The sequence below is a fragment of the Vallicoccus soli genome (genome assembly GCF_003594885.1).
Lineage (GTDB): Bacteria > Actinomycetota > Actinomycetes > Motilibacterales > Motilibacteraceae > Vallicoccus > Vallicoccus soli.
Genome location: NZ_QZEZ01000001.1, coordinates 797,492 through 855,162 on the forward strand (window position 1 = coordinate 797,492; position 57,671 = coordinate 855,162).

The window sequence follows — 57,671 nt, forward strand, 5'->3', positions numbered from 1 at the left end:
GGGTGCGGCGGGTGAGCGACGTCACGCACCTCGTGGGCCTGCTGCTCGGCACCGAGGACGACTGGCCCACCGCCTTCGAGGCGCTCGTGCGCCGGCTCGGGACGGTGGCGGACGGCTCGGGCGGGCAGCACGCGTACGCGACCGAGCGGGTCACCATCGAGCCCTTCTCGCTGCGCCAGGGCGCCCGGCACGACCTCGTGATCGACCGGCTGGCCTACTGGTACTTCGTGCCGCGGGAGTGGCTGAAGAAGGTCGCCCTCATGGACGACGTCTACCTGCTCAACAGCCCGTTCACCTTCCAGGCCATGGAGAAGCACGCGGCGTACTGCGCCATGATGCGGCTCGGGCTCAAGGTGCCGGAGACGGTCCTGGTGCCGTACAAGAACCCGGTCGACCACCAGAAGTACGTCTACACGGCGGCGCGCTACAACCGCCCCTTCGACCTCGAGGCCGTGGCCGACGGGCTGGGCTACCCGCTGTTCATGAAGCCGTACGACGGCGGAGCCTGGCGCGGGGTGTCGATGGTCCGCGACCGCGACGACCTGCACCGGGCGTACGACGAGTCCGGCGAGATGCTCATGCACCTGCAGCAGGCGGTCACCGGCTACGACGTCTTCGCCCGGTCGCTGTCCATCGGCGCGGAGACGACGGTCATGAAGTTCGACCCGGACCAGCCGATGCACGCGCGCTACTCGGTGGACCACGCTTTCCTCGAGGCCGGCACCGGCGACGAGGTGGTGACCATCGGCCGTACGGTGAACGCCTTCTTCCGCTGGGAGTTCAACTCCTGCGAGACGCTGGTGCGCGGCCGCGACGTGCACCCCATCGACTACGCGAACGCCTGCCCCGACGTCGCCATCACCTCGCTGCACTACTACTTCCCGTGGGCGATGCGGGCCCTGCTCAAGTGGTCGGTCTACTGCACGGTCACCGGCAGGCGCCCCGCCCTGCACGTGGACACGGCGCCGTGGTTCGCCGTCGCCGACCGCGACGACCTGTCGTACGAGGAGAAGCTGCGGGAGTACCGCGCCCTCGCCGACGCCCACTTCGAGGTCGAGCGCTACCAGGACTTCTGCGACAGCCGGCTGCGGCACGTCGACGCGATGGTGCTCGAGTACGTCGAGTCCGCCGACTTCGACGCCCTGCTCGTCGACACCGTGCGCTCCACCTTCCCCGCGCACGAGCACGACCACTTCGTCGCGCACTACCGCGGGCTGCTCGGGCAGTGGGCCCACGACGAGCGGGCCCGGCTGTCGGCCTGAGGCCGGGGCCGTGCCGGGGGCTCAGCCGGCCGAGCCCCAGAAGCCGTAGAGCAGCGCGGCGGTCGCGGCCGGGTTCTCCACCGCGGGGGAGTGCGCGCTGCGCGGCACCACCTCGTAGCGCGCACCGAGGCGCCGGGCCATCTCGGCCTGCTGCGCGTGGGGCCAGGCGTCGTCGGCCTGCCCGTGCGCGACGAGCACGGGGCTGCCGCCGAGCGCGGCGGCGAGCGCGTCGACCCGGTCGGGCTCGGCGAGCAGCTGCTCGCCCATCACCCGCAGCCCCTCCGGGTCGTTGCCGACGAAGCGGCGGCGCAGGAACTCCGCGACCGCCGGCGGCGGCTGCGGCAGCCCGGCCGCCGCGGCGAGCGCGACCGCCTGCTCGTGGATCACCGGCAGGTCGTGCTCCGGCAGCGCCTGCAGGAGCAGGCGCAGCGTCTGGGCGCGCTGCCCGGGGATCGGGCCGGGGCCGCTGCACAGCAGGGTGAGCGAGGCCAGCGCCCCCGCCGGCGCGGCGAGCGCCGCGGAGCGCGCGACGAGCCCGCCGAAGGAGTGCCCGAGCAGGTGCACCCGGCCGCCGAGGTGCTCCACGAGGGCGAGCACGTCCGCGGCGAGCCGGTCGAGCGCGTAGGCCCCCGGCTCGTCCGCGTGCGGCGACTCGTGCTGGCCGAGCTGGTCGACGGCGACCGCCCGCCAGCCCTCGGCCGCGAGCAGGGGCAGCGCGGCGACGAAGTCCTCCTTGCTGCCGGTGAACCCCGGCACGAGCAGCGCCGTGCCGCGTGCCGCGCCCGGGTCCGCGACGAGCCCGGCGCGCCACCCGCCCGGAACGGGCAGGCGCTCGGCGCGCACGGGCTCGGGCAGCTCGACGGACGCGGGGGTGCTCACGCCGCCCAGGCTAGCGAGGCGGGGCCGGGCGGCTCAGGCGGTCGTGCCCGAGCCCGCGGCGTCCGCGCCCTCGGCGCCGGGACCGCTCGCGCCGCCGCCGGCGGCGCCGCCACGGCCGCGCCCGCCGCGACGGCGGCGGCGCCGGGGCGCCTCGCCCTCGCCGGCGGCGTCGGTCGCGGCGGCCGCGTCGGCGTCGGTCGCGTCGAGGGCGTCGAGGGCATCGAGGGCGTCGACGGCGTCGACGGCCTCGCGCGCCGCGACGGGGTCGGCACCCGCCGGCGCCGTCGTCCCGACGGCCCCGGGCGCGCCCTCGGCCGTCGTGCCCTCGCCCTCGACCGGCGCGCCCGCGCGGGTGCGCCGGCGGGTGCGGCTGCGCCGCGGGCGCCGCTCGCGCTCCTCGGTGTCGGTCGGCGCGTCGTCGCGGGACGGCGGGGCCGAGCGGGCCGGCTGGCGGCGGCCGGCGGACTTGCCGGTCTCGCCGAGGTCCTCGACCTCCTCGGCCTCGAGCCCGGCCCGGGTGCGCTGCGCGCGCGGCAGCACGCCGGTCGCGCCCTCGGGGATGTCGAGGTCGGCGTAGAGGTGCGGCGACGTCGAGTACGTCTCCTCCGGCGTCGGCAGCCCGAGGTCGAGCGCCTTGTCGATGAGCGACCAGCGCGGCATGTCGTCCCAGTCGACGAAGGTGACCGCGATGCCCGACGCTCCCGCGCGGCCCGTACGGCCGATGCGGTGCAGGTAGGTCTTCTCGTCCTCGGGGCACTGGAAGTTCACGACGTGCGTCACGTCCTGCACGTCGATGCCGCGCGCGGCGACGTCGGTGGCGACGAGGACGTCGACCTTGCCGTTGCGGAACGCCCGCAGCGCCTGCTCGCGGGCGCCCTGGCCGAGGTCGCCGTGCACCGCGCCCGCGGCGAACCCGCGCGCCACCAGGTCGTCGGCCACCTTCGCCGCGGTGCGCTTGGTGCGGCAGAAGACGATGGTGAGGCCGCGGCCCTCGCCCTGCAGGAGGCGCGCGAGCATCTCGACCTTGTCCATGGCGTGCGCCCGGTAGATGAGCTGGCGCACGCTGCGCACCGTCGCGCCGGCGTCGTCCGGCTCGCTGGCGCGGATGTGCAGCGGCTGGCGCAGGTAGCGCCGCGCGAGGCTCACGACGGCGCCGGGCATCGTCGCGGAGAACAGCATCGTCTGGCGGTTCTGCGGCGTGAGGCCGATGAGGCGCTCGACGTCCGGCAGGAAGCCCAGGTCGAGCATCTCGTCCGCCTCGTCGAGGACGAGGACCTTGACGTGGCTGAGGTCGAGCTTGCGCTGCTGGGCCAGGTCGAGCAGGCGGCCCGGGGTGCCCACGACGACCTCGACGCCCTTCTCGAGCGCCTCCACCTGCGGCTCGTAGGCCCGCCCGCCGTACACGGCGAGCGTGCGGACGCCGCGGCGGCTGCCGGCGAGCTCGAGGTCGCCGGTCACCTGGACGCACAGCTCGCGGGTGGGGACGACGACGAGCGCCTGCGGGCGGCCCGGGGCGGCGAGGTCGTCGAAGTCGGGGTCGCGCGGCGCGACGACGCGCTGCACGACGGGGATGCCGAAGCCCAGCGTCTTGCCGGTGCCGGTCTTGGCCTGGCCGATGATGTCGCTGCCGGCGAGGGCCACGGGCAGCGTCATGGCCTGGATGGGGAAGGGCGAGGTGATGCCCTTGGCCTCCAGCGCCTCCGCGGTGGCGTCGAGGACGCCGAGGTCGCGGAAGGACGTCACCGCGGCGGTCGCGGAGGTCTCGGGCGTGACGGTCGCGATCTGGTCGCTCGTCCCGGTGCTCAGGTCGGTGCTCAGGGGGTGCCTCGTGGGGTGAGGGCGGGGGCCGCTCGCCGGGGGGAGTCCCCGCTCCGGCGGGCCGCACCGCGTGCGGTGGAGCCGATCGGGGCTCCGACCGGGCATCCTGTACGGGCACCAGGGTACCCGCCCGGGGCTAGGGTGCCGCCGTGAGCGAGATCGGCGCGGCGGGCGGCACGGGCGGGACGAGCGGCGGGGGCCCCGGCGGGGAGCCCGCGGGCGTGCCGGAGGCGGTCGAGCCGGCCTTCCCCGAGGGCTGGAGCGACCCCGACTACCACGCCGCGGTCGTCGACCTCCTGGGGCTGCTCGCGCTCACCGAGCTCGTCGCCTTCGAGCGGCTCGCCGACGACGCCGCGCTGGCCCCCACGCTGCCCGACAAGGCCGCGCTGGCGGGCATGGCCGTCGCGGAGTACGGCCACTTCGTGGTCCTGCGGGACCGGCTCGAGGCGATGGGCGTCGACCCCGCGGCGGCGATGGAGCCCTTCGTCGCGCCGGTCGAGGCGTTCCACGAGCGCACCGCGCCGGGCGACTGGCTCGAGGGGCTCGTCAAGGCCTACGTGGGCGACGGCATCGGCATCGACTTCTACCGCGAGATCACGGCGTACGTGGACCCGGCCACCCGGGCCCTCGTCGTCGGGGTGCTCGCGGACACCGGGCACGCGGAGTTCGTCGTGGGCCGGGTGCGCGCCGCGATCGCGGCGGACCCGCGGGTCGCCGGCCGCCTGGCCCTGTGGGGGCGCCGGCTCGTGGGGGAGGCGCTGGGCCAGGCCCAGCGCGTCGCGGCCGAGCGGGACGCGCTGTCCACCCTGCTCGTCGGCGGCGCCGAGCGCCCGGGCGCGGACCTGGCGGAGATGGGCCGGATGCTCGCGCGGCTCACCGAGGCGCACACCCGCCGCATGGCCGCCCTCGGCCTGTCGGCGTAGCGCTGCCCGCCGGCGCAGCGCTGCCCGCCGGCGCAGCGCTGCCCGCCGGCGCAGCGCTGCACCGGCCCCGCGAGCGCGGGCGGCGCAGCGCCGCGCCGCGGGTCACATCGCGCCGAAGCCCACCCGGCGCGCCTCGGGCTCGCCGATCTCGACGTACGCGACCTTGTCGACGGGCACGAGGACGCGCCGGCCCTTCTCGTCGACGAGGTCGATCAGCCCGGTGCCGGACGAGAGCGCGGCGGACACCGCCTCCGCGACCTGCTGCGCGGTCTCGGCGCTCTCGAGGACGACCTCGCGCGCGGCGTTCTGCACGCCGATCTTGACCTCCACTGGTGCCTCTCCCTCGCTCGGTGCCCGGGGCCCGCGGTGCGGCGCCCGGCCTGGCGCCCACGCTACTGGCGGGCCCGTCGCGGCGGCAGGCGGGAGGCGGGCCGGGGCCGTACGCCCGCGGCGAACGGCGCGCCGCCGCCCTCGGCCGGCGCGGCGCTCAGCCGGGCTCGCCGCTGCGCGGGAACCCGCGGATGCCCCGCCAGGCCAGCCGGGCGATGAGCTCCGCGGCCTCGGCGCGGGGCAGCCCGCCCTGCCCGGCCACCCAGTAGCGGGCCGTCACCTGGGCCATCCCGGCCTGGGCCACCCCGAGGAGCATCGACTCCTCCCGGGGGAGCCCCGTGTCCTCCTCGATCACGTCGGCGATGGCCTCGGCGCACTGCTCGGTGACCCGTTCGAGGCGCTCGCGCACGGCGGGCTCGTTGGTGAGGTCGGACTCGAAGACGAGCCGGAACGCCGCGCCCTCGTCCTGCACGAAGCGGAAGTAGCTCTCGATGAGCGCGGCCACCCGCAGCTTGTTCACCGTGGTCGAGGACAGCGCGGCGCGCACCTCGCCCATGAGGGCGCCGATGTGCACGTCGAGCAGCGCGAGGTAGAGCTCGAGCTTGCCCGGGAAGTGCTGGTAGAGCACCGGCTTGCTCACCCCGGCGCGCTCGGCGATGTCGTCCATCGCGGCGGCGTGGTAGCCCTGCGCGACGAAGACCTCCTGCGCGGCCTGGAGCAGCTGCTCGCGCCGCTCGGGGCGCGAGAGCCGCGCGCGCACCCCGGCGTCGGTCCCGGGGGTGCTCGTCACGGCGCTCCTCGTCGGCGGGCGGGGCTTCGGGCGGGGCTGGGGCAGGCTCGGGGCGGTGCCCGCGGTGCGGGGATCCTACGGCGACCCCCTCAGCGGTAGTCCTCCTCGTCCTGGCCGACCTCGGCCCGCTGCTCGGCCACGTCGGCCGGCTCGGCCTCCACGGCCGGGTCGACGGCCCCGGTGGTGCCCGCCCCCGTGGACAGCGCCCCGTCGCCGGCCCCGTCGCCGGCCCCGTCGCCGGCCCCGTCGCCGTCGCCCGGCACGGCGGGCGCCGCCTGCTCGAGCGCGTCCGCCTCCGGCGCGGCGCCGGTGAGGTCGGCGTCCGCGACGCCCGGCACGCCCTGCCCGCTGCTCCCCGACGCGCTGCTCTCCGCCACGGTGCTCCCCTCTGCGCGCGGTCCGTCCGCCGCCGCCCGTACCTGCCCCGACGGGCCGGGGGAATCACCTCAGCGGGCCCGCCGTTGTCCACGGTCGACCGACGCCCACCGCCGGGCGCCCCCTGCCCGGACGCCCACTGCCTGGAGGACCGCCGATGCCCGGCCTGCCCCCGCTCGTCGAGCCCGCCGACGAGCTCACCGTCGACGAGGTCCGGCGCTACTCGCGCCACCTGATCATCCCGGACGTCGGCATGGCCGGTCAGAAGCGCCTGAAGAACGCCAAGGTGCTGGTCATCGGCGCCGGCGGCCTCGGCTCCCCGGCGCTGCTCTACCTCGCCGCCGCCGGCGTGGGCACCCTGGGCGTCGTCGAGTTCGACGAGGTGGACGAGTCCAACCTGCAGCGCCAGGTCATCCACGGCCAGAGCGACGTCGGGCGCAGCAAGGCGCAGTCCGCCCGCGACTCCATCCGCGAGGTCAACCCGCTCGTCGAGGTCGTGCTCCACGAGGAGCGGCTCGACACGACGAACGTCATGCGCATCTTCGAGCCGTACGACCTCATCGTCGACGGCACCGACAACTTCGCCACGCGCTACCTGGTCAACGACGCGGCCGTGCTCATGGGCAAGCCGTACGTCTGGGGCTCCATCTACCGCTTCGACGGGCAGGCCTCGGTGTTCTGGGCCGAGCACGGCCCCTGCTACCGCTGCCTCTACCCCGAGCCCCCGCCGCCCGGCATGGTCCCCTCGTGCGCCGAGGGCGGCGTGCTGGGCGTGCTCTGCGCCTCGATCGGCTCCATCCAGGTCAACGAGGCCATCAAGCTGCTCACCGGCATCGGCGAGCCGCTCGTCGGCAGGCTCATGGTGTACGACGCGCTCGAGATGGAGTACCGCAAGGTCAAGGTCCGCAAGGACCCGGAGTGCGCCATCTGCGGCAAGAACCCGACGGTCACCGGGCTCATCGACTACGAGGCGTTCTGCGGCGCGATCAGCGACGAGGCCGCCGACGCGGCCGCGGGCTCCACGATCTCCGTGCGCGACCTCGAGGGCATGCTGCGCGAGCGCGAGGCCGGCGAGCGCGACTTCGTCCTCGTCGACGTGCGCGAGCAGAACGAGTACGAGATCAACCGCATCCCGGGCTCGGTGCTCATCCCGAAGGGCGACTTCCTCAACGGCACCGCCCTCGGGCAGCTGCCGCAGGACAAGCCGGTCGTGCTGCACTGCAAGTCGGGCCAGCGCTCGGCCGAGGTGCTCGCGATCGTCAAGGGCGCCGGGTTCTCCGACGCCGTGCACGTCGGCGGCGGGGTGGTGGCCTGGGTGAACCAGGTCGACCCGTCCCAGCCGTCGTACTGAGGCCGCCGCCCGCACCCGCCGGACCGCACGCCGTGGCGCCCCGTCCCCGCACGCCGGGGGCCGGGGCGCCCGCGTCCCCGGGGCCGGCGTACGAGGAGCGGGTCCTGCGCCTCGTCGAGGCGGTGCCGCCCGGACGGGTGCTGCCGTACGGCGCCTTGGCCGCCCTGCTCGGCGAGGGCGGGCCGCGGCAGGTGGGCCGGGTGCTCGCCGGCGCGGGCGGCGGCGTCCCGTGGTGGCGGGTGCTCCGGGCCGACGGCTCGCACGCGCCGCCGCTGGCCGCGCGCGCCCTGCCCCTGCTGCGGGCGGAGGGGACGCCGCTGCGGCCCGACGGCCTGCGCGTCGACGTGGCGCGGGCGCTCTGGCGCCCCGGCCCGGGCGAGGTCGCGGCCGCGCTCGGCGACCTCGCCGCCCCGGGCGACCCGCCCGACGGGTGACCCGCGCCGCCCGGCCGGGGGCGCCCGGCCGGGGGCGCCCGGCCGGAGCTGTCGGACCGGCCTGGTGCAATGCCCTCGTGCAGCAGGTCGCCCACGACGCCGCCCCGGCCTACCGCCTCGTCCGGCGCGAGGGCGCCGCCGCGGGCCCCCCGGACCTCGACGACGCCCAGCGGGCGGTCGTCGGGCACGAGCGCGGCCCGCTGCTCGTCCTCGCCGGGCCGGGCACGGGCAAGACGACGACGCTCGTCGAGGCGGTCGTGGCGCGCATCGAGTCCGGCGTGGACCCCGAGCGCGTGCTGGTCCTGACCTTCGGGCGCAAGGCGGCCGGCGAGCTGCGCGAGCGGGTCACCGCGCGCCTGGCCCGCACGCTGCGCCAGCCGCTCGCGCGCACCTTCCACTCCTACGCCTTCGGCGTCCTGCGCCGCGAGGCCGCGCGCGACGGCGACCCGCCGCCGCGGCTGCTGTCCGGTCCCGAGCAGGACCTCGTGGTACGCGAGCTGCTGCGCGGCGAGCTCGCCGGCGAGGCCGACAGCCGCTGGCCGGCGGGCCTGCGCGCGGCGCTGACGACCCGCGGCTTCGCGCAGGAGCTGCGCGACCTGCTCCTGCGCTGCACCGAGCGCGGCGTGCTCCCCGAGGACCTCGACGCGCTGGGCGCGCGGCTGGACCGCGACGACTGGCGCGCCGCGGCGCGCTTCGCCCACCGCTACGCCGAGGTGTCGGCGCTCGCGGGGGAGGGGGCGTACGACCCCTCGGGGCTCGTGCGCGCGGTGGTGGACCGGCTCGCCGACCCGCACGACGACCTCGCCGAGCGCGAGCGGGCGGCGTACGACTGGGTCTTCGTGGACGAGTACCAGGACACCGACCCGGCGCAGGAGGCGCTGCTGCGGCACCTGGTGCCGCCGGGCGGCGACCTCGTCGTGGTGGGCGACCCCGACCAGTCCATCTACGGCTTCCGCGGCGCCGACGTGCGCTGCATCCGCCGCTTCCCCGAGGTCTTCCCGACGCGCTCGGGCGCCCCGGCGCCCGTGGTGCGCCTCGTCACCTGCCGGCGCAGCGCCCCCGCCGTGACGACGGCCGCCACCGCGGTGGCCGAGGGGCTGCGCGGCCCGCGGCGGGGGGCGGCGCTCGTCCCCGTCCCCGGCCGGGCGCCGGGCGCGGTGGACGTGCTCGTGACGGGCTCGCGCAGCGCCGAGGCGGCGCTCGTCGCGGGGGCGCTGCGCCGCGCCCACGTCGTCGACGGGGTGCCGTGGTCGCGGATGGCGGTGCTGCTGCGCTCGACCCGGGGGCGCCTGCCGGTGCTGCGCCGCGCGATGCTCGCCGCCGGGGTCCCCGTCGGCGTCGCCGCCGAGGAGCTGCCGCTGGGCGACCAGCCGGGCCTGCGCCCGCTGCTCGACGTCCTCGCCGTCGGGGTGCGCCTCGCCGCGGCGCCCGCCGGCGCACCGGCGCCGACCGGCGCGGCCGCCACCGCGGTGCTCGACGAGGAGGTCGGGCTCGCCCTGCTCACCGGGCCGCTGGGGCGCCTGGACGCGCTGGGGCTGCGCCGCCTGCGCCGGGAGCTGCGCCGCGCCGCCTTCGCCGCGGGCGAGGACCGGCCCGCCGCCGAGCTGCTCGCCGAGGCCTTGCTGCACCCCGCCGCGCTCGCGGTCCAGCTCGCGGACCTGCCCGAGCCCGTGCGCCGGCCCGCCGAGCGCGTCGCGGCCCTCCTCGCGACCGCCGCGGCCGCGGCGCGCGAGCCCGCCGCCACCGCGGAGTCGGTGCTGTGGGCGGTCTGGGAGGCGTCCGGCCTGGGGGCGCGCTGGCAGGCCGCCAGCCTGCACGGCGGGGCCCGCGGCGCGGCGGCCGACCGCGACCTCGACGCGGTGATGGCGCTCTTCGACGCGGCCGCGCGCTTCGTCGACCGCCTGCCCGGGGCCGCCGCGGGGGCCTTCCTCGAGCACCTGCGGGGCCAGGAGATCCCGGGCGACACGCTGGCGGCGCGGGCCCCCGAGGGCGAGGTGGTCCGCGTCCTGAGCGCCCACGCCGCCAAGGGGCTGGAGTGGGACCTCGTCGTCGTGGCCGGGGTGCAGGAGGGGGTGTGGCCCGACCTGCGCGTGCGCGGGAGCCTGCTCGGCACCGACGACGTCGTCGAGGCGGCGGACGCGGGCGAGCGCGTGCCCGGCTCGCGGCTGCCCGGCCTGCTCGACGAGGAGCGCCGGCTGCTCTACGTGGCGGTCACCCGCGCCCGCGAGCGCCTCGTGCTCACGGCCGTGTCCGACCCGGAGGAGGGCGAGGTGCCCTCGCGCTTCGTCGACGACGTGGTGCTCGGCGAGGACGACGCGGCCGTCGTGGTCCCCGGCGGGCCGGGCGCACCCGGAGCCGGCGAGGGGGCCACGCTCGGGGCGCTGCGCCGCAGCCTGCCCCTGCCGGCGCTGGTGCCGCGGCTGCGCGAGCTCGGGGTCGACCCGGCCCAGCCGCTCGCGACCCGCCGCCGCGCCCGGGCGCTGCTCGGGCAGCTGCGCCAGGTCACCCGCAGCCTCGACCTGCCGAGCCTCGTCGCGGAGCTGCGCTCGGCGGTGCTCGACGAGGCCCTGCCCGGGGCGGTGCGCGACGGCGCCGCGGCGCAGCTGGCGCGCCTCGCGGCGGCCGGGGTGCCCGGCGCCGACCCGGCCGGCTGGTGGGCCGCGCTCCCGCTGTCGGACGAGGCCCCCCTGCGCGGCGCCGACGAGGTCGTCGAGGTCTCGCCCTCGCGGGTCGAGGCGTTCGTGCGCTGCGAGCTGCGCTGGCTGCTGGAGTCGGTCGGCGGCCAGGGGCCGGAGGCGGCGAGCCAGGCCGTCGGCAGCCTCGTGCACGACGTCGCCGCCGTCGTCGGCGCCGGCGGCGGACCGGTGACCCGCGAGGCCCTGCTCGCCGAGCTGGAGCGCCGCTGGCCGTCCCTCGACCTCGGGAGCCCCTGGTACTCCGCGCAGCAGCGGGGCCGGGCCGAGGCCATGGTCGACCGGCTGCTCGCCTGGTGGTCGGCGAACGGACGGGAGCTCGTGGCCGTCGAGCGCGCCTTCGCGGTCGACCTGCCGCTGGAGGGCGGCGGCGCCGCCCGGGTGACCGGCCGGGTCGACCGGCTCGAGCGCGACGCGCAGGGCCGCGCGCACGTGGTCGACCTCAAGACCGGCTCGTCCAAGCCCCGGGCCGACGAGGTCGGCGAGCACCCGCAGCTGGGGGCGTACCAGCTCGCCGCCGACCGCGGCGCCTTCGCCGAGGAGGGCCTGCACGGCGCGGGCGGGGCGAGCCTGGTGCAGCTGGGCGCTGCCGGCGGCAAGCGCGGCGCGGTGCAGGAGCAGCGCCCGCTCGACGAGGCGGAGGCGCCGGACTGGGCGGGGCGCCTCGTCGCGCGCGTCGCGACGGGCATGGGCGGCGCCGCCTTCACCGCCCGCGAGAACGAGCTCTGCGAGCGCTGCCCGGTGCGCACCAGCTGCCCGCTGCAGGAGGACGGGAGGCAGGTGGTCGCGCCGTGAGCACCGGCACGGGGCGCGGCACGCGCGCCCACCGGCGCGGGCGCGGGCCCGACCGCTCCCAGGGCTCGCTCTTCGCCCTCGACGAGGTCGGCACGGCGCTGCCCGCGCCCCGCTTCTCGGCGGTCGAGCTCTCGCGCCGGCTCGGGCAGGCCCACCCGCCCACCCCGGAGCAGGCGCGGTGCATCGAGCACCTCGACGGCGACGGTCGCCTCGCCCCGCACCTCGTCGTCGCCGGCGCCGGCTCGGGCAAGACCGAGACGATGGCCGCGCGGGTGGTCTGGCTCGTCGCCAACCGGCTGGTGCGCCCCGAGCGGGTCCTCGGGCTGACCTTCACCAGCAAGGCCGCGGGGGAGCTCGCCGAGCGGGTGCGCCGCCGCCTGCGCGACCTCGCGCGCAGCGGCGTCCTGCCGCCGGACGACGAGGGCGAGGACTGGCTCCTCGGCGAGCCCGCCGTGTCGACCTACCACGCCTACGCCGCGCGGCTCTTCTCCGAGCACGCCCTGCGCATCGGGCGCGAGCCCTCGTCGCGGCTGCTGGGCGAGGCCGTCGCCTGGCAGTTCGCCGGCAGGGTGGTCGACGCGCACGACGGCGCCATGGACGCCGTCGACTGGGCCCCGGCCACCGTGGTGGCCGCCGTGCGCGGGCTGGCCGGGGACCTGGCCGAGCACCTCGTTGAGCCCGCCGAGGTGAGCGCCTTCGCCCGGGACCTCGAGGAGCGCGTCCTGGCGCTGCCGCCGGGCGAGGGGTTCCGCGGCAAGGGCGCGGTCTACGCCGACACGCAGGGGCTGCTCGACCTGCTGCGCCGGCGCACCCAGCTGCTGCCGCTCGTCGAGGCCTTCGCCGCGCGCAAGCGCGCCGCCGACGCCCTCGACCACGGCGACCAGGTGGCGCTCGCGGCGCGGATCGCCCGCGAGCACCCGGAGGTCGGGCGCCAGGAGCGCGCGCGCTACGACGTGGTGCTGCTCGACGAGTACCAGGACACGGGCACCGCGCAGCGGGTCCTGCTCACCTCGCTCTTCGGCGAGGGGCACCCCGTGACGGCGGTCGGCGACCCGTGCCAGTCGATCTACGGCTGGCGCGGCGCGAGCGCGGGCGCCCTGCGCCGCTTCGGCACCGACTTCCCCCACCGCAGCGGCGCGCCGAGCGAGCAGCTCGACCTCACGACGAGCTTCCGCAACGGCGGGCGCATCCTCGCGGTGGCGAACCGGCTCTCGGCGCCGCTGCGGGCGCAGGGCGTCCCGGTGCGCGACCTGCGCCCCGGTCCCCGGGGCGAGGCGTCCGGCGAGGTCGTGCACGCCTGCTTCGCCGACGCGCAGGAGGAGGCCCGGTGGGTCGCGGCGACCGTCCGCGACCTCGTCGCCCCGGCGGAGGGGCCGGCCCGCTACGCGCCGGCGCAGGTCGCGGTCCTGGCGCGGGCGCGTTCGCAGTTCGACCGCCTCGAGCAGGCGCTGCGCGCGCAGGGCCTGCCCGTCGAGGTGTCCGGCCTCGGGGGGCTGCTGTCCACGCCCGAGGTCGGTGACGTCGTCGCCACCCTCGCCGCGCTGAGCGACCCGGGCGCCGGGCCGGCGGTCCTGCGCCTGCTCACCGGGGCCCGCTGGCGCCTCGGGCCGCGCGACCTCGACGCGCTCGCCCGCCGCGCCCGCCGGCTCGCGCGCCCGCTGCCGCCCGCCGTCGCCCCCGGCGCGGGCGCGACGGGCGCGGCAGCGCCCGCCGCCGCCCCCGGTGACGCCGACGTCGAGCGGCTCAGCCTCGTCGAGGCCCTCGACGACCCGGGCCCGGCCGGCGACTACTCCGCGGCGGGCTGGGAGCGCCTCTCCGGGCTGCGCCGCGAGCTGCGGTCGCTGCGGGCGCGGGCGGACCAGTCGCTGCCGGACCTCGTCGCGGACGTCGTGCGCACCACGGGCCTCGACGTGGAGGTCGCGGCGCGCCCCGCCGGCGACCCGGCCGGTGCCCGCGCGCACCTCGACCGGTTCCTCGACGTCGCCGCGGAGTTCGCGGAGACCGAGGAGGACCCCTCGGTCAGCGCCTTCCTCGCCTACCTCGAGGCGGCCGCCGAGCACGAGCGCGGGCTCGACCTCGGCCGCGTGGGCCCCGCGGGCGACGCGGTGCAGCTCCTGACGATGCACGGGGCCAAGGGCCTCGAGTGGCCCGTGGTCGTCGTGCCGGGGATGACCCGCAAGGTGTTCCCGTCGACGCCCCGCGAGAGCCCGGACTGGTGCCGCAACGCCAAGCTGCTGCCGTTCCCGCTGCGCGGCGACCGCGACGACCTGCCCGCGCTGGCCCTGCAGCGCGCCGAGGACCAGCGCGACGTCCGCGACGCGCTCGCCGCGCACAAGGACGCCTGCGCCGAGCGGCACCTGCTGGAGGAGCGCCGCCTGGCCTACGTGGCCGCCACGCGGGCCGAGGACCTGCTGGTCTGCACCGGCTACGGCTGGGACCACACGTCGACCTGGCGCGGGCCGTCGGACTTCCTGCTCGAGGTCCGCGCGGCGTGCGAGGAGCTCGGGGTCGGCACCGACGCGGGGTGGGCCGAGCCGCCGGAGGACCCGAGGGCCAACCCGCTCGACGCGGGGCCGCGCGAGGCGTCCTGGCCCCTCGACCCGCTCGACCCCGGCGCGCGGGCCCGGCTCGACGCCGCGGCGGCCCGGGTCCGCGCGGCGATGGCGGCGGGCGGCGCAGGGGCGCCCGGGGGCTCCGCAGCGCTCGTCGGCGCCGCCGGGGCCGTGACGGGCGCCGGCGCGGAGCAGGTCGCGGAGTGGACGCAGGAGGTCGACGACCTGCTGGCCGAGCGCGCCCGGCTCCAGGCGCACCGCGGGGTCGTCGACGTCGACCTGCCGGCGCACCTCTCGGTCTCGCAGCTCGTCGCCCTGCGCCGCGACCCGGACGCCCTGGCGCGCTGGCTGCGCCGCCCGGTGCCGCTGGCGCCGGCGCCGCTGGCCCGCCGCGGCACCGCGTTTCACGCCTGGGTGGAGCAGCGCTTCGGCGGGGCCCGCCTGCTCGACGTCGACGAGCTGCCCGGCGCCGCGGACGAGGGCGCGGCGCCCGACGCCGACCTCGAGGAGCTCAAGGAGCGCTTCCTGCGCGGGCCGTGGGCCGAGCGGCGCCCGGTGCCGGGCGGGGTGGAGGTCCCGTTCGAGATGCTCGTGGGCGGCGTGCTCGTGCGCGGGCGGATGGACGCGGTCTTCGGCGGCGAGGACGAGGACGGCCCGCGCTGGGACGTCGTGGACTGGAAGACGGGCAGCCCCCCGAGCGGCGAGGAGGCCCGGGCGGCGGCGGTGCAGCTGGCGGCGTACCGGCTCGCCTGGCACCGCCTGAGCGGAGCGCCCCTGCACCGCGTCACCGCGGCCTTCCACTACGTCCGCTCCGGGCGCACCGTGCGCCCCGCCGACCTGCTCGACGCGGACGGGCTCGAGGCGCTCCTGCGCGGGGTGCCGACGGCGCGGGACTGAGCCGGCCGGCGCTGCCCTGCTACCGCTCGGTGGCCGGGGCGCCCCCGTGCACGCCCGCGGCCTCCTCGACGAGGTGCAGGTCCACGGTGAGCGCGCAGTGGTCCGAGACGTCGAGGCGCTGCGCGCCCACCCGCCAGGAGGCGCCCGCCGGCAGGCCGTCGGCGAGCACGTGGTCGAACTGCACCCGCGGCCGGTACGACGGGTAGGTCGGGACCCGTCCGAGCTGCTCCCAGCCGATGAGCAGTCGCGGCAGCGCCCCCGGCAGGTTGAAGTCGCCGAGCAGGACGCGCGGCGCGGGGAAGGTCCGCGCCCAGCGCGCGAGCGCGCGCAGCTGGCGCGCGTTGGTGCCCGGCACGAAGGACAGGTGCGCCGTCAGCACGGTGAGCGGCCCGCCGGGGGCGTCGACCACCGCGGCGACGGCGGCGCGCGGCTCGTCGGGGATGCGCATGAGGCGCGGGCGCGGGTCGGCGGGCACGAGCAGCGGCATCGACACCGGCGCCGGGTCGAAGCGGCGCGCGGCCCAGCGCAGCACGGGCAGGCGCGAGACGAGCCCGACCCCGTACGTCGGCCCGTCCGGGATCTCCTCGCCGTGCAGCGCCGCCCAGGACCGCACCGGGCCCGGCGTGCCGGCCAGTGCCGGGACGTAGCGGTGGTGCGGCGCGCCGACCGCCTCGGCGACCGCGCGGACCTGGTCGACCCCGCCCGAGCGCGGCTGGTGCCGGTCGACCTCCTGCAGCCCGACGACGTCCGCGTCGAGCGCCGCCGCGGCGCGCCGCAGCGCGCCCTCGTCGGCCGTGCCGTCGCCGAGGGACACCCCGTGCAGGAGGTTGAAGGTCGCGAGCCGCACGGGGCCCGCGGCCCCGGGCGCCCGGTCTGGTGCAGCCGCCACGGGCCGACGCTAGGGGACGCGCCGGTGCGGCGCGAGCGCGGCGGGCCCGGCGGGCCGGCGGCGCCCCGCGCGCCTAGGGTGGCCCGGTGCACCAGCCCCCGGTCCGGCTCCCGTGACCCTCCCCGGCCTCTTCCTCGCCCGCTCGGGCGTCGACCGCGCCGCCGAGCAGCGCCGCGACGACGCCTGGGTGGCGGCGGCCTGGGCGGAGCCGTCGACCCGGGTGCTCGTCGTGGCCGGCGGCCGGGCGCTCGTGCGGCACGCGGACGGGCGCACGCGCCTCGTGCTCGTCCCCGCGGCCGGGGCGCCCGAGGGGCAGCGGGTGCTGCTCGGGCGGGCCGAGGACGGCACGGCGTACTTCGCCGTCGCCGCCGAGGCGCTGCCGGACCCGGCTGGCGACGGGGACGGCGAGGAGGTGCAGGACGCCGGGCTGCGCGAGCTGGGGGCGGTGCTGGACGACCTGGAGGTCGGCCTGCTCGTCAACGCCGTCGCGCTCGAGCACTGGCACCGCACGCACACGCACTGCCCCCGCTGCGGCGCGCCGACGCAGGTGGAGGCCGCCGGGCACGTGCGGCGCTGCCCGCGCGACGGCTCCCAGCACTTCCCGCGCACCGACCCCGCGGTCATCATGGCGGTCGTCGACGCGGACGACCGGCTGCTGCTGGGCCGCCAGGCGACCTGGCCGGAGGGCCGCTACTCGACCCTCGCCGGCTTCGTCGAGCCGGGGGAGTCGCTCGAGGCGGCGGTGGCGCGGGAGGTCCTCGAGGAGTCCGGCATCGTGGTCGACGACGCGACCTACCTCGGCAGCCAGTCGTGGCCGTTCCCGCAGAGCATCATGCTCGGCTTCCGCGCCCGCGCCGCCTCCACCGCGATCACCACCGACGACGAGGAGATCGTCGACGCGCTGTGGCTGACCCGCGAGGAGCTCGGCGCCCGGGTGGCCGAGGGCTCGCTGCGCCTCCCGCCCGCGGTGTCCATCGCGCGCCGGCTCATCGAGCACTGGTACGGCGCCGAGATCGACGACGGCGGCGGCACCTGGCGCTGAGCGCCGGGACGCGCGGGTCCCGCCCCGCGCCGGTCAGAGCCGGTCGACGGCGGTGACCCGCAGGACGGCCGTACCGGCCTCGTCGGAGGCGTCGAGGTCGACCTCCACGGCGATGCCCCAGTCGTGGTCGCCCGCCGGGTCGTCGAGCACCTGGCGCACCCGCCAGGTGCGGCCCTCCTCGGTGACGAGCAGGAGCGCCGGGCCGCGCGCGTCGGGGCCGGTGCCGACCTCATCGTGCTCGTCGAAGTACGGCGCCAGCGCGTCCCGCCACGCGTCCGCGTCCCAGCCGTCGCGCCCGTCGAGCTCGCCGAGCAGGTCCCAGCGGCGCAGCGCCGCGAGCTCGACCCGGCGGAACAGGGCGTTGCGCACGAGGACGCGGAAGGCGCGGCGGTTCGCGGTGACCGGCGGGGGCCCCTCGTCGAGCACGGCGCTCGTCGTGGGCGCCGGCGCCCCGGGGTCCACGAGCCGCTCCCACTCGTCGAGCAGGCTGGAGTCGGTCTGGCGCACCGTCTCGCCGAGCCACGCGATGAGGTCCTCGACCTCCTCGGTGCGCGCGTCCGCGGGGACCGTCTGGCGCAGCGCCCGGTAGGCGTCGGCGAGGTAGCGCAGCACGAGGCCCTCGGAGCGGGCCAGGCCGTAGAGCCCCACGTACTCGGTGAAGGTCATCGCCCGCTCGTGCATGTCCCTCGCCACCGACTTCGGCGACAGCTCGTGGTCGGCGACCCAGGGGTGCCCGCGGCGGTAGGTCTCGTACGCCTGCTGGAGCAGCTCCTCGAGCGGCTTGGGCCAGGAGACGTCCTCGAGGAGCTCCATGCGCTCCTCGTACTCGATGCCCTCGGCCTTCATCGCCTGGACGGCCTCGCCGCGGGCGGCGTGCGCCTGGGCCCGCAGCACCTGGCGCGGGTCGTCCAGCGTCGCCTCCACGACGGACAGCACGTCGAGGGCGTACGTCGGCGAGGCCTTGTCGAGCAGCGAGACCGCGGCGAGCGCGAAGGGGGACAGCGGCTGGTTGAGGGCGAAGTCGCCCTGCAGGTCCACCGTGAGCCGTACGGTCCGCCCGGTCGCGTCCGGCTCGGGCAGCCGCTCGACCACGCCGGCGGTGAGCAGCGCGCGGTACATCGAGACCGCCCGCCGGATGAGCCGCAGCTGGCGGGGCCGCTCCTCGTGGTTGTCCTCGAGGAGGTGCCGCATCGAGGTGAAGGCGTCGCCGGGGCGGGAGATGACGTCGAGCAGCATCGAGAAGCTGACCCGCATGCGCGACACCAGCGGCTCGGGCTCGGCCGCGACCAGGCGCTCGTACGTCGCCCGGCTCCACGTCACGCTGCCCTCGGGCGGCTTCTTCTTGACGACCTTGCGGCGCTTCTTGGGGTCGTCGCCCGCCTTGGCAAGCGCTCTCTCGTTCTCGATGGCGTGCTCCGGCGCCTGCACGACGACGAGCCCCGACGTGTCGAAGCCGGCCCGCCCGGCGCGACCGGCGATCTGGTGGAACTCGCGGGCCTTGAGCACGCGCTGGCGGACACCGTCGAACTTGGTCAGCCCGGTGAAGAGCACGGTGCGGATCGGCACGTTGATCCCGACGCCGAGCGTGTCGGTGCCGCACACGACCTTGAGCAGGCCGGACTGCGCGAGCACCTCGACGAGCCGCCGGTAGCGGGGGAGCATGCCGGCGTGGTGCACGCCGACGCCGTGCCGGATCAGCCGGGAGAGCGTCTTCCCGAAGCCCGCGCTGAAGCGGAAGCCACCCAGCGCCTCGGCGATCCGCGCCTTCTCCTCCTTGGAGCAGACGTTGGTGCTCATGAGCGCCTGCGCCCGCTCGAGCGCCGCGGCCTGCGTCATGTGCACGACGTAGACCGGCGCGTCGCCGCCCTCGAGCAGCTCCTCGAGCGTCTCGTGCAGCGGCGTCGTGGCGTAGCGGAAGTGCAGCGGGACCGGCCGCTCGCCCGAGCTGACGGTGGTGGTCTGGCGCCCGGTGCGGCGCGCGAGGTCGTCCTCGAACCGCCGGACGTCGCCGAGGGTGGCGGACATGAGGAGGAACTGCGCCCGCGGCAGCTCCAGCAGCGGCACCTGCCACGCCCAGCCGCGCTCGGGGTCGGCGTAGTAGTGGAACTCGTCCATGACGACGAGGCCGACGTCCGCCTCGGCGCCCCGGCGCAGCGCGAGGTTCGCGAGCACCTCGGCGGTCGCGCAGACGATGGGCGCGCCCGGGTTGACGCTCGCGTCGCCGGTGAGCATCCCGACGCGCTCGGCGCCGAAGACCGCGCAGAGGTCGAAGAACTTCTCCGACACGAGCGCCTTGATCGGCGCGGTGTAGACGCTGCGCCGGCCCTGGGCCAGCGCGGCGAACTGCGCGCCGGCCGCGACGAGGCTCTTGCCCGAGCCGGTGGGGGTGCTGAGGACGACGTTCGAGCCCGAGACGAGCTCGATGAGCGCCTCCTCCTGCGCCGGGTACAGCGCGAGGCCCCGCCCCTCCGCCCACCCGGCGAACGCCTCGTAGAGGGCGTCCGGCTGGGGGTCGGAGGGGACGAGGTCCGCGAGCGTCCCGGCGGTCAGCATGCCGGCCAGCATCCCCTAGCGGGAGCGGCGCCCGGCCGCGCGCGAGACGTCGGCGGCCGTGCGGCGCGGGGCCTGCCCGGTCGTCGAGCTGTACGCCACGGCCGTCGCCGCGCCGGAGCGGGCGGTCGCGCGCCCGCCGGAGCCGGCGCCCGCGCGGGTACGGGTGCGGCCCGCGGGCTGCGCGCCGGCCTGGCCGGAGCGGGCGGCCGCGCCGCGACCCGCGGCGCCCGCCCTGCCGGCGCCGGTGCCGGCGGACGCCGTGCCGGGGGCCCCGGCCGAGCCGGCGCCGGAGCCGGCGCCGCGGCCGCCGCGGCGCCGCGAGCGCCCGGTGCCGGCGGCGCGCTGCGGCTGCTGCGGCGCCTGCGGCACCGGCGCCTCGGCCGGGTCGACGTGCGGGGCGACCTCGCCCACGAGCCGGGCCACCTCGGCGGCGCCGGCCGTCACCTGGTGCACGGCCGGCGCGATGCCGGCCTGGCGCGCGAGGGTGCGCACCTCGCCGCGCTGCTCGGGCAGGGCCACGGTGACGACGTCGCCGCCGGAGCCCGCGCGGGCGGTGCGCCCGGACCGGTGCAGGTACGCCTTGTGCTCGGTCGGCGGGTCCACGTGCACGACGAGCTCGACGTCGTCGACGTGGATGCCGCGCGCCGCGATGTCGGTCGCGACGAGCACCTTCACCCGCCCGTCGGAGAACGCGGCGAGGTTCCGCTCGCGCGCCGGCTGGCTCAGGTTGCCCTGCAGGTCCACGGCGGGGATGCCCGCGGCGGTGAGCTGCTTGGCGAGCTTCTTCGCCTGGTGCTTGGTGCGGGTGAAGAGCAGGCGGCGCCCGGTGCCGGAGGCCAGCTGGCGCACGACCGCCGTCTTCTCCTCCGCGGACGGCACGGCGAGCACGTGGTGCGCCATGGTGACGACCGGGGAGTCCGCGGGGTCGACCGCGTGGGTCAGCGGGTCCGACAGGTAGCGGCGCACGAGCACGTCGACGCCGTTGTCGAGGGTGGCGGAGAAGAGCATCCGCTGCCCGCCCGCGGGCGTGGCGTCGAGCAGGCGCTTCACGCCCGGCAGGAAGCCGAGGTCCGCCATGTGGTCGGCCTCGTCGAGCACCGTGACCTCGACCGCGTCGAGGGCGACGTGGCCCTGGCCCATGAGGTCGAGCAGGCGCCCGGGGCAGGCGATGAGCACGTCGACGCCGGCGGCGAGGGCGGACACCTGGCGGCCCTGCGAGACGCCGCCGAAGACGGTCGTGGTGCGCAGCCCGGCAGCGTCGGCCAGCGGCTCGATGGTCGCGGCGATCTGGGTGGCGAGCTCGCGGGTCGGCGCGAGCACCAGGCTGCGCGGGTGCCCGCCGCGGCGGCGCCGCCCGGAGGCGGCGAGGCGCGCCACGAGGGGCAGCGAGAACGCCAGCGTCTTGCCGGAGCCGGTGCGGCCGCGGCCGAGCACGTCGCGCCCGGCGAGGGTGTCGGGGAGCGTCGCCGCCTGGATCGGGAACGGCGCGGTGATGCCGCGGGCCTCGAGGCTCGCGACGAGGGGTGCCGGCACGCCGAGGGCCGCGAAGGTCGCGGTGGCGCGGGCAGGGGAGGACTGCGTCTGGGTCAAGGATCGCCTCTCGGGCGTGGTGGGCGGGCGTGTCGCACGTCCGGCGCGACGTCGGGTGTCGACGTCAGCAAGGCCGGGTGGGCTGCTCCGCGACGGGGCGCGCCGGTACGGCGCTGCCGACCCCCAGTCTGCCCCACCGGGCGGGCGGCGTCGCCGGGGCGCCGTGGTGGCGCCCCTCACACCGGTACGGCCCCTAGGGGGACGACCAGGGTCCGCGGGCCTGGGCAGCGCGGCGCCCCGCGCGTACGTTCGGGGCATGTCCGACGCGCTGCACACCCCCGCCCAGGCCCCGCCGCCGCAGGGCGGCGCCACCCGCGACGAGCTGCGCGCCGCCCTCGGCGCCCGGCGCGACCTCGGGCCGGAGTACGAGGACGCCGTCCTCGACTCGTTCGTGGCCCGCCTCGAGCAGTCCGTCGCGGCGCGCGCCGGCGAGCGCGAGGTGCGCCAGCGGGACGACCGCCAGGGAGGCGAGCGCCAGTTCATCCTCGGCCTGGTGTCGCTGGGCACCGGCATCCCGATCTCGGCCATCGCGGGCGGCACGGCCGAGGTGCCCGGGCTGTTCGTCGCCTGGATGGGCATCGTGGGGGTGAACGTGGCGCACGCGCTCAGCGCTCGCCGCCGCCGCTGACCCCGGAGCCCCCGGGACCGCCGTCGCGTCGGGGCGCCTCGGGCGCCCCCAGCGCGGCGAGCCGGCGCTCGAGCCCGCGCCGCTCCGCCGCGGACGGCTGCAGCGCGAGGGCCCGGCGCAGCTCCGCCGCGGCCTCCTCGCGGCGGCCGAGCCGGCGCAGCATCTCCCCGCGCGCCGCCGGCAGGTAGGGGTACGAGCGCAGCCGCTCGTCCCCGGCCACGGCGTCCAGGGCCGCGAGGCCCTGCTCGGGCCCGCGGGCCAGGCCCACCGCGGCGGCCCGCGCGAGGCGCACGACGGGGCTCGGCCAGGTCGCGCAGAGCGCGTCGTGCAGCAGGAGGAGGCGCTGCCAGTCCGTCGCGGCGTACGAGGCCGCCCGCGCGTGCACCGCCGCCACCTCGGCCTGGAGCAGGTGCCGGCCCGGCCGGCGCCGCCCCAGCGCGCGCCGGGCCGTGCCGAGGTGGCGCAGCCCCTCGGCGGTGAGGCCCGCGTCCCAGAGCGCCCGGTCCTGCTGCTCCAGCGGCACCGGGACGCCCTGCGCGTCGGTGCGGGCGGGGGCCCGCGCCTCGGTGAGGACGAGCAGCGCGAGCAGGCCCAGGACCTCCGGGTCGCGCGGCACCAGGACGGCGAGGACCCGGGCGAGGTCGAGCGCGCGGGCGGCGAGGTCGTCGCGGCGCAGCGCGTCGCCGGTGGAGGCCGTGTGCCCGGCGGTCGCCGCCAGGTGCACGACGTCGAGCACCGTGGGCAGCCGCGCCGCCAGCTCCGGCGGCGGGGGCACCCGCAGCGGCACGCCGGCCGCGGCCACCTTGCGCTTCGCGCGGGTCAGCCGGGCGGCCATCGTCGGCTCGCTGACGAGGAACGCCCGCGCGACCTCGGCGGTGCTCAGCCCGCAGACCATGCGCAGGGTGAGCGCGACGCGGCCCTCCGGGGCGAGCGCGGGGTGGCAGCAGGCGAGCACGAGCGCGAGCCGCTCGTCGGGCACCCCGTCGTCCGCCGCGCCCGCCGCGCCGCCCGACCCGTACGCCCCGCCCGAGCCGTCGGCGCCGCCGGGTCCGTGGGGCGCGTGCGCGGCGCGGTCGGCCTCCACCGCGAGCAGCGGCAGGCGCCGCCGCAGGACCGCGTCGCGGCGCACCCGGTCGAGCGCCCGGCGGCGGGCGACGGTCGTCAGCCAGGCCGCCGGCCGCTCGGGCGCGCCGTCGCGCGGCCACGCCTCGAGCGCCTGGACGAAGGCGTCCTGCGTCGCCTCCTCGGCGATGCCGAGGTCGCCGCCGAGCGGCCCGCCGACGGTGCGGGCCACCGCCGCGAGCACCGTGCCCCAGTGCTCGCGGTGGGCGGCGACCAGCAGGGCGCGGGCGGCCTGCGCCCGGCGCGCGTCGTCGCCCGCGCCTGGCGCCACCGCCCCGCTGCCCACCGCCCCGCTGCCCACCGCCCCGCTGCCCGCCACCCCGCCGCCCGTCCCCGCCCTCAGCCCCGGTGGTCCTCGCCCATCACCGGCCGGACCTCGACCCCGCCCGAGCCCATGGGCACGAGCCGGGCGAGCTCGAGCGCCTGGTCGAGGTCGCGGCAGCGGATGACGTAGAAGCCGCCGAGGGCCTCCTTCAGCTCGACGAACGGGCCGTCGGTGACCCCCACCGCCTCGCCGCCCTCGAAGCGCACCGTGGTCGCGGTGGAGGTCGGCATGAGCGCCTGGCCACCGGTGATCTCGGCCCCGCGGCGGGCGACCTCCTCGCTGAACGCGCCGTGGGCGGCGAACGCCTCCTCCCACTCCTGCGGGCTCAGGGCCTCGTCCTGCGCCTCGTCGCCCAGCAGCAGGAACACGTACTCCGGCATCTCGTCCTCCTCCCGGGGCCGCCCGGTGCGGCCGCCGTACGCCCACCCGTCGAACGGGACGGCCGCGGATCGACAGCGCCCCTGCGGGCAGATCGTGGACCGGCTCAGGGCGCGGCGCCAGGCCCCAGGGCCGCCAGGGCCGCGAGGACCCGTGCGCGCAGGAGGTCGTACTGGGCCCGGCAGCGCCCCGGCGGCCCGGGCGGGCGCTCGACGACGCCGGGCGGCCCCACGACCTCGTCGGGCCGGAACTGGTCGCCGGTCGCGTCGACGTCGCGCCCGTCGGGCAGCCGGTTCCACCAGTGGACGCCGGTGCGCCGGCCGTCGACGGCGACCTCGGCGAGGAGCAGCTCGCCCCCGAGCAGGTCGTGCAGGACGAGCGCGGACGGGCCGCACTGCCCCCGCGAGGGCGGGGCCCCGGGCGGCAGGGGGAGGTCGTGCGGGTCGCGGGTGCCGTCGTCCCAGGCGCCGCGCAGGGCGGCGAGGACGGCGTCGAGGGCTGGGGCCACGGGGGCACCCTGGCGCAGGCCGCCGACAGGTACGGGCGTGCGCGCGGCGGGGCCGGGTAGCGGTCCCGGCATGAGCGACCCCCGCGTGCCCCCCGGCCAGCCCCGCGGACGCACCGGCACCGAGCCGGCGACGGCGCGCTCGCCCCTGCGGCTGCGCCTCGCCCTGGCCCTGCTCGGCGCCCTGTTCGCCGGCGCCGTCGCCGTCGGGGCCCTGACGGCCGAGGACCGGCCCGGGTGGCTGCTGGGGCTCGGCGTGGTCCTGGGCGTCCTCGCCGTCGTCGGCCTCGTCGACGCGCTCGTCGTCTCGCGCCGCATCGCCCGCTCCCGGGGCTGACCGGAGCGCTCCCCGCGCCGGGGCTCAGGCCCCCGTGCGTCCCCCGCCGCGCGCGGCGGCGGCCAGCGCCGCGGCGAGCGGGGCGACCTCGTCCTCGCGCAGCCCGGTGACGGTCACGCGCACCCCGGGCCCGGACCGCAGGCGGAACCGGGCGCCCGGCGCCACCCCCCAGCCGTCGGCCAGCAGCGCGGTCACCGCGGCCGTCTCGTCCGCGACGGGCAGCCAGGCGTTGAGCCCCGAGGCGCCGTGGGCGCGCACCCCGTGCCCGGCGAGGGCGGCGAGCAGGGCGCCGCGCCGCGCGGCGTACCGCCGGGCCGCCCCCTGCACGAGCGCGGTGGCCGCGGGGTCCTCCCAGAGGTCGACGACGGCGTCCTGCAGCAGGCGGCTGACCCAGCCGGCGCCGAGGCGCTGCCGGGCCCGGACCCGCTCCACGAGCGCGGCCTCGCCGGTGAGCAGCGCGACGCGCAGGTCGGGGCCCCACGCCTTGGACACCGAGCGGACGAGCGCCCAGCGCGGCGCGGCGCCGGAGAGCGGGTGCAGCGGCGCGCCGGAGACCTCGGCGGCGTGGTCGTCCTCGACGAGGAGGGCGTCGGGGTGCGCGGCGAGCACCGCGCGCAGGGCGCGGGCCCGCTCGGCCGTCACCGCGGCGCCCGTGGGGTTCTGGGCGCGGGCGGTGACGAGGACGGCGCGCGCGCCGCGGCGCAGCGCCCGCTCCACCGCCGCCGGGTCGGGCCCCTCGTCGTCGACGGGCACGGGGTCGGCGACGAGCCCGAGCGCCGCCACGAGGTCGAGCAGGTTCCCCCAGCCCGGGTCCTCCACGGCGACCCGGTCCCCGGGCCGCAGCGCGGCGAGCAGGACGCGCTCGACGCCGTCGAGGGCGCCGGACACCACGGCCAGGGGGCCGTCGGGCACGCCCTCGCGGGCCAGCAGGCCGCGGGCGGCGGCCTCGAGGCGCGGGGCGACGTCGGGGTCGCCGTACCGGACGGGGCCGCGCGCGCGGGCGGCCAGCGGCGGCAGCAGGTCGGTCGCGGGCCCGCCGCCGGACAGGTCGCGCGCCCCGGGCGGGACGACGGCGCCGCGCTGCCAGCGCGGGGTGGCCGTCGAGCGCTCGCGCACCCGGGTCCCCCGGCGCCCGGCGGTCTCCACGACGCCCCGGTCGCGCAGCGTGGCGTAGGCCGTGGCGACCGTCCCCGGCGCGACGCCGAGGTCCGCGGCGAGGGCGCGGACCGGGGGCAGGGGGTCGCCGGCGACGAGGTGCCCGTCGGCCACCGCCGCCTCGACGCTGGCCGCGATCTCGGCCGACCCGGCCCCGCTGATGCGATAGCGTACCGTCACAGTCGCCATTATGTACTAGGACAGAACATGGACGCGTACCGGGCCACCGCCGCCACCACCCCGACCCGCAGCCCCGAGCGCGCGCGCTACGACCGCGCCACGGTGCACGCCGTCCTCGACGAGGCCCTCGTGTGCCACCTCGGCGTCGTCGGGCCCGACGGGCGCCCCGTCGTGCTGCCGACGATCCACGCGCGGGTGGGGGAGCGGCTCTACCTGCACGGCTCGACCGGCAGCCGCCCGCTGCGCGCCGCCCCGCTCGACGTCTGCGTGACCGCGACGCTCGTCGACGGGCTCGTGCTCGCCCGCTCGGCCTTCCACCACTCGATGAACTACCGCTCGGTCGTGGTGCACGGGCGGGCGGTGCCCGTGCAGGACCCCGCGGAGCGGGCGGTGGCGCTCGACGCGATCGTCGACCACGTGGTCGCCGGGCGGGCCGCCGACTGCCGGCCGGCCTCGCGCCGCGAGCTCGCGGCGACGGCCGTGCTGCGCGTCGACCTCGACGCCGTCTCGGCGAAGGTCCGCAGCGGAGGTGCCCACGACGAGCCGGAGGACCTCGCCGGTCCCTGGTGGGCGGGGGTCGTGCCCGTGCGCACGGTCCTCGGCGCGCCGGAGCCCGACGCCCTCCTGCCGGAGGGCGCCGGGCTCCCGGCCTACCTCGACCCCGTGGCGCAGCGGCCGGTCAGGCCGCGCCGAGGCGCTGCTTGACCTGGGCGAGCGAGGGGTTCGTCATCGCCGAGCCGTCGGGGAAGACCACCGTCGGCACGGTCTGGTTGCCGCCGTTGACGCTCATCACGTAGTCGGCGGCCCGCGGGTCCTGCTCGATGTCGACCTCGGAGTACGCGATCCCCTCGCGGTCCATCTGCGACTTCAGCCGCCGGCAGTAGCCGCACCACGGCGTGCTGTACATCGTCACGGACGGGGCGCTCATGCGCTGTCTCCTCCACAGGGGGCGTCGGGTTGCTCCGTCCACAACGCGGGGGCCCGGGCGGACCTTCCCACCCGTCGCCCCTGCGAGGATGGGGGCGATGAGCACGCCCTCCGCCGACGACGTCCTGGCCGCCCTCGACCCCGAGCAGCGCGAGGTCGCGCTCGCCCTGCGCGGGCCGGTCCGCGTCCTCGCGGGCGCCGGCACGGGCAAGACCCGCGCGATCACCCACCGCATCGCGTACGGGGTCCACGCCGGCGTCCTGCCCGCCCGCCAGGTGCTCGCCGTGACCTTCACCGCCCGCGCGGCGGGGGAGATGCGCACCCGGCTGCGGATGCTCGGCGTGCCCGGTGTGCAGGCGCGCACGTTCCATGCCGCGGCGCTGCGCCAGCTGCAGTTCTTCTGGCCGCGCGCCGTCGGCGGCGAGCTGCCCCGCCTCGTCGACCACAAGGCGTCCCTCGTCGCCGAGGCCGCGGCTCGCCAGCGCCTGCGCCTGGACCGCACGGGGGTGCGCGACCTGGCCGCCGAGGTCGAGTGGCTCAAGGTCACCATGACCCCGCGGGACGAGTACGCGGCCGCGGCCGCCCGCGCCGGGCGCGTCCCGCCCGACGGGCTCGACGCGGCCACGGTCGCCCGGGTGGTCGCGGCGTACGAGGAGCTCAAGCGCGACCGCGCCCTCATGGACTTCGAGGACGTGCTCGTCTACGCCGTCGGGCTGCTCGCGGACCGCCCCGACGTCGCCCGCGCCGTGCGCGAGCAGTACGCCCACTTCGTCGTCGACGAGTACCAGGACGTCAGCCCGCTGCAGCAGGCCCTGCTCGACCTGTGGGTGGGCGACCGCGACGACGTCTGCGTCGTCGGCGACCCCAGCCAGACCATCTACTCCTTCACGGGGGCCACGCCCGAGCACCTGCTGGGCTTCACGGCCCGCTACCCGCGGGCGACCGAGGTGCGCCTCGTGCGCGACTACCGCTCGACGCCGCAGGTCGTCGGCCTGGCCAACGCGCTGCTGCAGCGGGTGCCCGCCTCGGCCCGGCAGACCCGGCTGCGGCTCGTCGCCCAGCGACCCGACGGGCCGTCCGCCCGCTTCACCGAGCACCCCGACGACCCGGCCGAGGCGACGGGGGTCGCGCACGCGGTGGCGGCGCTGCTCGCGACCGGGGTGCGCGCGTCCGAGGTCGCGGTGCTCTTCCGCACCAACGGCCAGAGCGAGGCCGTCGAGCAGGCGCTGTCCGACGCGGGCATCCCCTACGTCCTGCGCGGCGGCGAGCGCTTCTTCCAGCGGCGCGAGGTGCGCGAGGCGCACCTGCTGCTGCGCGGCGCCGCGCGGGCGGGCGAGGGGTCCGAGGGCAGCCTCCCGGAGGAGGCGCGCGCGGTGCTGGCGGGCACCGGCTGGGACCCGTCCTCGCCGCCCGGCGGCGGCGCGGCCCGCGAGCGCTGGGAGTCGCTGCAGGCGCTCGCCGCCCTCGCCGACGACCTGGCCGCCGCGCGGGAGGGTGCGACGCTGGCCGACCTCGTCGCCGAGCTCGACGAGCGCGCCGCCGCGCAGCACGCCCCCACGGTCGAGGGCGTCACGCTCGCCTCGCTGCACGCCGCCAAGGGCCTGGAGTGGGACGCCGTGTTCCTCGTGGGCCTCTCCGAGGGCCTGCTGCCGATCTCGTACGCCGACACCCCCGACGCGGTCGAGGAGGAGCGCCGGCTGCTCTACGTCGGGGTGACGCGCGCCCGCGAGCACCTGGCCCTGTCGTGGTCGCTCGCCCGCACGCCCGGCGGGCGCGGGTCGCGCAAGCCGTCCCGCTTCCTCGACGGGCTGCGCCCGGCCGGGGGGTCCGCGCGCGACGGGGCGCCCGCGGGGGGCGGGGGACGCACCCGGCGCGCCGCCGGCCCGGTCACGTGCCGCACGTGCGGGAAGACGCTGTCCGACGCCGTGGCCCGCAAGCTCGGCCGCTGCGCCGACTGCCCGTCGACCTACGACGAGGAGCTCTACGAGCGCCTGCGCGAGTGGCGGCGCGAGCAGGCGCAGAGCCAGAGCGTCCCGGCGTACGTCGTCTTCACCGACGCGACCCTCACCGCCATCGCCGAGGCCCGTCCCGGCTCCTCCCCGGAGCTCGCCCGGATCCCCGGGGTGGGGCGGACGAAGCTGGACAAGTACGCCGAGGACGTCCTCGCTCTGGTTGCGGGCGAGGCAACGGTCGGCGAACACGCCTGAAAACCCGTTGCCGGGCCGCTCCGGGCGGCCCTAGCCTCAGGCGCAGGTCGAGGACCGGCCCGCCCGCGGTGGCACCGCGGGGAGCAGACGAGAGGAGGTGCACCTCGATGATCACCACGACGTGGACGGACGCCGTCACGACGCCGATGTGCGCCTCCGCGCGCCTGCGCACGCTCGCGCCCACCGCCCCGCACCAGGGGACGGGTGCGCCCGCGTACGGCGCCCTCGCGGGCACCGTCGCCGGCGGCACCGGCGCGTCCGGCGCCGTCGCCGTGGCGACCGCTGAGAAGCGCGGCCCCGCCGAGTCCACCGTCCGCAGCACCACCGTCCGCACCGTCGACGTCCCGACCCTCGTGGTCGGCGACCTGCCGCGTGCCTGGAGCCCACCGGTCTAGCACCAGACCGACCGGCGCTCTCCAGGCCGCGGACCCCGACCCCGGGATCCGCGGCCTTCGTCATTCCCCGACCCGTACCCGCCAGCGCCGGTCCACGGCCCCGCCCGGAAGGTGTCACCCAGTGCAGCTCTCCACGCTCCTCGACGAGCTGGAGCAGTTCGGCGACGAGCCCCTCTGCCGCTCGTACGACCCCGAGCTGTTCTTCGCGGAGTCCCCGCAGGACGTCGAGGACGCCAAGGCCCTCTGCCGCTCCTGCCCCGTCCGCGAGCAGTGCCTCGCCAGCGCCCTCGACCGCCACGAGCCGTGGGGCGTCTGGGGCGGCGAGCTGCTCGTGCAGGGGGTCGTCGTCCCCCGCAAGCGCCCCCGCGGGCGCCCGCGCAAGTCGGAGGTCGCGGCATGAGCCACGCCCTGCGCCGGCCTCCGCTCGTCGAGGTCCACGGGGTCCCGGACGGAGCACCCGCCCCGGCCGCCCCCGCACCCGCCACCACCACGTCGCACGTCCAGATCAGGAGCACCAGGATGCACGTCATGCACGAAGAGCTCGCGAGGGCGCACAGTTCGCGCCTCATCGAGGAGGCCGCCCGCGAGCGGCGCGCCGCCCGGCTCGTCGCCGCGCAGCGCGCCCAGCGCAAGGCCGAGCGCGCCGCGCTGCGCGCCCGGCACCTCCTCGCCATCGCGGTCAGCCGCTGAGGCCCGGCCGCACAGCACCACCACCACCCGGTACGGGCGGGCGGCGCACCGGCGCCGCCCGCCCGCACCCGCACCCGGCCGCGCACGGCCCCCACCACCCTGCGGTGATCATGCGCCCGTGGCGCAGCCGCCGCCCGCGACCAGCGCGTGGCGCACCCGCCCGCCGCGATCATGCGCTCGTGGCGCAGCCGCCGGCCGCGACCAGTGCGTGGCGCACCCGCCCGCCGCGATCATGCGCGCGTGGCGCACCCGCCCTGCCGCGATCACGCGCGCGTGGCGCACCCGCCCTGCCGTGACACGCACGCGGGCAGCGCAACCCGCAGCGCGTGCTCCTCAGGCGGACTTGCGCGTCGCCCGCTTCGCCGGGGCCTTCGCGGCCGTGTCCTGCGCCTTGCGCGCGGGGGCCCTCTTCGCCGCGGGCTCCTGCGCGGCGGCCTTCTTCGCCGCGCTCTTGGCGGTCGTCGTCTTCGCGGGGGCCTTCCTCGCCGTGGCCTTCTTCGCCGTGGCCTTCTTCGCCGTGGCCCCCTCCGCGGACGCCTCCGTGGCCGCAGCCCGCTTCGCGGGGGACTTCGACGCCACCGCGGACCCGCGCGCCGCAGCGCGCTTGCGCGGCGCCGGCGCCTCGTCCTCGGCGTCGGCGTCGGCGTCGGCGTCGGCGTCGGCACCCTCGGCCGCGGGGGCGGCCTGGGCCGGCGCGGCGCCCCCCGCGCGACGCGCCTTCGCCGCCTCGACGCTCGCGCGCAGCGCGGCCATGAGGTCCACGACGTTGCCGTCCTGCGCGGGCGCCTCCTCCGGCGCCTCGACCGGTGCGCCGGTGGCCTTGGACTGGATGAGCTCCTCGAGCGCCTTGCGGTACCCGTCGGTGAACTCCGAGGGGTCGAAGTCGCCGGTGAGCGTCTCGATGTACGACTCGGCCATCGCGACCTCCTGGTCGCGCACGGTGATGTCCTCGTCGGGGGCCAGGCCGCCGGCGTCGCGGACCTCGTCGGGCCAGAGCATCGTCTGCAGCACCATGACGTCGCCGCGCGTGGACAGGGCGGCGAGCTGCTCGCGGTTGCGCAGGGCCACCTTGACGACCGCGACGCGGTCGGTGCGCGAGAGTGCGTCGCGCAGCAGGACGTACGGCTTCGCCCCGGGCCCGTCGGCGGACAGGTAGTACGACTTCGCGACCATCAGCGGGTCCAGCTGCTCGCGCGGCACGAACTGCAGCACGTCGATGACCCGGCTCGAGGTGAGCGGCAGCGACTCGAAGTCCTGCCTCTCCAGCACCACCATCTCGCCGTCGGGCATCTCGTAGCCCTTGGCGATGTCGCGGTACTGGACCTCCTCGCCGTCGAGCTCGCAGACCCGCTTGTAGCGGACCCGGCCCCCGTCCTCGCGGTGGACCTGGCGGAAGGACACGTCCCGCTCCTCGGTCGCCGAGTAGAGGCGCACGGGGATGGACACCAGTCCGAAGGACACACTGCCCTTCCAGATGGTCTGCATGGGGTCAGTGTGGCAAGAGTCTCCCCGCGGGGGAACAGGGATCGCCGGGGCGCGGTGCGCGGACCGGCAGGGGAGGGGGCGCTGTGGCGGTGCGCACGACGGTCGAGGTGGCGGGCCGGCGCCTCGGGCTGTCCAACCTCGACAAGGTGCTCTACCCCGCGACGGGCTTCACCAAGGGCGAGGTCATCGACTACTACGCGCGGGTCGCCCCAGTGCTCCTGCCGCACCTCGCGGGTCGGCCCGCGACCCGCAAGCGCTATCCGGACGGGGTCGAGGGCGGCTCGTTCTTCGAGAAGAACGCACCGCGGCACACGCCCGACTGGGTGCGGACCGTACGGCTCCCCACGCCCGGCAGCACGACGGGCCGCGAGGAGATCGACTTCGTCGTCGTCGAGGAGCTGGCGACCCTCGTCTGGCTGGCCAACCTGGCGGCGCTGGAGCTCCACGTGCCGCAGTGGACGGTGGGACCGCGCGGCGGCGCGCGCGGCGCCGACCTGCTGGTCCTCGACCTCGACCCGGGGGCGCCGGCGACCGTCGTCGAGTGCTGCGCGGTCGCGCTGCTGCTGCGGGAGGCCCTCGCCGAGGACGGGCTGCAGGCGTGGGCGAAGACGTCGGGCTCGAAGGGGCTGCAGCTCTACGTCCCCGTGCGGCCGGTGCCGTGGGAGCGGACGCACGCGTACGCCCGCGCGCTCGCCGAGCGGCTGGAGGCCGAGCACGGCGGGCTCGTCGTCAGCCGGATGACCAAGGCGCTGCGACCGGGCAAGGTCCTCATCGACTGGAGCCAGAACAACGGGTCGAAGACGACGGTGGCGCCGTACTCGCTCCGCGCCCGCGAGCAGCACACGGCTTCGACGCCGGTCACCTGGGACGAGGTGGAGGCGTGCCGCGCCCCCGAGGACCTGCGCTTCCTGGCGCCCGACGTGCTCGAGCGGGTGGACCGGCTCGGCGACCTGCACGCGCCGCTGCTCGACGACGCGCACCGCGGGCGGGTGCCCGCGTGAGCGCGCATGACCCCGTCGCCTGCTCGCGCTGCGGAGCGAGCGCCGACGCGCCACCGGTCACGTGGTCGGCCGAGCAGGGACCGAGGGGGCGCCGCTGGGTCTGCGCGTCCTGCGTGCGCGAGCACGTGCGCAGCATCGAGGGCCGGCTGGACGAGGCCTGGTGGTGACGGGGCCAGGCGCCCCTCAGCCCTCGTCGGGGTCGGCGAAGCCGGGCAGCCAGCGCTCGAGCTCCGCGCGGAACGGCGCCGTGGCCCCGAGCTGGCTGAGCACCCCGATGCCCTGCAGCCACACCCGGTGGATGAGCAGGTACGACGGCGGCATGTTGAGGCGCAGCGCCGTGGTGTAGCCGGGCTGGCGGGGGTCGTTGACCCGCGCGAACTGCTCGCGCATCCACTGCCGGTCGAACGTGAACTCCTCGACCGCGGCGGGCTCGAGGAACGGCGCGAGGTAGTCGAGCAGCACCTGCGGGTCGACGGTGACCCCCGGGCGGACGAAGCCCTCCGCCCGCAGGCCCGCCAGGACCGCGTCCGCGTCGCCCTCGAGGGCGACCCGCATGAGCCGCCCCATCGAGGGCGGGAGCCCGTCGGGCAGGCGCGCCGCGGCGCCGAAGTCGAGGACGCCGAGCCGGCCGTCGTCGAGCAGCCGGTAGTTGCCCGGGTGCGGGTCGGCGTGCAGCAGCCCCGCCCGGGCGGGGCCGGAGAAGAGGAAGCGGACGAAGAGCAGCCCCGCCCGGTCGCGCTCGTCCGGGGTGCCCTCGGCGATGGTCCGCGAGAGCGGCGTGCCGTCGATCCACTCGCTGACGAGCACGTTGCCGCCGCGGGCCACGACGCGGGGGACGAGCACCTCGGGGTCCTCGGCGAAGGCCTCGGCGAAGGCCTGCTGGGCCTGCGCCTCCAGCCCGTAGTCGAGCTCCTCCGCGACCCGGTCCTTGAGCTCGGCGAGCAGCGGCTTGACGTCCAGCCCGGGGATCCAGCCACCGACGACCCGCCCGAGCCGGCTGAGCTGGTTGAGGTCCGCGACGAGCGCGGGCCCGGCCCCCGGGTACTGCACCTTGACCGCCACCTCGCGCCCGTCCTCCCACGTGGCGCGGTGGACCTGCCCGATCGACGCCGCCGCGGCGGGGGTGTCGTCGAAGGCGCGGAACCGGCGGCGCCAGTCCGCCCCGAGCCCGGCCCCGAGCACCGCGTGCACGGTCGTGGCGGGCATCGGCGGCGCGGCGTCCTGCAGGCGCGTCAAGGTGGCGCGGTACGGCGCCGCGAGGTCCTCCGGCAGGGCTGACTCGAAGATCGAGAGCGCCTGGCCGAACTTCATGGCCCCGCCCTTGAGCTCGCCGAGCACCCGGAAGACCTGCTCGGCCGTCCGGGCCTGCACCTCGGCCGCGACCACCTCGGCGGGTCGCCCCCCGAGCCGCTTGCCCAGCCCCCACGCGGTGCGCCCCGCGACGCCCACCGGAAGGGCGGCCAGCTTCGCGGTGCGGGTCACCGCCCTCCTCGGCAGGTCCGTCACGGCCCCATCATCGCCCCGCCACCGCGCGCCCCGCACCTCACCCGCCCCGCCGGCCGCCGGCGGCCGCCCCTCGCCGACGTCACGGCTCGGGCCACCGGCAGCCGCACGAGGGGTGGGCCGGCCACGGCCGCCGGCGCACCTGGCCCTCGGGCAGCGTGAGCTCCAGGGTCGCCCCCGCGCTGCTCGGCAGCCGCTCGCCCGGGCCGTCGAGCCAGGCGAGGGCGTGCAGCGCGCCCAGCGCGGCGGTCGCGGCCGCCAGGGCGGCGTCGCAGGGCGCGGTGCCGGGCGGGCCGGCGGCGAGCTGGCCCGCGAGGCGCGGCCAGGCGGGGTCGCGCTCGGCCCGGTGGAACTGCTGGCAGCGCAGGCACGAGGTCGCGCCGGGCACGACGAGCGGGCCCACGACGCCGGTGGTCTCGCGCACGGCGACGTGCAGCAGCACGACGTCGTCCCGGGCCGCGGCGTCGGCGGCGGCGAGCCACGGCTCCTCGTGCCCGGCGCGCCCCCGCCCGGGCGCCTCGCCCGCGACGAGCACGACGAGGTCGGGGCGGTGGCGGCGCCCGGGCCGTACCAGCGCGTCGGGGGCGGAGCGGGCGAGCAGCGCGCGCACCGCGTCCTCGCGGGTCGCGCCGCCCGGCGGCGGCGCGCCGGGCGGCACGTCGCCGGGCGCCGCGGGTGCGGGGTCGTCGGGGACCACGCGCCCGACCCCGGCGGCCACGAGCAGGGCGGCCAGCCCGCCGCCCACCCGCCCGGCACCCAGCACCCGCACCGAGGCCGCGCGGCGCCGGGCGAGGGCGCGCGCCGCCCCGTCGGGGCCGTGCCGCACGCTGAGGCCGGCGAGGTCGGGGGCGAGGCGGGCCCGCACGGCGGGCGGCGCGCCGGGCAGGGGCTCCTCGGCGGCGTCCGCGAGGACCCCCGCTCCCTCGAGCAGGTCGAGCAGCGCGGCGGTCCGCGGGGCGTCGAGCCCCGCCGCGTCGGCGTCGCGCAGGACGGCGCTGCGCGTGCGGGACCCGTCGAGCGACGCGACGAGGGCCGCCGAGGCGGGGTCGAGGCCGCCGAGGACCACGGCGCGCTCCGGGTCGACCCCCACCTGCAGCGTCGTGGCGTCGCGCCAGCCGCGCGCGAGCGCGGGGTGCAGGGCGGGCCGGCGGGCCGGGCGCGGCCGCCGCGGGCCGGCCGGCGGCCGCGGGGACGTACGGGTCGTGCTCACCCGCCGAGCCTGGCACCGCCGGGCGCGGGGCCGCTGGCGTCGTCCACAGGGGGCCGGCCGGGGGCGTACGCGCGGCGCGCCGCGGCCCGCCCCGTGCGGGGCCGGGCGCGGCGCGCCGGGGACGTGCTGGGCCTCAGGCCTTGCCGAGGATGCGGTTGAGCTTCGTGCCGCACACGGGGCAGGTGCCCTGGGCCATCCGCCGGCCCGACTCGCTCACCTTGATCTCGCCGGTGAAGTCGCGCTTCTCCTTGCACTTCACGCAGTACGCGTCGCCGGTGTAGCTCTCGGCCACTGGTCCTCCTCGGTCCGCTCGGCGCCCCGGCTCCGGGGCCGGTGCGGGCGACACCCTACGTCAGGGGGCGGGTACGGCCGCCCCGCGCGGCCCCGACGCGCGCACGGCGCGGCGCGCCGCCCCTCGGGTAACCTGCGTCACATGACGGCCGCCGCGGGGTCCGTCGGGCCGGAGGCCGGTCCGACGGTCCCCGCCGCGCGCCCCGGGGGTGCTGCGCCCGACGTGCGCAGGGCGGTGGACGGGCACGGGCTCGTCGAGGTGCGCCGCAGCGCGCGCCGCCGGCGCACGGTGTCGGCCTACCGCGACGGCGACCGCACGGTGGTGCTCATCCCGCAGCGCATGTCGCGCGCGGAGGAGCAGCGCTGGGTCGCGGAGATGGTGAGCCGGCTCGAGGCCAAGGAGCGCCGCGCGCGCCCCACCGACGACGACCTCATGGCGCGCGCGCTCGAGCTGTCGCGGCGGCACCTGGGGTCGCGTGCCGTGCCCACGAGCGTGCGCTGGGTGGCCAACCAGGCGACGCGCTGGGGCTCGTGCACCCCGGTGGACGGCACCATCCGGCTCTCGGCGCGGCTGCAGGGGATGCCGCCGTGGGTGGTCGACTACGTCCTCGTCCACGAGCTCGCGCACCTGCTCGTGCCCGGCCACGGCCCGGACTTCTGGGCCCTGGTGGGCGCCTACCCCCGGGCGGAGCGGGCGCGGGGCTTCCTCGAGGGCGTGGCCGCGGCCAGCGGGCTGCAGCCGCCGCCCGGGGAGGACGCGGCGGGGGGAGCGGGCGAGGTGGCGGCCCGGGACTGACGGGCGGCCCGCGCCCCCGGTCCCCTCAGCTCCGCAGCCGGGCCACCGCCGCGGCGGCGAGGCGCTGCAGGTCGAGCACCGCGGCGCCGCCGACCTCCTCGCGCCCGCCCCCGGCGATCCGGTCCAGGTCGAACCAGCGCAGGTCGCGCGACTCGGCGCTGGCGCGCGGCGCGGCACCGGCGGGGGCCAGCGCGACCCACCGCACGTCCAGGTGCTCGCGGCAGGTGCCGAAGGCCCCCGAGAGCGCGTGCCGGTCGAGGCCGACCGGCCCGCCCACGAGGCGCAGGCCGTCGATGCCGGACTCCTCGGTGGCCTCGCGGAGCGCGCCCGCCTCGAGCGAGGCGTCGCCGGGCTCGCAGTGCCCCCCGGTCTGGGCCCAGAAGCCGCCCTTGGCGTGCAGGGTCAGCAGCGCCCGGCCCGCGTCGGCGTCGACGACGAGCGCGCTCGCCGTGAGGTGGCGCGGGACGCAGCGCTTGAGCAGCCCGTCGGGGTGCCCGGCGAGGAACGCCAGGTACGCCGCGCGCAGCCGCTCCTGCTCCTCGTCCGGCGCGGCCCAGCCCTCGAGCAGGGCCGTCGCCGCCGCGTGGGCGTCCGCGCTCACGCCCCGGAGCGCGGGCCGCCGGTCCCGTCGGCCGGGCCGTCGCCCGTCCCGGCGTCGCCGTCCCCGGTGCCCTCGCCGGTGCCGCCTCCGTCGCCTGCGCCCGGCCCGCCGGTCAGCTCGTCGAGCCCGGACAGGTCGAGCTCGCCGCCCCCGCGCACGAAGCGCTGCGGGTCGTCGAGGTCCTCGGCGCCCGGCAGGAGGTCGGGGTGCGACCAGACCGCGTCGCGGCCCTCGGTGCCGCGGGCCTCGGCGAGCGCGGCCCACAGCGCGGCGGCGTCGCGCAGCCGGCGCGGGCGCAGCTCGAGCCCGACCAGCGCGGCGAAGACCTCCTCGGCGGGGCCGCCGGAGGCCCGGCGGCGCCGTACCGTCTCGCGCAGCGCCACCGCCGCGGGCAGCCGCGGCCCGGCAGCGGCGTCGACGACCTCGTCGACCCAGCCCTCGACGAGCGCGAGCAGCGTCTCGAGGCGCCGCAGCGCCGCCTGCTGCTCGGGGGTGTCCTGCGGCTCGAAGAGCCCGCCGGTGAGCGCCTCCTGCACCGCCTGGGGGTTGCTCGGGTCGATGCGCCCGAGCTGCTCCTCGATCTGGGCGGTGTCCACCCGGATGCCGCGGGCGTAGTCCTCGACCGCGGCCGCGAGGCGCGAGGGCAGCCACGGCACGTGGCTGAAGAGCCGGTGGTGCGCGCACTCGCGCAGGGCCAGGAACAGGCGGACCTGGTCCTCGGGGAGGCCGAGCCCCTCGCCGAACGCGGCGATGCCCGACGGGACGAGGATCGCGGTGCCCGCGGGCCCCAGCGGCAGCCCGACGTCGGTGGAGGACACGACCTCGCGCGAGAGCGAGCCGACCGCCTGCCCGACCTGGGTGCCGAACATGGCGCCGCCCATGGAGCGCATCATCTGCTGCATCGGGCCGGCCAGCGCCTGCACCTGCGCGCGCATCTCCTCGGGCACGCCCTGCTGCATCGCCCCGCCCATGGCGTCGACGACCTTGCCGGCCACCGGGTCGACGAGCCGCTGCCACGCCGGCAGGGTCCCCTCGACCCACTCCGCCCTGCTCCAGGCCCGGGCCCGGCTCGTGCCCGCCGGCAGGGTCGTCGCCTCGTCGAGCCAGACCTCGGCGATGCGCACGGCCTCGGCGACCGCCGCGTGGTCCGCGCCGCCGACCGACCGGTCGCCCTGCGCGCCGGCCTGGCGGGCGACCTGGCGGGCGAGGTCCCAGTTCACGGGCCCGCCCGTCCAGGACATGACCTCGCCGAGCCTCTGGAACACCGCGCCGAGCGCCGCCGGGTCGAACGCCCCGCCGGCGCCGCCGCCGAGCAGGGCCGAGAACGGGTCCTGCGGCCCGCCGGACCCGGACCCGGAGCCGGACCCGGAGCCGGACCCGGAGCCGGACCCGGAGCCGGACCCGAACCCCGGCGGCCGGCGCTGCGACGGGTCGCGCTGCTCGTCGTCGTCGTCACCGCCGGACGGCAGGCCGAAGCCGAAGGGGACGTCGTTCACGGTGGCACCTCGATCGGGTGGCGCTGGCTGGGTCAGGATGTGCGGGACGTGCGGGCCGTGCCGGGCGCGGGCGGGGCGGTGCCCCGCTCGCCCTGCGTCCGTCCCACCGTAACGAGCCGGGCCCGGCACGGGTGCCCGGGGAGCGGGCGGCCCGTCGGGGTTCGCCCAGGGCAGAGGGGAGCGCCGTGAGCGGCGGCGGGGACGGCGGCGGGGACGGCGGCGGGCGCACGGGGGAGCGGGGCCCGGTGCGCCTGCTGGGCGTGCGCGCCACCCCGATCGGGGTCGACGAGGTGCTCGCGGCGGTGCGCGACCCCGCGGCGGGCGGTACGGCGGTGTTCGTCGGCACGGTCCGCCGCGAGGACGGCGGCAAGGAGGTCGACGAGCTCGGCTACAGCGCGCACCCCCGGGTGGAGGAGGTCCTGGCGCAGGTCGCGCAGCGCGTGGCGCAGCGGCACCCGGTGGTGGCCCTCGCGGCCCTGCACCGCACCGGCGACCTCGCGGTCGGCGACGTCGCCGTGGTCGTCGCCGCGGCCGCCGGGCACCGGGGGGAGGCCTTCGACGCCTGCCGCGAGCTCGTCGAGGACCTCAAGCACCAGGTGCCGCTGTGGAAGCACCAGCGCTTCGCCGACGGCAGCGACGAGTGGGTGGGCTCCGCCTGAGCCGCCTACGCTGGAGGTCCAGCGCGCGCCGTGACGCGCCCGAGGCGGAAGGTGGCGAGCGCGCGCCGATGGTCAGCGGTCCCGCGGTCGAGCAGGCCCGCGACGAGCAGGACGGGCCCCCGCCCCGCCCTGCGGCGTCGCGCCCGGTCGTCCTGGCGGCCTCGGCCCTGGTCGCCGTCGCCCTCGCGGCGGTCGCCGCGCTCCTGCCGGTGCCGTACGTCCTGCTGTCCCCCGGCCCGACCGCCAACACCATCGGCGAGGTCGACGGGACCCAGCTCATCACCGTACGGGGGCGGGAGACGTACCCGACCGCGGGCCACCTGGACCTCACCACCGTGTCGGTGAGCGGCGGGCCCGGGCGGCGGGTCGACCTCGTGCAGGCCCTGCGCGGCTGGCTCGACCCCGCGGTGGCGGTGGTCCCCGAGGAGCAGGTCTACCCGGAGGGGACCACCGAGGAGCAGGTGCAGCAGACGAACGCCCGCGACATGACCTCGTCGCAGGACGACGCGACCGCCGCCGCGCTGCGCCAGCTCGGCGTGCCGGTCGACGAGCGGGCGACCGTCGCGGCGGTCGCGCCGGGGTCGGCGGCCGACGGGGTGCTGCGCGTCGGCGACGTCATCACGGCGGTCGACGGCCGGGCGGTCGCCGGCAGCGCCCGGGCTGCGGAGCGGGTCGGCGACCGGAGCCCGGGGGACCTCGTCGAGCTCACGGTGCTGCGCGACGGCGAGGAGTCGGTCCAGCGGGTCGTCACCCGGCCCGCCGAGGACGACCCCGAGCGCGCGGTCGTCGGGGTGCAGCTCGGCACGACGTTCGACGCGCCCTTCGAGGTCGAGTTCGGCCTCGAGGACGTCGGCGGCCCGAGCGCCGGGATGATGTTCGCGCTCGGCATCATCGACGAGCTCACCCCCGGCGAGCTCAACGGCGGGCAGTACGTCGCGGGCACCGGCGAGATCACCCCCGACGGGCAGGTGCGCCCCATCGGCGGCATCCAGCAGAAGCTCGTCGCCGCGCGCGACCTCGGCGCGGACCTGTTCCTCGCGCCCTCCGGCAACTGCCGGGAGGTCGCGGCCGCCACCCCCGAGGGGCTGCGGGTGACCCCGGTCGACTCGCTGGGCCAGGCGCTCTCGGCGCTGCGGGCGCTGCGGGAGGACCGCGCGGACGCGCTGCCCACCTGCGGCTGAGCCGCCCCTAGTCCTCGAGCGTGGCCGCCAGCGCGCGGGCCAGCCCGGGCACGAGGTCGGCGCCGGAGCGCACGTCCTGGTCGCGGTCCGCCGAGCGCAGCCGCACCGCGCACTCCCGGCTGCCGTCGCGCAGGACGCCCACGGCGAGGCGCACCTCCTGGCGGCCCGGGTGGCCGGCGGCGAAGGCGGCCGCGGCCGCGGGGTCGTCGGGCAGGGCGCCCTCGGCGTCGGGCGGCAGCACGAGCCGCTCGACGGCGACGGCGGTGCCGGCCACCTCCGGCGGCCACACGATGCCCGCGAGCAGCTCCTCGAGGCCGTCGTGCGCGGGCACCTCCTGCTCCACCGGCGTCAGGTGCCCCGGGTCCAGCAGCAGCGCGTCCCCGCCGAGCTGGTCGGCGAGGTCGGGCTGCGCGGCGAGCAGCTCGGCGGTGGGCACGAGCGCGAAGAGGCGCACCGGCTGGTCCCAGCCGCCGGCGGCGACGTGCTGCTCGAGCTCGACGACGGCGCGGGTGAGCCGCGGCGGGGCGGCGGCGGCCCGGGGGCGGCGGGGGTCGGCGGGCTGGGGGGACTGGTCGGCCATGGCCCCATCCTGCCCCGGAGCGGGCGCCGTCCCGATCGGTCCCCGGTCCGTCGCCCGGGTCCGTCCCCCGGTCCGTCCCCCGGTCCGTACCCGGGCACGAGCCCGGCCCGTCGGGTCCGTCCGACGGGGAACCGTCGCCACGCCCCGGTACGTTCCTCCTACGGCCCGTGCTGCGCTCGGGCCCGCCGACCGACCGCACCGCCGCCGAGGGGCCCCACGCGTGAGCTTCCAGATGCCGCCGGACCCGGGCGGACCCGCCCGCCGTCCCGGCGGTCCCGTCCTCGCCCGCCGGCGCAACCGCGCCCTGCTGCCGACCCTCGTGGTCGTCGCCGCGCTCGTCGCCCTCTTCGGGTTGTTCGTCTCGTACTACACGGACTACCTCTGGTACCAGGACGTCGGCTTCACCGGGGTCTTCACCCGCGAGCTGCTGACGCGGGCGCTGCTGTTCCTCGTGGGCGCGGCCGTCATGGCGGGGGCCGTGGTCGGGAGCTTCGTGCTCGCGTACCGCTCCCGCCCGGTGTACGCGCCGATGTCGCCCGAGCAGCAGAACCTCGAGCGCTACCGGCAGGGCATCGAGCCGTTCCGCCGCCTGCTCGTCGTCGTGGCCGCCGTGCTCGTGGGCCTCGTCGCCGGCAGCACCGCCGCCGGGCAGTGGCAGACCTTCCTGCTGTGGCGGCACGGGACGTCCTTCGGCCAGGAGGACGCGCAGTTCGGGATGGACATCTCGTTCTTCACGTTCGACCTGCCCTGGTGGCGGTTCGTCCTGAGCTTCGCCTTCGCGCTCGTCATCGTCTCGCTCGTCGTCGCCGCCGCGACGCACTACCTCTACGGCGGCCTGCGCCTTCAGTCGCCGGGGGAGCGGACGTCCACCGGGGCGCGGATCCACCTGTCGGTGCTGCTCGGCGTGTTCGTCCTGCTCAAGGCGGTCGCCTACTGGATGGACCGCTGGTTCCTCGCCACCACCGGCGGGCGCGTCAACAACCGCGACTTCGTGGGGCTCACCTTCGCCGACGTCAACGCGGTGCTGCCGGCCAAGGCGATCCTCGCGGTGATCAGCGTCATCGTCGCGGTGCTGTTCTTCGTCGGGGTGGCCCGCAGCGGGTGGCTCCTGCCGGGCCTCGGCGTCGGCCTGCTGCTCGTCGCGGCGGTGCTCATCGGCAGCGTCTACCCGGCGGTCGTCCAGCGGTTCGAGGTGCGCCCGTCCGAGCTGGACAAGGAGTCGCCCTACATCGAGCGCAACATCGCCGGCACCCGCAGCGCGTACGACATCGCCGACACCGAGGTGACGGCCATCCAGGGGTCGACGACGGCGACCCAGGCCCAGCTGCGCGAGGCGGCCGACTCGATCCCGGGCATCCGCCTGCTCGACCCCCAGATCGTGCCGCCGGCGTTCCGCCAGCTGCAGCAGGTCCGCGGCTTCTACAGCTTCCCCGACGTGCTCGACGTGGACCGCTACACGATCGACGGGACCGAGCAGGACTCCGTCGTGTCGGTGCGCGAGCTCGACCTCGACGGGCTGGGGGAGAACCAGCGCGGCTGGATCAACGACCACATCGTCTACACGCACGGCTTCGGCTTCGTCGCCGCGCGCGGCAACACCGCCCAGGCCGACGGCCGGCCGTCGTTCCTCGAGAGCGACATCCCGCCCACCGGCGAGCTCGGCGAGTACGAGCCGCGCATCTACTTCGGCGAGCGCTCGCCGGAGTACTCCATCGTCGGCGCCCCCGAGGGCAGCGACCCCCGGGAGTTCGACCGGCCCGACGACGAGGCGTCCGAGGGCTCGGTCTTCACCACGTACGACGGCTCGGGCGGCGTCGAGGTCGGCTCGCTGTTCCGCAAGCTCCTCTACGCGGCGAAGTACCAGGAGGGGAACATCCTCCTGTCGGACTTCATCAACGACGAGTCCAAGATCCTGTACGTGCGCGAGCCCCGCGACCGCGTCGAGAAGGTCGCGCCCTGGCTGAAGCTGGACGGCAACACCTACCCCGCGGTCGTGGACGGTCGGATCCAGTGGATCCTCGACGGCTACACGACGAGCAACAGCTACCCGTACTCGAGCCGCACCTCGCTGCAGGACGCGACCACCGACGCGCTGACGAGCACGTCGACGACCCGGGTGGTCCAGGCCAACGAGCAGGTCAACTACATCCGCAACTCGGTCAAGGCGACGGTGGACGCGTACAGCGGCGAGGTGCGCCTCTACGAGTGGACGCCGGAGGGCCAGACCGTCGACCCGGTGCTCAGCACCTGGATGAAGGCGTTCCCCGGCACCGTGGAGCCGTACGAGGAGATCGACGAGGGCCTGCGCCAGCACCTGCGCTACCCGGAGGACCTCTTCAAGGTCCAGCGCGAGCTCCTCACGCGCTACCACGTCACCGACCCCGAGGCGTTCTTCTCGGGCGTGGACTTCTGGGAGGTGCCGAACGACCCGACCCCGGAGAGCACGGGCAACGTGCAGCAGCCGCCGTTCTACCTGACGCTGCGCATGCCGGAGCAGGAGCAGCCGGCCTTCTCGCTGACGACCACCTTCGTGCCGAACAACCGGGCGAACCTCTCGGCCTTCGCGGCGGTGAACGCCGAGCCGGGCGAGGACTACGGCACGATCCGCATCCTCGAGCTGCCGCGCAACACGGCCATCCCCGGCCCGCAGCAGGTGCAGAACAACTACCAGGCCAACTCGAGCGTGGCGCAGACGCTGAACCTGCTCCAGCAGCGCGGTTCGCGGGTGTCCTTCGGCAACCTGCTGACGCTGCCGGTCGGCGAGGCGCTGCTCTACGTCGAGCCGGTGTACGTCAGCGGCTCGACCGGCACCTCGTCCTACCCGCTCCTGCAGTACGTCCTCGTCGCCTTCGGCGACCGGGTGGGCTTCGCCCCGACCCTCGAGGGCGCGCTCAACCAGGTCTTCGAGGGCGCCGGCGGTATCACCGACGAGGTGCCGCCGACCGAGGGCGGCGGCGAGCAGGAGCCGGCGGACCAGCAGGCGCGCCTGGCGCGGGCGCTCTCGCAGGCCGAGGCGGCGATCGCGGCGGGCGAGGAGGCGCTGCAGGCCGGGGACTTCGCGGCGTACGGCGAGGCCCAGGAGCGGGTCGCGCGGGCGATCCGCGAGGCCGCGGCGGCGCAGGCGGCGATCACCGGGGCCCAGGCCCCGGAGGCGCCGGCCCAGGGCGACGGCGCCGTGCCCCCCGACGGCGACGCCCCCGCCCCCGCGGCCACGCCCGCCGCGGGCGGGGAGGCCGCCCCGGCGCCGGAGCAGACCCCGTCCGGCGGGCGCTAGGGGCCGACCGTGCGCGCTGCCCACCCCCGATTTGCCCCCGGCGTCCGTCGTGCCGTAACGTCTACGACGCAACGCCGACGCGGGGTGGAGCAGCTCGGTAGCTCGCTGGGCTCATAACCCAGAGGTCGCAGGTTCAAATCCTGCCCCCGCTACCACCGACGAAGGCCCAGGTCCCCCGGACCTGGGCCTTCGTCGTGCTCGGGGTCCCGCAGGCGCTCAGAGGAACTCGACCTCGCCGGTCTCGAGGTCGTAGACCGCCCCGACCACCTTCACCTCGCGCAGGGTCGAGGCCTTGGCGATGACGGGCGAGGCCTTGAGGCGCTCGACGACGAGCTCGACGTTGACGTCGACCGCCACCTCGGCGAGCTCGGTCTCGTGGGCCCCGAAGCGCTCCGCCTCCTCGACCGCGGGCAGGATGCCGGCGACCAGCGCGTCGATGTCGGTGCCGGTCGGCTCGGCGTCCGGGCGCCGGGACTCGACGGTGGCGGCGACCGCGCCGCACTCGGTGTGCCCGAGCACCACGAGCAGCGGCACCTCGAGGTGCTCGACGCCGTACTGCAGCGAGCCGAGCACGGCGCTGTCCAGGACCTGCCCGGCGCTGCGCACGACGAAGAGGTCCCCGAGCCCCTGGTCGAAGAGGACCTCCGGCGGGACCCGCGAGTCGGCGCAGGACAGCACCGCGCAGAAGGGGTGCTGCCCCTCGGCGAGGCCCTCGCGCCGGGTCGTCGACTGGTCCGGGTGCAGGGGCTCGCCGGCGACGAAGCGCTCGTTGCCCTCCACGAGCCGCTCGCGGGCCTCCCGCGCGCCCAGGGGCTCCTCGTCGTCGCGCGCCTCGGGCGCGCCCGGCGCCAGCGCCTTGGCCCCCGCCAGGGCCACGAGGGCGCCCAGCAGGCCGCCGCCGAGCGCGAAGAGCGCCTCGCGCCGGTCCGGCAGGTGGTCGTCGCGGCGGGCCGCGGGAGCGGCGGGCGGCGGCGCGGCGGGCGCCGGCGCCTCGTCCGTCGTGGCAGTCATGGGGACCCTCCTGTGGTCGTCGCGGAGGGGATCGGCGCCCGCGGGTGCCGCCTGTAGCGGGGGGTGATCACCACCGCGGTGTGATGCACCTCACGTGTAACGCCCCTCAAGCAGGGGCCGGGCCCGCCGATACAGTCCCGGAGCCCCGTCCCCGACCCCCCGAGGACCAGCACCGTGACCCTCCACGCCGCCGGGCGCCGCACCAGCCTGCGCCGCCGCCTCTCCCGCGCCGCCACCGCCGTCGCCGCCGCGGCGGCCGCCGTGGTCGCCGTCGTCCCCCTCGCCGCGCCCGCCGGGGCCGTGACCCTCCCGATGCCGGCGACGCCGCGCTTCGTGACCCCGGCCGAGAAGACCGTCCCCTACGAGCCGCAGACCACCTGCACGAGCACGATCGGCGCCGGTACGGCCTGGTTCGCCCGCATGGCGGTGCGCACCTACCCCGGCTCGACGAACATGGGCATCCTGCGTGCCTGCGGCAGCGGCGGGCAGAGCGAGCACAAGGAGGGGCGGGCCTTCGACTGGGGGGTCGACGCCCGCGTGGCGCGCGAGGGCGCCATGGCCACCGCCATGCACAAGTGGCTGCTCAAGGACGACGCCGAGATCGCCCGGCGCCTCGGGATCATGTACATCATCTTCAACGACCGGATCCTGTCGGTCTACCGGCTGCAGGACGGCTGGCGCCCGTACGTGCACGCCTCCTGCCGCGGTCGCGCGCTGAGCCAGTGCTCGCCGACGCTGCGGCACGTGGACCACGTGCACTACTCGTTCTCGCGCGCCGGCGGCGCCGGGAGGACCTCGTTCTGGCAGGGCCCCGACGCGGTCGCCCCCTCCGGCAAGGGGCTCGCCCTGCTGCAGGACTCCCTCGCCGGCGTGCGCTCGAGCGCCGGGGCCTGAGCGCCCCACCTCGCGCGGGCACCACGACGCGACGGGCCCCGGGGCGCTGCCCCGGGGCCCGTCGCGTGGCGGGTCAGCGCGCCGGGGGGCTCCCGACGTGCTCGCCGACCGCCTCGGGGTCCTGGCGCGTGGCGCGCAGGCTGGTCATCGTGACGATCGCGAGGACCACGACGATGAAGCCGAGCGAGAGCAGCGTCGGGATCTCCGGGACGCCCGCCCAGATGCCGTGCGCCCAGTGCAGCACCAGCTTCACGCCGATGAAGGCGAGGATCGCGGCGAGGCCGTACCCGAGGTGGACGAGGCGCCCGAGCGCGCCCTGCAGCACGAAGTACAGCGCCCGCAGGCCCAGCAGCGCGAAGGCGTTGGTCGCGAAGACGAGGTAGGGGTCGCTCGTGATGCCGTAGACGGCGGGGACGGAGTCGACGGCGAAGACCACGTCGGTGGCGAAGACGGCGACCACGACGAGCAGCAGCGGGGTCGCCGCGCGCTTGCCGGCCTCGCGCACCGTCATGCGCGCGCCGCGGTACTCGTCGGTGACGGGCATGAAGCGCCGGAGCAGGCGCACCGAGCGCATGGACGAGACGTCGACCTCGTGGCCGGTGCCCTTGCGCTGGTCGCGGAAGATCTTCACGGCCGTGGCGAGCAGGATCGCGCCGAAGAGCAGGAACGCGAAGCTCAGGTTGTCCAGCGCCGCCGCGCCGACGGCGATGAGCACGCCGCGCAGCACGAGCGCGCCCACGATGCCGTAGAGCAGGACGCGCTGCTGCAGCTCCGCCGGCACCGCGAAGGCGGAGAGCAGGAGCATGAAGACGAAGAGGTTGTCGACGGACAGCGACTTCTCGACGAGGTAGCCCGTGAGGAAGTCCACGCCCGGCCCGGACCCCCACTGCGCCCAGATCCACGCGCCGAAGACGAGGGGGAGGGCGATGTAGAAGACGGACCACCCGACGGCCTCGCGCATGCCCACCGCGTGCGGACGGCGGGTCAGGGCCAGGTCCAGCAGGACCAGGCCCAGGACGACGCCGATGCTCAGGAGCCACAGGCCCGGCGAGGCGAGGGACGAGGTCGCGCCGCCGCTGTCGGCAGCGGCCAGGGTCACGGGCAAGTGCACAGAGCTCTCCTCGGGTACGTGGTGCCCGAGGTCTCCTCCACCGTCGTCGGCCACCGTCCGGGGCGCGCGTGGGCGCGTCCGTACTGACCGGAGCGGTGCGTGGGAGTACTCCCCTCGTGTTCCAGCCTAGGGGGTACCCCGCTCCCGCGTCGAACGAACCCCGCGGGAGCATGGGCGCCCGCCCCCGTCCCGCAGCACCAGGAGCGCGCCGTGATCTTCATCGCCGTCCGGTTCACCGTCCGCCCGGAGCGCAGCGACGAGTGGCTCTCGCTCGTCGAGCCGTTCACCACCGCGACCCGCGCCGAGCCGGGCAACCTCTTCTTCGACTGGTCGCGCAGCGTCCACGACCCCCACCAGTTCGTCCTGCTCGAGGCGTTCCGCGACGCCGCGGCCGGCGAGGAGCACGTGCGCTCGGACCACTTCCGCGAGGCCGTGGGGTGGATGCCCGACCTCGTCGCGAGCGTGCCCGAGATCGTCAACGTCGAGGTGCCGGGCGAGGGCTGGTCGCGGATGGCCGAGGTCCAGCCGCGCTGAGGGTCCCGCGCGGTCCCTCCCGCGCGCTTCGCCGCGCCGGCCCGCCCCGACCGCCACGCCCTCGGCGGGCTGTCGGTGGGCGCGGCTAGCGTGGCGGGGCCGCGCGAGGGTCGCGGCGCCGAGGGGGTCCACGCGGGTGCTGCACGTCCACCGCGCCGAGCGGTCCGACGCGCTCGTCGACGCGCTCGGCGACGTCCTCGCGGTGCCACCGGCGGACCCCTTCGCCGAGGACGTCGTCGCAGTCCCCGCGCGGGGCGTGGAGCGGTGGCTGGCCCAGCGCCTGGCGCACCGGCTCGGGCAGGGCGCGGGCTCGAGCGGCGACGGCGTCTGCGCGGGGGTGCGCTTCCCGTCGCCGCGACGGCTGCTCGCCGAGGCCGCGGGCGTCGAGGAGCCCGACCCGTGGCACCCGGACGCCCTCGCCTGGACGCTGCTGGAGGTGCTCGACGGCTGCGCCGGCGAGCCCTGGTGCCGCGCGCTGGGCCTGCACCTCGGGGTGGTCGCGCCGCCCGGGGCGGACGACCCCGCCGAGCGGGTCCACCGCCGCGGACGCCGGTGGGCCGTGGCGCACCGCCTGGCGACGCTGGTCGACGACGCCGCGCGCGAGCGGCCGGCGCTGCTGGCCGCCTGGGCGCGCGGCGACGACGCCGACGGCCTCGGCGCGCCGCTGCCGGTCGACCTGCGCTGGCAGGCCCGCCTCTTCCGGCTGCTGGCCGAGCGGGTCCCCGGGCCGGACCCCGTGCAGCGGGCGGCGCTGACCGCCGCGCGGCTCCGCGACGACCCGGCGTCGTGCCCGCTGCCGGCCAGGGCCTCGCTCTTCGGCCCCACCCGGCTCCCGGCCGGCGACCTGGTGCTCCTGCGGGCGCTGGCCGAGCACCGCGACGTGCACCTCTGGCTGCCGCACCCGTCGGGCGACCTCTGGGACCGGGTCGCGGCGGTGTCCCGTGCGCCGCGCCGCCCGGTGCGCCGGCGCGAGGACCGCACCGGCGAGCTGGTGCGCCACCCCCTGCTCTCCTCGCTCGGCCGCGACGCGCGCGAGCTGGCCCAGGTGCTCGCCGCCGTGCCGCACGAGGGCCACCACCACCCGGTGCCCGCGCCCCCCGTGACGCTCCTCGGGCACCTGCAGCGCGCCGTGCGCGACGACCGGCGCGCCCCCGCGGGGGCCCGGCCGCTGCTCGACCCGTCCGACCGCACGGTGCAGGTGCACGCCTGCCACGGGCGGGCCCGGCAGGTGGAGGTGCTCCGCGAGGTGCTCGTGGGGCTGCTGGCGCAGGACCCGACCCTCGAGCCGCGCGACGTGCTCGTCATGTGCCCCGACATCGAGGAGTTCGCCCCGCTGGTGGCCGCGGCCTTCGGCCTCGCCGAGGTCACCGGTGCGGGCCACCCCGGCCACGCCCTGCGGGTCCGGCTCGCCGACCGCTCGCTGCGGCGCACCAACCCCCTCCTGGCGACCGTCGACCGCCTCCTGGAGCTGGCGGGCGCGCGGGTCACGGCCTCGCAGGTCCTCGACCTCGCGTCCACCGGCCCGGTCCGCCGGCGCTTCCGCCTCGACGACGACGACCTCGAGCGGGTCGCCACCTGGGTGGCGGAGGCGGGGGTGCGGTGGGGGCTCGACGCGGCGCACCGGACCCCCTACGCGCTCGACCTGGTCCCGCAGAACACCTGGCGCGCGGGCCTGGACCGCGTGCTCCTCGGAGCCGCGATGGCCGACGAGGACGGCAACCGGCTGGGGCTGGCGCTCCCGCTCGACGACGTCGGCAGCGGCGAGGTCGACCTCGCGGGGCGCCTGGCCGAGCTGGTCGACCGCCTCGGCGCGGTCCTCGGGGCGCTGTCCGCGCCGGGCGACCGCCCGCTCGCGGCGTGGTGCGCGCTGCTGCGCGAGGGCGTCGCCTCGCTCACCGACGTCGCCCCCGCCGACCTGTGGCAGGCCGGGGAGCTGCGCCGGGTCCTCGCCGACCTCGAGGACGCGGCGGGCGGGCGGGCCGCGAGCACGCCCCTGGCGCTCGCCGACGTGCGGGCGCTGCTCGGCGGGCGGCTCGCCGGCCGGCCCACCCGCGCCGGCTTCCGGACCGGCACCCTGACCGTCTGCACGATGGTCCCCATGCGCTCGGTCCCGCACCGCGTGGTGTGCCTGCTCGGGCTCGACGACGGCGCGTTCCCGCGCGGGGTGCGCCGCGACGGCGACGACGTGCTCGACCGCGACCCGGCCGTCGGCGAGGCCGACCCGCGCAGCGAGGACCGCCAGCTGCTCCTCGACGCCCTGCTCGCCGCGACCGAGCGGGTCGTCGTGACCTGCACCGGGGCCGACGAGCGCACCGGGGCGGCCCGACCGCTCAGCGTGCCGCTGGGCGAGCTCCTCGACGCCCTCGACGAGACGGCGGTCGGCGCCGACGGGGCCCGGCCGCGCGACCAGGTGCTCGTGCGGCACCCGCTCCAGGCCCACGACCCCCGCTGCCTCGTCCCCGGCGCCCTCGGGACCCCGGGGCGGGCCTTCAGCCACGACCCCACGGCGCTGGCCGGGGCCCGGGCCGCCCTCGCCCCGCGCGAGGACCCCGGCCCCTTCCTGCCGGGCCCGCTGCCGCCCGCGCGGGCGGGCGGTGCCGTGGAGCTGGCTGCGCTCGCCGACCTGCTGGTGCACCCGGCGCGCGCGTTCCTGCGCCAGCGGCTCGACGTCGCCGTGCTGCGCGAGGACGACGAGCCCTCCGACCACCTCGCGGTCGAGCTCGACGCGCTCGAGGCCTGGGCGGTCGGCGACCGGGTGCTGCGCGACCGGCTCGCCGGCGCGTCGCCCGAGGACGCGCGCCAGGCCGAGTGGCGCCGGGGCGCCCTGCCGCCCGGGGGGCTGGGCGCCCGAGCGCTCGACCGGGTCCTGCGCGACGTCGAGCCGCTCGTCGCCGGGACGGCCGACCTGCGCGCCCACCCGCGGCAGGTGGTCGACGTCGACGTCGCGCTGCCCGACGGGCGCTCGCTGCGGGGCAGCGTCGCGGGGGTGCGGGGCACCACGCTGCTCGAGGTGACGTACAGCAGGCTGCGGGCGCACCACCGGCTGCGCGCCTGGGTCGGGCTGCTGGCGCTCTGCGCGGCCCACCCCGGCGCCGGCTGGACGGCGAGCACCGTGGGGAGGGGCACGGGGCGCCCGCGCCGGGCGCTCGTCGGCCCCGTCGCGCCGGAGCGGGCCCGCGAGCTGCTCGGCCGGCTCGTCGACCTGCACGACCGGGGCCTGCGCGAGCCCCTGCCCCTGCCGGTGCGCACCGGTGCGGCCTACGCCGCGGCCCGCTGGGCCGGCGACGAGGTGCCGGCGGCGCTCGAGCGGGCCGAGCGCGAGTGGCGCTCGCGCGACTTCCCCGGCGAGGACGCCGACCCGGCGCACGTCCGGGTCCACGGCGGCGTCGTGCCGCTCGCCGCCCTGCTCGCCGACCCGCCCCGTGAGGACGAGCGGTGGGGCGGCGAGCCGTCGCGGCTGGGCGAGCTGGCGCGGCGGGTGTGGGACCCGCTGCTCGACGTCGAGCGGGTGGGCGGCCTGTGAGCGCCGCGAGCGCGGCGAGCGCGGGCAGCGCGGGCGGCGCGGGCAGCGCGGTCGAGGGGGCCGGGGCGGTCGGGGCCGGGCCGCTGCCGTTCGACCTGTGCGGGCCGCTGCCGACCGGCACGACGGTGCTCGAGGCGAGCGCGGGCACGGGCAAGACGCACACGGTGGGGGCCCTCGTGGCCCGGTTCGTCGCCGAGGGGCGCGCCCGGGTCGAGGAGCTCCTCGTCATCACCTTCGGGCGCGCGGCGAGCCAGGAGCTGCGCGAGCGCGTGCGCGAGCACCTGGTGCGCGCGGAGCGGGCGCTCGGCGAGCCCGCGGCCACCCGGGCCGGCGACGACCCGGTCCTCGCGCTGCTCGCCGGCGGTGACGGGGCCGGGCCGGGCGAGGTGGCCGAGCGCCGGCGGCGCCTCGCGCTCGCGCTCGCCGACGTCGACGCGGCGACCATCGCCACCACCCACCAGTTCTGCCACCAGGTGCTCGGCGGCCTCGGGGTCGCCGGCGACACCGACCGCGGCACGCGGCTGGTCGAGGACCTCGACGACCTCGTCGTGGAGGTCGTCGACGACCTCTACGTCCGCGGCTTCGGCGCCCCCGGCGCGCCGCCCCCGCCCTTCGACCGCGCCTGCGCCCTCGCGCTCGGGCGCGCCGCCGTGGGCGACCCCCAGGCGCGCCTGGAGCCCTCCGACGAGGACGGCGCCACCCCCGCCGGGGTGCGGCGGCGCTTCGCCGCCGGCGTGCGCCGGGAGGTCGACCGGCGCAAGCGGCGGCTCGGGGTCCTCTCCTACGACGACCTGCTCGTGCGGCTCGCCGCGGCGCTCGAGGCCGAGGACGCCCCCGCGCGCGACCGGATGCGCGCGCGCTGGCGGGTCGTGCTCGTCGACGAGTTCCAGGACACGGACCCCGTGCAGTGGCAGGTGCTCGAGCGCGCCTTCCACGGCCACGCGACGCTGGTGCTCGTCGGCGACCCCAAGCAGGCCGTGTACGGGTTCCGCGGCGGCGACGTCGTCACCTACCTGGCGGCGGCCGCGCGCGCCGAGCACCGGCGCACCCTCGCGGTCAACCACCGCAGCGACGCGCCGCTGGTGGCTGCGCTCGGCGGGCTGCTCGAGGGCGCCGAGCTCGGGGACCCCGGCATCGTGGTGCGCCCCGTCGAGGCGCGTCGCAGCGGCAGCAGGCTGGCCGGCGCGCCGCACGCCGCGCCGGTCCGCCTGCGCGTCGTCACCCGCCCGGACGTCGGCGTCGCGGACCCGGCGCAGCTCCCGCCGGTCGCGCGGGTCCGCGAGCACGTGGCCCGCGACCTCGCCGCCGACGTCGCCCGGCTGCTCGCGTCCGGCGCCACGTACGACGGGCGGCCCCTCGTCGCCGGCGACGTAGCCGTCCTCGTCTCCACCCACCACCAGGCCGGCGTCGTGCACGCCGCGCTGCGGGCCCGGCGGGTGCCCGCGGTGGTCGCGGCCGGGGGCAGCGTGTTCGCCACGCCGGCCGCGGACGACTGGCTGGTGCTGCTCGAGGCCCTGGAGCAGCCGCACCGCTCCGGCCGGGTCCGTGCCGCCGCCCTCACCCCGTTCCTCGGGCGCACGGCCCGCGACCTGGCCCTGGCGGGAGACCGGCTCACCGACGACCTCGGCGGGCTCCTGCGCGGCTGGGCCGACCTGCTCGCCGGGCGCGGGGTCGCCGCGCTGCTCGAGGTCGCCTCGGCCGAGCGCGGGCTGCCCCAGCGCGTGCTGTCCCTGCCCGACGGGGAGCGGCGGCTCACCGACCTGCGCCACGTCGGGCAGGCGCTGCACGAGGCCGCGGTCACCGAGGGGCTGGGCCTCGCGGCGCTGGTGGAGCACCTGCGCCGCCGCCGCGCCGAGGCCGCCACCGACGCCTCGCTGGAGCGCACCCGCCGCCTCGACAGCGACGCGGCCGCGGTGCAGGTCGTCACGCTGCACGCGAGCAAGGGGCTCGAGTACCCCGTCGTGCTCCTGCCCTTCGCCGCCGACCGCTTCGAGCGGAGCCCCGACATGCTGCTGCTGCACGCCGACGACGGCACGCGCCTGCTCGACGTCGGGGGCGAGGCGTCGCCGGGGCGGCGCGAGCGGCTGGCCCGCGCCCGCGCGGAGGACGACGGCGAGGCGCTGCGCCTGCTCTACGTGGGGCTGACCCGGGCCGGCGCGCAGGTGGTGCTCTGGTGGGCGCCCAGCCGCAACGCCGAGACCTCGGCGCTGCACCGCCTGCTGCTCGGCCGCGCGGCGGGGAGCCCGCAGGTGCCCGACCGGGTGCCCGTGCCCCCCGACGCCGAGGCGCTGGCGCGCCTGCGCGCGGTGGCCGGGCGCTGCGCCGGCGTCGCCCTCGAGCGGTCCGAGGTCGTCGAGGAGCCGGGAGCGGTCCCCGCGCCGCCGCCGCCGGGGCCGCTCACGGTGTCGGTCCTCGGGCGGGGGCTCGACACGACGTGGCGCCGCACGTCGTACAGCGCCCTGGCGGCCGCCGGCGAGCGCGCCGCGGCCGAGGCCGGGGTCGGCAGCGAGCCCGAGACGGGGGAGCGCGAGGACGAGGACATCGCCGGCACGGCCGACGCGGGCCCTGCCGGGTCCTGGCCGGGGGCCGGGTCCTGGCCGGAGGGCGGGACGGCCGCGGCGGGGGAGGACCCGGTGGAGGCGGCGCTGCGGGCGGTGCCCAGCCCGATGGTCGACCTGCCGGCGGGCACGGCCTTCGGCACCCTGGTCCACGGCGTCCTCGAGGACGCCGACGCCCAGGCGGGCGACCTGCGCGCCGAGCTGGCCGAGCGCGCCCGCGAGCACCTGGCCCGCCGCCCGCTCGACCTCGACGCGGGCGCGCTGGCCGACGCGCTCGTCCCCGTGCTGCGCACCCCGCTGGGGCCGCTCGCCGACGACCGCGCCCTCGTCGACGTGCCCCGCACCGACCGCCTGGCCGAGCTCGAGTTCGAGCTGCCGCTCGCCGGCGGCGACGACCCCGCGGCGCGCGCGGCCCTGCTCGGCGAGCTGGCCCCGCTGCTGCGCGAGCACCTGCCGCCGGGCGACCCGCTCGCGCCGTACGCCGAGCGGGTCGGCGCGCCGGGCCTCGCCGAGCAGCCGCTGCGCGGCTACCTCACGGGCAGCCTCGACCTCGTGGTGCGCCTGCAGGGCGCCCGCGGTCCGCGCTACCTCGTGGCGGACTACAAGACGAACCGGCTCGGCGACCCCGCCGGGCCGCCGCTGACCGCGTGGGACTACCGCCCGGCCGCGCTCGACCAGGTCATGGCCGGGTCGGACTACCCGCTGCAGGCGCTGCTCTACTGCGTCGCGCTGCACCGCTTCCTGCGCTGGCGCCAGCCGGGCTACGACCCGGCGGTGCACCTCGGGGGCGTGCTCTACCTCTACGTCCGCGGCATGTGCGGGCCCGGGGCGCCGCGCGAGCAGGGGCGCCCGAGCGGCGTCTTCGCCTGGTCGCCGCCGCCCGGCCTCGTGACCGCCCTGTCCGACCTGCTGCACGGGGGTGCCGCGTGAGCGCCGCCCCGGCCGGTCCCGTCCGCGCGGCGGGCGTCGCGCTGGAGCCGCTGGAGGACCCGTACGACGTGCGGCGCGCCCGGGGCGCCGACGCGGCGCTGCGCCCGTACAACGAGGCCGGGCTGCTCGAGGCGGCGGACGTGCACGTCGCCCAGCGCCTCGGCGAGCTCGGGGGCGAGCCGGACCCCGCGGTCCGCCTGGCGGTCGCGCTGGCGGTGCGGGCGGTGCGCGGGGGCAGCACCTGCGTGGCGCTCGACGAGCCGCCGCGCCTGGCCCCCGAGCTGCCGTGGCCCGACCCCGCCGCCTGGGTGCGCGCGGTCGGCGCAAGCCCGCTGGTGGGCCCCGGCAGGCCGCTGCGGTGGGAGGACGGCCTGCTCTACCTCGAGCGCTACCACCGCCAGGAGGTGCAGGTCTGCGACGACCTGCTGCGCCGGGAGGCGGCCGCGCCGCCGCGGGTGGACCTCGCCCGGCTGCGGGACGGGCTCGACCGGCTGCTGCCCGAGCGCACGAGCGCGCAGCGCGCCGCGGCGGCGGTGGCGGCGACCCGCTGGACGACCGTGCTCGGCGGCGGCCCGGGCACGGGCAAGACCACCACGGTCGCGGTCCTGCTCGCGCTGCTGCTCGACCAGCCGGGGCCACCGCCGCGGGTCGCGCTCGCCGCGCCCACGGGCAAGGCGGCGGCGCGGCTGCAGGAGGCGCTGCTCGAGGCCGCCGACCGCCTGCGCCTGCCGGCGGGGGACCGGTCCCGGCTCGAGGGGCACACCGCGTCGACGCTGCACCGCCTGCTGGGGCCGCGACCGGGCACGAGCACGCGCTTCCGCCACGACCGCGACGCGACGCTGCCGTACGACGTCGTCGTGGTCGACGAGACGTCGATGGTGTCCCTGACCCTCATGGCCCGGCTCCTCGAGGCCCTGCGGCCCGACACCCGCCTGGTGCTCGTGGGCGACCCCGACCAGCTCGCGTCCGTGGAGGCCGGCGCGGTGCTCGCCGACCTCGTCGGCGGGCTGCGCGACCGCCCGGCCCCCGACCCCGACCCGGCGGTCGCCGCGCTCGTCGCGGGCGCGGACGCCCCGGACTGGCCGCGCGGGGTGGTGGTCCTGCGCACCAACCACCGCTACGGCGCGGGCATCGGGGCGCTCGCCGAGGCGGTGCGCCGGGGCGACGCCGACGCCGCCCTGGCCCAGCTGCGCTCGCCGTCGCCCGACACGGTCCTGGTGGAGGACCCCCTCGGCGACCCGGGTGCCCGCGGCGACGTCGTGGCCGCGGGCACGGCGCTGCGGCGGGCGGCGCTGGAGGGCGACGCCGCCGGGGCGCTGGCGCTGCTCGGGCGGCACCGGCTGCTCTGCGCGCACCGCACCGGCCCCTACGGCGTCGACGTCTGGTCCCGGCAGGTCGAGCGCTGGCTGGCTGCACAGGGCGCGGCCCCCGGCGGCGACGAGTGGTACGTCGGGCGCCCGCTGCTCGTCACGGCCAACGACTACGCGCTCGGGCTCTACAACGGCGACACCGGCGTCGTGGTGCGCACCGCGGACGGCGAGGTGCGGGTGGCCTTCGCCCGCGCCGGGGCCGCCGACGGCCTGGTCCGCTTCGCGCCGAGCCGCCTGCACGAGGTGCAGACGGTGCACGCCATGACGGTGCACCGCAGCCAGGGCAGCCAGTTCGACCGGGTGACGCTCGTCCTGCCCGAGCAGGACAGCCCGCTGCTCACCCGCGAGCTGCTCTACACCGCGCTCACCCGCGCGCAGTCCCTGGTGCGGGTCGTGGCCGGCGAGGCCGCGCTGCGCGCCGCGGTCGAGCGCCCGGCGGTGCGGGCGAGCGGGCTGCGCGGGCGCCTGGCCGCCGGCTGACGGGGCCCTCCCGGCACCACTCCGCGGCCTCAGGCGACCCGCGCCGCGCGGCCGCCGGTGATCCGCAGGAGCTCGTCGTAGGTCGTGGGGAAGAGCGTGCGCGGGTGCCCGGCGGCGGCCCACACCACGGGGTGGCCCGCGAGGTCCTCGTCCACGAGGGTCGGCAGCGGCGCGGGGTGCCCGACGGGACCGACCCCGCCGATCGCCGACCCGGTGGCCGCGCGCACGGCGTCGGGACCGGCGCGGTGCAGGGCGGGGACGCCCAGCAGGGCCGCGACCCGCGCCTCGTCGACCCGGTGGGCGCCGGAGGTCAGGACGAGCACCGGCGCGCCGCCGGGCGCGGGCCCCTGCAGGAACACCAGGGAGTTGGCGATCGCGCCCACGTCGCAGCCGAGCTGGTCGGCGGCGGCGCGGGCGGTGCGCGCCGCCTCGCCGAGCACGCTGACGCTCCCGGTGGCGCCGCGCGCCCGCAGGGCGGCCCGGACGCGGACCACGGCGGGGTGCTCGAGGAGGGGGTCGGCCACGCCGCGCAGTCTGGCGGCCCGGGCCGGGCCGCCGCCACCGCGTCGCCGGGCCGGGTCCCGGCGCCCGGGCGGCACGGGCGGCGGGGCGGGGGTTGGGCGCCGCAGCGCCGGGCAGCGCGGGGGCACGACGAGCGGGCGCCGGCAGGGCGCGCCGGGGTCACGCGGAGCGGTGCGCCGGGGGCGCGCCGCGGCGCGGGGTGACGAGGAGGAGCGTGCGGTGGCGGAGCGGGCGAGCGGGCTGCTGTCGGTGGCGGACCAGACGGACGCGCAGCGGGGCGGGCCGGGCAGCATCCTGTCCCGGCAGAGCCGCGACCACAGCGCGCTGCACGAGCTGATGCTGGCGTACGACCGGGCGGGGTCGCCCGACGCGCGGGCCCGGGTGGTGAGCGACCTCGCGGAGCGGGCGCTGCGGCACGCCTTCGCGGAGGAGACGGTGCTGTTCCCGGCGTACCGCAAGCACCTGCCCGCGGAGGGCGACCGGCTGACCGCGCACATCGAGGGCGAGCACCAGGAGATCAACGAGCTGCTGCAGGACCTGCAGGACGCCGACCCGGCCGCCCCGTCGTACGACGCGCGGGTCCGCCGGCTCTTCGCGCTCATCAGCGACGACGCGCGCAACGAGGAGGACGCGCTGCTG

At 78.1% G+C, this 57,671-nt stretch carries 49 protein-coding genes and 1 tRNA gene (1 of these 50 cut by a window edge); 27 read left to right on the forward strand and 23 right to left on the reverse strand.

The features are described from left to right. The first annotated feature begins 11 nt into the window (after positions 1-11). Positions 12-1,262 carry an ATP-grasp domain-containing protein gene (locus D5H78_RS03775; protein ID WP_119948990.1) on the forward strand — a complete coding sequence of 417 codons (1,251 nt, stop codon included), beginning with the start codon at positions 12-14 and terminating at the stop codon, positions 1,260-1,262. Between the two features lie 21 nt (positions 1,263-1,283). On the opposite strand, the gene D5H78_RS03780 is transcribed toward D5H78_RS03775, so the two are convergent. Continuing rightward, positions 1,284-2,141 carry an alpha/beta fold hydrolase gene (locus D5H78_RS03780; RefSeq protein ID WP_119948991.1) on the reverse strand — a complete coding sequence of 286 codons (858 nt, stop codon included), beginning with the start codon at positions 2,139-2,141 and terminating at the stop codon, positions 1,284-1,286. Positions 2,142-2,174: 33 nt separating this feature from the next. Further along, on the reverse strand, positions 2,175-3,884 hold the full coding sequence (locus tag D5H78_RS03785; protein WP_218566192.1) for a DEAD/DEAH box helicase: 1,710 nt from the start codon (positions 3,882-3,884) through the stop codon (positions 2,175-2,177). A 296-nt stretch (positions 3,885-4,180) separates the two neighbouring features. Between D5H78_RS03785 and D5H78_RS03790 the strand changes: the two genes are divergently transcribed. Then, complete coding sequence (locus D5H78_RS03790) at positions 4,181-4,882, forward strand: ferritin-like fold-containing protein (RefSeq protein ID WP_165865614.1); 702 nt, start codon at positions 4,181-4,183, stop codon at positions 4,880-4,882. 102 nt (positions 4,883-4,984) lie between these two features. Here D5H78_RS03790 and D5H78_RS03795 read toward each other — a convergent pair whose 3' ends face one another. From D5H78_RS03795 to D5H78_RS03805, 3 genes are all read right to left on the reverse strand, one after another. After that, on the reverse strand, positions 4,985-5,212 hold the full coding sequence (locus D5H78_RS03795; RefSeq protein ID WP_119948993.1) for a DUF3107 domain-containing protein: 228 nt from the start codon (positions 5,210-5,212) through the stop codon (positions 4,985-4,987). A gap of 157 nt (positions 5,213-5,369) precedes the next feature. Continuing rightward, entirely contained in the window at positions 5,370-6,002 is a 633-nt protein-coding gene (locus D5H78_RS03800; protein ID WP_119948994.1) for a TetR/AcrR family transcriptional regulator, read from the reverse strand. Between the two features lie 89 nt (positions 6,003-6,091). Continuing rightward, entirely contained in the window at positions 6,092-6,379 is a 288-nt protein-coding gene (locus tag D5H78_RS03805; protein WP_119948995.1) for a hypothetical protein, read from the reverse strand. A gap of 155 nt (positions 6,380-6,534) precedes the next feature. Between D5H78_RS03805 and moeZ the strand changes: the two genes are divergently transcribed. From moeZ to D5H78_RS03825, 4 genes are all read left to right on the forward strand, one after another. Further along, on the forward strand, positions 6,535-7,728 hold the full coding sequence (gene moeZ, locus D5H78_RS03810) for an adenylyltransferase/sulfurtransferase MoeZ (RefSeq protein WP_119948996.1): 1,194 nt from the start codon (positions 6,535-6,537) through the stop codon (positions 7,726-7,728). A gap of 32 nt (positions 7,729-7,760) precedes the next feature. Beyond that, a complete protein-coding gene (locus D5H78_RS03815; protein ID WP_119948997.1) occupies positions 7,761-8,162 on the forward strand; it encodes an MGMT family protein in 402 nt (133 codons plus the stop codon). Between the two features lie 77 nt (positions 8,163-8,239). Continuing rightward, positions 8,240-11,650 carry an ATP-dependent helicase gene (locus D5H78_RS03820; RefSeq protein WP_119948998.1) on the forward strand — a complete coding sequence of 1,137 codons (3,411 nt, stop codon included), beginning with the start codon at positions 8,240-8,242 and terminating at the stop codon, positions 11,648-11,650. A gap of 98 nt (positions 11,651-11,748) precedes the next feature. Then, complete coding sequence (locus D5H78_RS03825) at positions 11,749-15,099, forward strand: ATP-dependent helicase (RefSeq protein WP_425472912.1); 3,351 nt, start codon at positions 11,749-11,751, stop codon at positions 15,097-15,099. A 19-nt stretch (positions 15,100-15,118) separates the two neighbouring features. Here D5H78_RS03825 and D5H78_RS03830 read toward each other — a convergent pair whose 3' ends face one another. Next, positions 15,119-15,946: an endonuclease/exonuclease/phosphatase family protein gene (locus D5H78_RS03830; RefSeq protein WP_119948999.1), complete on the reverse strand. Its 828-nt coding sequence runs from the start codon at positions 15,944-15,946 to the stop codon at positions 15,119-15,121. Between the two features lie 154 nt (positions 15,947-16,100). On the opposite strand from D5H78_RS03830, the gene nudC reads away from it, so the two are divergent. Next, positions 16,101-17,030 carry an NAD(+) diphosphatase gene (gene nudC, locus D5H78_RS03835; protein WP_119949000.1) on the forward strand — a complete coding sequence of 310 codons (930 nt, stop codon included), beginning with the start codon at positions 16,101-16,103 and terminating at the stop codon, positions 17,028-17,030. A gap of 33 nt (positions 17,031-17,063) precedes the next feature. On the opposite strand, the gene D5H78_RS03840 is transcribed toward nudC, so the two are convergent. Further along, positions 17,064-19,583: a DEAD/DEAH box helicase gene (locus D5H78_RS03840; RefSeq protein ID WP_119949349.1), complete on the reverse strand. Its 2,520-nt coding sequence runs from the start codon at positions 19,581-19,583 to the stop codon at positions 17,064-17,066. A gap of 15 nt (positions 19,584-19,598) precedes the next feature. Next, the gene (locus D5H78_RS20240; protein ID WP_218566196.1) at positions 19,599-21,173 is read right to left on the reverse strand and encodes a DEAD/DEAH box helicase; all 1,575 of its coding nucleotides are present in this window, start codon (positions 21,171-21,173) and stop codon (positions 19,599-19,601) included. A 256-nt stretch (positions 21,174-21,429) separates the two neighbouring features. On the opposite strand from D5H78_RS20240, the gene D5H78_RS03850 reads away from it, so the two are divergent. After that, positions 21,430-21,801, forward strand: coding sequence for a hypothetical protein (locus D5H78_RS03850; RefSeq protein WP_119949002.1), 372 nt, complete (start codon positions 21,430-21,432; stop codon positions 21,799-21,801). Here D5H78_RS03850 and D5H78_RS03855 read toward each other — a convergent pair. The 3 genes from D5H78_RS03855 to D5H78_RS03865 form a co-directional block, all read right to left on the reverse strand. Then, complete coding sequence (locus D5H78_RS03855; protein WP_218566197.1) at positions 21,779-23,242, reverse strand: RNA polymerase sigma factor; 1,464 nt, start codon at positions 23,240-23,242, stop codon at positions 21,779-21,781. The two genes, D5H78_RS03850 and D5H78_RS03855, sit on opposite strands and share 23 nt — an antisense overlap. Before the next feature lie 20 nt (positions 23,243-23,262). After that, positions 23,263-23,628 (reverse strand): YciI family protein, encoded by a 366-nt coding sequence (locus D5H78_RS03860; RefSeq protein WP_119949003.1) that lies wholly within the window; start codon positions 23,626-23,628, stop codon positions 23,263-23,265. Between the two features lie 104 nt (positions 23,629-23,732). Then, positions 23,733-24,134, reverse strand: a complete 402-nt coding sequence (locus D5H78_RS03865; protein WP_119949004.1) for a YunG family protein — start codon at positions 24,132-24,134, stop codon at positions 23,733-23,735. Positions 24,135-24,204: 70 nt separating this feature from the next. Between D5H78_RS03865 and D5H78_RS03870 the strand changes: the two genes are divergently transcribed. Next, the gene (locus tag D5H78_RS03870) at positions 24,205-24,468 is read left to right on the forward strand and encodes a DUF6343 family protein (protein WP_119949005.1); all 264 of its coding nucleotides are present in this window, start codon (positions 24,205-24,207) and stop codon (positions 24,466-24,468) included. Between the two features lie 24 nt (positions 24,469-24,492). On the opposite strand, the gene D5H78_RS03875 is transcribed toward D5H78_RS03870, so the two are convergent. Further along, a complete protein-coding gene (locus D5H78_RS03875) occupies positions 24,493-25,803 on the reverse strand; it encodes an aminotransferase class I/II-fold pyridoxal phosphate-dependent enzyme (protein WP_119949006.1) in 1,311 nt (436 codons plus the stop codon). Positions 25,804-25,830: 27 nt separating this feature from the next. Here D5H78_RS03875 and D5H78_RS03880 point away from each other — a divergent pair, with 27 nt between their 5' ends. Then, a complete protein-coding gene (locus tag D5H78_RS03880) occupies positions 25,831-26,508 on the forward strand; it encodes a pyridoxamine 5'-phosphate oxidase family protein (RefSeq protein ID WP_119949007.1) in 678 nt (225 codons plus the stop codon). Here the strand turns inward: D5H78_RS03880 and D5H78_RS03885 are convergent. After that, positions 26,483-26,731 carry a mycoredoxin gene (locus tag D5H78_RS03885; RefSeq protein WP_119949008.1) on the reverse strand — a complete coding sequence of 83 codons (249 nt, stop codon included), beginning with the start codon at positions 26,729-26,731 and terminating at the stop codon, positions 26,483-26,485. The two genes, D5H78_RS03880 and D5H78_RS03885, sit on opposite strands and share 26 nt — an antisense overlap. 97 nt (positions 26,732-26,828) lie before the next feature. Here D5H78_RS03885 and D5H78_RS03890 point away from each other — a divergent pair, with 97 nt between their 5' ends. The 4 genes from D5H78_RS03890 (at position 26,829) to D5H78_RS19695 (ending at position 30,022) form a co-directional block, all read left to right on the forward strand. Beyond that, entirely contained in the window at positions 26,829-28,937 is a 2,109-nt protein-coding gene (locus D5H78_RS03890) for an ATP-dependent DNA helicase UvrD2 (RefSeq protein WP_165865583.1), read from the forward strand. Between the two features lie 107 nt (positions 28,938-29,044). Next, positions 29,045-29,332, forward strand: coding sequence for a hypothetical protein (locus D5H78_RS03895; protein ID WP_119949010.1), 288 nt, complete (start codon positions 29,045-29,047; stop codon positions 29,330-29,332). Positions 29,333-29,453: 121 nt separating this feature from the next. Then, entirely contained in the window at positions 29,454-29,732 is a 279-nt protein-coding gene (locus D5H78_RS03900; protein ID WP_177891094.1) for a WhiB family transcriptional regulator, read from the forward strand. A 128-nt stretch (positions 29,733-29,860) separates the two neighbouring features. Continuing rightward, complete coding sequence (locus D5H78_RS19695) at positions 29,861-30,022, forward strand: hypothetical protein (protein ID WP_218566198.1); 162 nt, start codon at positions 29,861-29,863, stop codon at positions 30,020-30,022. A gap of 333 nt (positions 30,023-30,355) precedes the next feature. On the opposite strand, the gene ku is transcribed toward D5H78_RS19695, so the two are convergent. After that, positions 30,356-31,507, reverse strand: a complete 1,152-nt coding sequence (gene ku, locus D5H78_RS03910) for a non-homologous end joining protein Ku (protein ID WP_119949012.1) — start codon at positions 31,505-31,507, stop codon at positions 30,356-30,358. A gap of 83 nt (positions 31,508-31,590) precedes the next feature. Between ku and ligD the strand changes: the two genes are divergently transcribed. Further along, positions 31,591-32,508 (forward strand): non-homologous end-joining DNA ligase, encoded by a 918-nt coding sequence (gene ligD, locus D5H78_RS03915; RefSeq protein ID WP_218566199.1) that lies wholly within the window; start codon positions 31,591-31,593, stop codon positions 32,506-32,508. Further along, the gene (locus D5H78_RS19200) at positions 32,505-32,675 is read left to right on the forward strand and encodes a hypothetical protein (protein WP_165865584.1); all 171 of its coding nucleotides are present in this window, start codon (positions 32,505-32,507) and stop codon (positions 32,673-32,675) included. Before ligD ends, D5H78_RS19200 begins: the two co-directional genes overlap by 4 nt. Positions 32,676-32,691: 16 nt before the next feature. Here the strand turns inward: D5H78_RS19200 and D5H78_RS03920 are convergent, their stop codons facing one another. From D5H78_RS03920 to D5H78_RS19205, 3 genes are all read right to left on the reverse strand, one after another. Next, positions 32,692-34,014, reverse strand: a complete 1,323-nt coding sequence (locus D5H78_RS03920; RefSeq protein WP_119949013.1) for an ABC1 kinase family protein — start codon at positions 34,012-34,014, stop codon at positions 32,692-32,694. A gap of 79 nt (positions 34,015-34,093) precedes the next feature. Beyond that, entirely contained in the window at positions 34,094-35,221 is a 1,128-nt protein-coding gene (locus D5H78_RS03925; protein WP_218566201.1) for a hypothetical protein, read from the reverse strand. A 133-nt stretch (positions 35,222-35,354) separates the two neighbouring features. After that, positions 35,355-35,513 carry a DUF5679 domain-containing protein gene (locus D5H78_RS19205; RefSeq protein ID WP_165865585.1) on the reverse strand — a complete coding sequence of 53 codons (159 nt, stop codon included), beginning with the start codon at positions 35,511-35,513 and terminating at the stop codon, positions 35,355-35,357. A gap of 141 nt (positions 35,514-35,654) precedes the next feature. On the opposite strand from D5H78_RS19205, the gene D5H78_RS03930 reads away from it, so the two are divergent. Then, complete coding sequence (locus D5H78_RS03930; protein ID WP_119949014.1) at positions 35,655-36,308, forward strand: M48 metallopeptidase family protein; 654 nt, start codon at positions 35,655-35,657, stop codon at positions 36,306-36,308. A 25-nt stretch (positions 36,309-36,333) separates the two neighbouring features. Here the strand turns inward: D5H78_RS03930 and D5H78_RS03935 are convergent, their stop codons facing one another. Both D5H78_RS03935 and D5H78_RS03940 read right to left on the reverse strand, forming a co-directional pair. Beyond that, the gene (locus D5H78_RS03935; RefSeq protein ID WP_119949015.1) at positions 36,334-36,909 is read right to left on the reverse strand and encodes an NUDIX hydrolase; all 576 of its coding nucleotides are present in this window, start codon (positions 36,907-36,909) and stop codon (positions 36,334-36,336) included. Next, entirely contained in the window at positions 36,906-38,405 is a 1,500-nt protein-coding gene (locus D5H78_RS03940) for a zinc-dependent metalloprotease (protein ID WP_119949016.1), read from the reverse strand. The genes D5H78_RS03935 and D5H78_RS03940 overlap by 4 nt, the downstream gene beginning before the upstream one ends. 185 nt (positions 38,406-38,590) lie before the next feature. Here D5H78_RS03940 and D5H78_RS03945 point away from each other — a divergent pair, with 185 nt between their 5' ends. Together D5H78_RS03945 and D5H78_RS03950 are read left to right on the forward strand one after the other, a co-directional pair. Then, entirely contained in the window at positions 38,591-39,064 is a 474-nt protein-coding gene (locus D5H78_RS03945; RefSeq protein WP_119949017.1) for a molybdenum cofactor biosynthesis protein MoaE, read from the forward strand. A gap of 68 nt (positions 39,065-39,132) precedes the next feature. After that, the gene (locus tag D5H78_RS03950; protein WP_119949018.1) at positions 39,133-40,245 is read left to right on the forward strand and encodes a YlbL family protein; all 1,113 of its coding nucleotides are present in this window, start codon (positions 39,133-39,135) and stop codon (positions 40,243-40,245) included. Between the two features lie 7 nt (positions 40,246-40,252). On the opposite strand, the gene D5H78_RS03955 is transcribed toward D5H78_RS03950, so the two are convergent. Then, positions 40,253-40,825: a PPA1309 family protein gene (locus D5H78_RS03955; RefSeq protein ID WP_119949019.1), complete on the reverse strand. Its 573-nt coding sequence runs from the start codon at positions 40,823-40,825 to the stop codon at positions 40,253-40,255. A 220-nt stretch (positions 40,826-41,045) separates the two neighbouring features. Here D5H78_RS03955 and D5H78_RS03960 point away from each other — a divergent pair, with 220 nt between their 5' ends. Together D5H78_RS03960 and D5H78_RS03965 are read left to right on the forward strand one after the other, a co-directional pair. Continuing rightward, positions 41,046-44,099, forward strand: a complete 3,054-nt coding sequence (locus tag D5H78_RS03960) for a UPF0182 family membrane protein (RefSeq protein ID WP_119949020.1) — start codon at positions 41,046-41,048, stop codon at positions 44,097-44,099. A 78-nt stretch (positions 44,100-44,177) separates the two neighbouring features. Further along, positions 44,178-44,254: transfer RNA gene (locus D5H78_RS03965), tRNA-Met, on the forward strand. A gap of 61 nt (positions 44,255-44,315) precedes the next feature. On the opposite strand, the gene D5H78_RS03970 is transcribed toward D5H78_RS03965, so the two are convergent. After that, positions 44,316-45,110: a carbonic anhydrase gene (locus D5H78_RS03970; RefSeq protein WP_119949021.1), complete on the reverse strand. Its 795-nt coding sequence runs from the start codon at positions 45,108-45,110 to the stop codon at positions 44,316-44,318. Between the two features lie 174 nt (positions 45,111-45,284). On the opposite strand from D5H78_RS03970, the gene D5H78_RS03975 reads away from it, so the two are divergent. Continuing rightward, complete coding sequence (locus D5H78_RS03975; RefSeq protein ID WP_119949022.1) at positions 45,285-46,004, forward strand: VldE C-terminal domain-containing protein; 720 nt, start codon at positions 45,285-45,287, stop codon at positions 46,002-46,004. Positions 46,005-46,077: 73 nt separating this feature from the next. Here the strand turns inward: D5H78_RS03975 and D5H78_RS03980 are convergent, their stop codons facing one another. Further along, entirely contained in the window at positions 46,078-47,115 is a 1,038-nt protein-coding gene (locus D5H78_RS03980) for a TerC family protein (protein ID WP_218566202.1), read from the reverse strand. Positions 47,116-47,325: 210 nt separating this feature from the next. Here D5H78_RS03980 and D5H78_RS03985 point away from each other — a divergent pair, with 210 nt between their 5' ends. The 4 genes from D5H78_RS03985 (at position 47,326) to recD (ending at position 56,510) form a co-directional block, all read left to right on the forward strand. Then, a complete protein-coding gene (locus D5H78_RS03985) occupies positions 47,326-47,649 on the forward strand; it encodes a putative quinol monooxygenase (protein ID WP_119949024.1) in 324 nt (107 codons plus the stop codon). 136 nt (positions 47,650-47,785) lie between these two features. After that, positions 47,786-51,172 (forward strand): exodeoxyribonuclease V subunit gamma, encoded by a 3,387-nt coding sequence (gene recC, locus D5H78_RS03990; protein WP_119949025.1) that lies wholly within the window; start codon positions 47,786-47,788, stop codon positions 51,170-51,172. Beyond that, positions 51,169-54,660 (forward strand): UvrD-helicase domain-containing protein, encoded by a 3,492-nt coding sequence (locus tag D5H78_RS03995; RefSeq protein WP_165865586.1) that lies wholly within the window; start codon positions 51,169-51,171, stop codon positions 54,658-54,660. Before recC ends, D5H78_RS03995 begins: the two co-directional genes overlap by 4 nt. Positions 54,661-54,728: 68 nt before the next feature. After that, positions 54,729-56,510 (forward strand): exodeoxyribonuclease V subunit alpha, encoded by a 1,782-nt coding sequence (recD, locus tag D5H78_RS04000; protein ID WP_177891123.1) that lies wholly within the window; start codon positions 54,729-54,731, stop codon positions 56,508-56,510. A gap of 29 nt (positions 56,511-56,539) precedes the next feature. On the opposite strand, the gene D5H78_RS19700 is transcribed toward recD, so the two are convergent. Continuing rightward, positions 56,540-57,034: a YbaK/EbsC family protein gene (locus D5H78_RS19700; RefSeq protein WP_218566203.1), complete on the reverse strand. Its 495-nt coding sequence runs from the start codon at positions 57,032-57,034 to the stop codon at positions 56,540-56,542. Between the two features lie 217 nt (positions 57,035-57,251). Here D5H78_RS19700 and D5H78_RS20515 point away from each other — a divergent pair, with 217 nt between their 5' ends. Then, on the forward strand, positions 57,252-57,671 hold the start of the coding sequence (locus tag D5H78_RS20515) for a hemerythrin domain-containing protein (RefSeq protein WP_218566204.1). It continues 714 nt past the right edge of the window; only the first 420 of its 1,134 coding nucleotides appear in the window; the start codon lies at positions 57,252-57,254; its stop codon lies beyond the right edge, outside the window.

Excerpts from the sequence above, each read along its gene's own strand:
- D5H78_RS03955 (WP_119949019.1), bottom strand. The coding sequence starts at position 40,825 with ATGGCCGACCAGTCCCCCCAGCCCGCCGACCCCCGCCGCCCCCGGGCC.
- D5H78_RS03840 (WP_119949349.1), bottom strand. The coding sequence starts at position 19,583 with ATGCTGACCGCCGGGACGCTCGCGGACCTCGTCCCCTCCGACCCCCAG.
- ku (WP_119949012.1), bottom strand. The coding sequence starts at position 31,507 with ATGCAGACCATCTGGAAGGGCAGTGTGTCCTTCGGACTGGTGTCCATC.
- D5H78_RS03870 (WP_119949005.1), top strand. The coding sequence starts at position 24,205 with ATGAGCGACCCCCGCGTGCCCCCCGGCCAGCCCCGCGGACGCACCGGC.
- D5H78_RS03950 (WP_119949018.1), top strand. The coding sequence starts at position 39,133 with ATGGTCAGCGGTCCCGCGGTCGAGCAGGCCCGCGACGAGCAGGACGGG.
- D5H78_RS03890 (WP_165865583.1), top strand. The coding sequence starts at position 26,829 with ATGAGCACGCCCTCCGCCGACGACGTCCTGGCCGCCCTCGACCCCGAG.
- D5H78_RS03930 (WP_119949014.1), top strand. The coding sequence starts at position 35,655 with ATGACGGCCGCCGCGGGGTCCGTCGGGCCGGAGGCCGGTCCGACGGTC.
- D5H78_RS03895 (WP_119949010.1), top strand. The coding sequence starts at position 29,045 with ATGATCACCACGACGTGGACGGACGCCGTCACGACGCCGATGTGCGCC.
- D5H78_RS03850 (WP_119949002.1), top strand. The coding sequence starts at position 21,430 with ATGTCCGACGCGCTGCACACCCCCGCCCAGGCCCCGCCGCCGCAGGGC.
- D5H78_RS19695 (WP_218566198.1), top strand. The coding sequence starts at position 29,861 with ATGCACGAAGAGCTCGCGAGGGCGCACAGTTCGCGCCTCATCGAGGAG.
- D5H78_RS03860 (WP_119949003.1), bottom strand. The coding sequence starts at position 23,628 with ATGCCGGAGTACGTGTTCCTGCTGCTGGGCGACGAGGCGCAGGACGAG.
- D5H78_RS03880 (WP_119949007.1), top strand. The coding sequence starts at position 25,831 with ATGGACGCGTACCGGGCCACCGCCGCCACCACCCCGACCCGCAGCCCC.
- D5H78_RS03970 (WP_119949021.1), bottom strand. The coding sequence starts at position 45,110 with ATGACTGCCACGACGGACGAGGCGCCGGCGCCCGCCGCGCCGCCGCCC.
- moeZ (WP_119948996.1), top strand. The coding sequence starts at position 6,535 with ATGCCCGGCCTGCCCCCGCTCGTCGAGCCCGCCGACGAGCTCACCGTC.
- D5H78_RS03885 (WP_119949008.1), bottom strand. The coding sequence starts at position 26,731 with ATGAGCGCCCCGTCCGTGACGATGTACAGCACGCCGTGGTGCGGCTAC.